Here is a 56811-nt window from a genome sequence, read left to right on the forward strand (position 1 = left end):
TGGGAGCCGCTGCGCGACGGCAGCCGTGCCGTCACCGCCCTGTACACCGTCGTCTACGCCTTCCACATGCCGGCGTTCATCGTCATCTCCGGGTACTTCTCCCGGAACTTCGACGCGAGCCCCGGGCGGGTCAAGCGGCTGTTCACCGGGATCGTCGTGCCGTACGTCGTCTTCGAGACGGCGTACACCTTCTTCACCCGGTGGAGCGACGGCGAACCGGACCGGGCGGTCACTCTGCTGGACCCGCTGTACCTGACCTGGTTCCTGGCGGCGCTGTTCATCTGGCGGCTGACCACGCCGTTGTGGCGCAGCGTGCGGTGGCCGCTGCCGATCGCGCTGGCCGTCGCGATGCTGGCGACCCTCTCGCCGGACATCGGGGACGACCTCGACCTGCAACGGGCGCTGCAGTTCCTGCCGTACTTCGTGCTGGGCCTGTGCCTGAAGCCGGAGCACTTCCGGATGGTGCGCCGCCGGGCGGCGCGCGTCGCGGCCGTGCCGGTCTTCGCCTGCGCCGTCGCGCTGGCGTACTGGCTGGTGCCCCGGTTCGACTACGGGTGGTTCTTCCACCGGGCCAGTGCCGAGCAGATGGATGTGCCGGCCTGGTACGGGCCGCTGATGACGCTGGCGATCTTCGGCTGCTCGCTGACCCTGGTCGCCTGCTTCCTGGCCTGGGTGCCGGGCCGCCGGACCTGGTTCACGGCACTGGGTTCGGGCACGCTGTACGGCTATCTGCTGCACGGTTTCGTCATCCAGGCCGCCAACCACTGGCACTGGAGCCACGCCGCCTGGACGGGCGAGCCCGTCGGGGAGATCGTCGTCACGGTGGTGGCCGCGGTGGTCGTCACCCTGCTGTGCACCCCGCCGGTGCGGCGGGTCTTCCGGTGCGTGATGGAACCGAAGATGGACTGGGCGTTCCGCGAGCGGCGCACGGCCTGACCCCGGTCCTGGTGTCCGGTACGGCAACGGCCCGGCCCCGCCGTCCCCCGTGGGCGGCGGGGCCGGGCCGTGTGCACGACCGGCGGCGGACCGTCAGCGCTTGATCTCCTTGATCTTCAGCATGCGCGTGATCACCTTGTCCAGTTCCTCGTCGTCGAAGACCTTCTTCCAGTCCTCGCGCACGATGGACTCACGGCCGTAGTCCATGGCGATCAGGCAGGCGTCGGAGAACGGGTTGGAGCCCTTGAGGGTGTTGGCGAGGGCGACCTGGGTGTGGCCGAGGAGCATCGCGCGGGCGGCCTTCTCCGGGACGCCGACGGTGTGCACGGTCTCGTGCAGGGCCTCGGTCAGCAGGGCGCCGACCATGCAGGCGATGGTCTCCACCAGGGTCGGCTCCAGCACGGCGAGCTGCTTGACGGTGACCCAGTGGACGTCGACCACGGGCGCGTACATCACGCGGATGACGGAGTCGGCCAGCTTCTGCTTGGCCTCGTCGCCGCCCTCGTACGCGGCGACGACCTCCTGCGGGGCGGCGATGCCGCCGAAGGTGTCCTGCCACTCCTCCTTGGTGGTGCGCTCCAGGAACACCGACGGGTGGCAGGGGTGGGCGCAGGCGTAGTGGATCTCCTCGCGCTCGAAGAGCAGGCCGGCGTAGGCGGCGGCCGGGTCGAGGGTGAGGACGACGGTGCCCGGCTTCATCAGCGGGACCAGTTCCTCGGAGACCTTGCCGAGGACGACGTCCGGCACGGCGAGGATGACGACGTCGGCCTGGGCCGCGGCGTCGGCGGACTCGGTCAGTTCACGGCCGAGACCGCGGATCAGCTCCTGCCCCTTGGGGGACGCCTCGCTGAAGAGCACCCGGAAGTCGCTCTCGACCAGGTTGTTGGAGACACGCTGGCCCATCTTGCCGGCGGCCCCGATGACGGCGACGGTCGTCACATCGGTCTGGATCTCGGTGGCCATTACTTGCTCCTCAGAAGGGTGTTGATGCTGTGCTGCGTCCACTGGTGTTCGAGCCGGGCGGTGGCGTCGAAGCCCTCGTCCTGCCACGGGAGCCAGTGCTCCACGATCTGGTTGATGCGGCGCTCGCCCCGCGCCCGACGGACGGCGGCGATCATGCCGTCGTATTCGAGGAGGCCCTCGCCGAGCGGGCAGCCGGCGTAGGTGAAGCCGACCCAGCCGTCGCGGCGGGTGAAGGCGAAGTCCTTGACGTGGATGTTGACCGTGTACGGCGCGGCGGCGGCCACCACGTCGACGGGGCGTTCCAGCCGGGCGACGCTGTTGCCCGGGTCGAGGACGACGCCGAGGTGGTCGCTGCCGACGCCGCGGACGACGGACACCAGGTCGTCGGTGGACACCTGCTCGTAGGTCTCCAGGCCCAGGGTGACACCGGCGTCGGCGTAGGCGGGCACGGTCTCCTTCAGGAGGGCGACGGCCTCGTCCGGCGTGGGCCGGTGGTCGGCGGTGTTGAGCATGGAGCGGACGAACGTGACGCCCAGGTCGGCGGCCATGCCGAGGTATCTGCGCAGGTGGTCCGGGCGGACGCCGCGGGTGCCGAGTTCCAGTTCCAGGCCCAGGTCGCGGGCGGTGGCGCGGACGTCGGCGAGCTGGGCGGCGTCGTAGGACTCGATGGGAGCGTAGTCGCAGATCTGGAAGACCTGCCCGCCGAGCCGCGCGGTGTCGGTGAGCATCTCGGTGAGCGTCATCGGCTGCGGGGCGCGGGCGGAGAAGCGCCAGAAGTAGGCGTAGGTGCTGATGCCGTAGGCCGTCATGACGCTCCCACCGGGGTGCGGATCTCGTCGAGGACGGCCCCGACGTTGTCCGGGTCGTGCGCGAAGCGGCCGAGGAAGAGTCCCTCGGCGGTGCCGGACAGGCGGGTGAGCAGGCCGGGGCCGGCGCTGCCGCCGTAGATGACGGTCGAGCCGGTGTGTCCGGGGCGGCCGTTCAGCCACTCCCGCAGGGCGGTGCAGACGGTGCCGATGTGCTCGGTGGAGGCGGGCTCCGGGGCGCCGATGGCCCACTGGGGCTCGTAGGCGAGGACCACGGTGCCGTCGAGGCCGTGCAGCAGGCGCTCGGCCTCGGCGACCGTGCGCCGCGCGGCCTCGGCCGGGGAGACCTGGTCGCGTTCGCCGACGCACAGCACCGGGGTGAGGCCGTTGCGCAGGGCGGCGGCCGTCTTGGCGGCGACGACCGTGTCGCCCTCGCCGTACAGGCGGCGGCGCTCGGCGTGGCCGACCTCGGCGTAACGGCAGCCGATCTCCTTCAGGAAGGGGCCGCCGACCTCGCCGGTGTACGGTCCGGAGTCCTCGGTGGCCAGGTCCTGGGCGCCGACGTCGATGCCGTACGGGGTGAGGATGCCGGCCGCCGGGACGATGGCCGGGAAGGCCGGCAGGACGAACAGGCGGGCGGCGCCGGAGGTGACCGCGGGGTGCCGCTGGGCCAGGTCGGCGACCTTGCGCGCCCAGTTGAGGGTCTGGTGGTGGCCGAAGTACATCTTCAGGCTCACCCCCAGCAGGACGGGAGGCTGTGCGGGGCCGGACATCAGGCGGCGGCCTCCGCGCCGTCTGCTCCGTCTTCGTAGTCGCACATCAGCTGGACCTTGGCGGCGGACGCGGAGGTCTCGTCGAAGCGGTAGGTGAGCCACTCCTTGGCCAGGCGGCGGGCGAGTTCCAGGCCGACGACGCGCTGGCCGAAGGTGAGGACCTGCGCGTTGTTGGAGAGGATCGCGCGCTCCACGGAGAAGGAGTCGTGGGCGGTGACGGCGCGGATGCCCTTGACCTTGTTGGCGGCGATGGCGACGCCCAGGCCGGTGCCGCACACCAGCAGCGCGCGGTCCGCCTCGCCGCGGGCGACCATCTCGGCGGCGGCTATGGCGACCTTGGGGTAGGCGGTGTGCCCGTGGGCGTCGACCCCGACGTCGGTGACGGAGGCGACCAGGTCGCTGTTCTCCAGGTCCTGCTTGAGGGCTTCCTTGTACTGGTAACCGGCGTCGTCGCAGCCGACGACGATACGGAGCTTGTCAGTCATGACCGTCTTCCTCAGTGGTGGTCGAGCAGCACGCCGTGGACGGCGCGGGTGATGAGGGCGAGGGAGTGGGCCCCGGCGTCCGGGGTGCCGAGGGACTTCTCGGCGTGCGGGCGGGCCCGGCCCTTGCGGGGCAGCAGGTCCGCGGTGGCGGCGGCGGCCTCGGCGGCCGCGGTGGCGGCCAGGTCCCAGGACGCGGTGAGCGCGCCGCCGGCGGTCACGGCCTCGGTGAGGGTGCCGGCGAAGGGCACGAGCACGTCGACCATGGTCTTGTCGCCGACCTCGGCGCCGCCGAGCCGCTGTACGGCGGCGGAGGCTTCCGCGACGCCTTCGGCGACCCGGGCGGCGGTCGGGGCCTCCTGGTCGCCGAGGGCGGTGGCGATGGAGCGCAGGATGGTGCCCCACAGGGCGCCGGAGGTGCCGCCCGCCTTGTCGGCCCAGGCGTCGGCGGCGTGGGTGAGCACGGTGGCGGCGCCGGCGCCCAGCTCGTGGGCGGCGCGGGCGGCCTGCCGGGCGGCGGTGGAGCCGCGCTGCATGCCGATGCCGTGGTCGCCGTCGCCGGCCACGGCGTCGATCCGGCCGAGTTCGTCGACGTGGGTGTCGACGGTGGCGGCCACCGCGTCCAGGGCGGCCAGGACGGTGGCGGCGGCGGCGCGGGAGGCGTCGGAGGCGGCGGGGATGCTCCGGTCGTCGGTCTCGGCGGCGGTCACGGCCGGGGCGGCGGGCGCCTCGGGCGCGTCGAGGGCGCCCTTGCGGTGAGCGGGGGTGTCTGCGGGGGCCCGCCACAGGTCTTCGAGGAGGTCGTCCAGCCAGGTCAGGGTGAGGGAGACACCGGCCATGTCGAAGCTGGTGACGAGTTCACCGACCTCGGGGTCGATTATCTCGACGCCGGCCTCTTCCAGAAGGGCGGCGACCTTGCGGTAGACGACGAACAGTTCCTCGTACTTGACGGAGCCGAGGCCGTTGAGGATCACGGCGGCGCGCTGTCCGGAGGGTCCGGCGACGTCCTCGGGGAGTTCCGCGAGCAGGGTGGAGACCAGGAGGTGCGCCGCCTCGTCGGCGGTGGGCAGCTCCTCCTCGCCGATGCCGGGCTCGCCGTGGATGCCGAGGCCGACGGCCATCCGGGCCTCGGGGACGGTGAACAGGGGGTGGTCGGCGCCGGGGAGGGTGCAGCCGGAGAAGGCGATGCCGAAGGAGCGGGTGCGGGCGCCGGCGTGCGCGGCGACGTTGAGCACCTCCTTCAGCGGCAGGCCCCGCTCGGCCGCGACCGCCGCCGCCTTGAAGACGGGCAGGTCGCCGGCGATGCCGCGGCGCTTGTCCGCCTCGCCGGGGCCGGCGCTGGCCACGTCGTCGGTGACGGCGAAGGTGTACGTCTCGATGCCTTCGGCGGTGAGCCGTTCGGCGGCCTGGCCGAAGTGCAGGACGTCACCGGCGTAGTTGCCGTACATCAGCAGCACTCCGGCGCCGCCGTGCGCGGCGCGGGCGACCGAGCGGATCTGGGCGGCGGAGGGCGAGGCGAAGACGTTGCCGACCGCGGCGCCGTGCGCCAGGCCCCGGCCGACCAGGCCGGAGAAGGCCGGGTAGTGGCCCGAGCCGCCGCCGATGACCACGGCGACCTGGCCCTCGGGGGTGCCCCCGGCGCGGACGACGCCGCCGGTGACGGGCCGCACCCAGCGCCGGTGGGCGGCGGCGAAGCCCTCCAGGGCCTCGTCGGCGAAGGCGGCGGGGTCGTTGAACAGGCGGGTCATCGAAGGGCCTCCATGGTCTGGTGCTCGGGGTCGGGGGCCGGTTCGTCGGTGCGGTGGCGGCTGGAGAGCCAGATCATCAGGGCGGCGGACAGCAGCATGAAGAAGCCGACCAGGTAGAGCGGTACGTAGTAGGCGCCGGTCCAGTCCTTGAGCCAGCCGGTGATGTAGCTGGAGGCGAACCCGGCGATGTTGCCGGCCGTGTTGATCAGGGCGATGCCGGCCGCGGCGGCGGCTCCGGTCAGGAACCGGGAGGGCACCGACCAGAAGACGGGCAGGGCGGCGAAGATGGCGCAGGCGGTCACGGTGATCACGGCGACCGTGGCGGTGGGTGAGCCCATGTAGAGGGCGACGGGGATGGAGAGACCGCCGACGACCGCCGGGCCGGCCACGTGCCAGGTGCGGGTGCCGTGCTTGGTGGCGTGCCGGGTCCAGAAGAACAGCACGATCGCGGCCGGCAGGTAGGGGATGGCGGTGATCCAGGCCTTGTCCATCACGCTGAACGTGGTGTCGTACTGCTCCTGGAAGCCGTTGATGATCGTCGGCAGGAAGAACGCGAGGGCGTACAGGCCGTAGACGAAGCCGAAGTAGACGACGGCCAGGGTCCAGACGCGGCCGCTGGTGAAGGCGCGCTTGAGGTCGCCCTTGGCGTGGCTGCCCTCGTGGCCGGTCTTCTGGGCGTTCTCGGCGGCGAGTTCCCGGGTCAGCCAGTCCTTCTCGGCCGGCGTCAGCCACTTGGCGTCGGCGGGCTTGTCGATCAGGTAGAACCAGGCGATGACGCCCAGCAGGATGGCGGGGATCGACACGAAGAGGAACATCACGCGCCAGCCCTCGAGGCCGAACAGGCCGTGGTGGCCGATGAGCCAGCCCGCCAGCGGGGCACCGAAGACCGTGGTCAGCGGCTGCGCGAGGTAGAACAGGCCGAGGATCTTGGTGCGGTGGCGGGAGGGCACCCACTGGCTGAGGAACAGGATCGCGCCGGGGAAGAACCCGGCCTCGGCGACACCGAGCAGGAAGCGCAGCGTGTAGAGCTGACCACTGCTGCTCACCCAGGTGAACAGCAGGGAGACGATGCCCCAGGTCACCATGATCCGGGCCAGCCAGCGGCGGGCTCCGAAGCGGTGCAGGGCCATGTTGCTGGGGACTTCCAGGACGATGTAGCCGAGGAAGAAGATCCCTGAGGCGAATCCGAACTGGGCGGCGGTCAGGGCCAGGTCCTGGCCCATTCCGTTCGGTTCGGCGAACGAGACGGCCGTGCGGTCCAGATAGTTCACGAAGAACATCAGGGCCACGAACGGCACGAGGCGTACTGAGACCTTCTTGATGGCAGTTCTCTCGACTGCCGCGGCTGGCGCGTCGGCACCCATGGCGACTCCTCGGCTCGCCCGGACAGCTCCGTCCGGGATGGCTCACGCCGGTGGCGCCGTCGAGGCGGCCGACCGGATCGCTCTCACGCTATGCCGCCGATCCAAATTGGTCACCAATTTACCAGTGTGGCGACCGTCATAGATTTCCGAACGGCCCAACTCTTGACAAACCTCACCCATCCGGCCGATGAACCGGCTGGTCAATCCGGGTGCGGCGGCATCTGGTTGACTGGTGACCGTGACCAGTCAGCCTGATCAGCAGTCTCCGGACGCCGCTCCCGACCTGGCGCGGCTGCTGCGCCCCGTGGTGCGAGAGTCCTCTGTCAGCGAGGTCGCCAAGCGGCTCCTCGACCACCTCTCGGCCGGACACATCAAGCCCGGTACCCGGCTGCCCGCCGAGCGGCAGCTGGCCGAGGCACTCGGGGTCGCGCGCTCCAGCGTGCGCGGGGCACTGTCCGCGCTGGACGTCCTCGGCATCATCGAGATCCGGCCCGGTTCCGGCTCGTACGTGCGCGAGGGCACCTCCGAGTTCCTGCCCCGGGCGATCAACTGGGGGCTGATGCTGGGCCAGCGGCGCACCCAGGACCTGGTCGAGGTACGCACCTACATGGAGGGCGTCTCCGCCCGGCTGGCCGCCGAGCGGGCCACCGACGAGGACATCGCCCTGCTGGAGGAGCACCTCGGGCGCATGCGGGAGGCGCGCGGCGACGTCACGGCGTTCATCGACGCGGACATCGCCTTCCACCTGGAGTGCGCCCGCATCGCCCGCAACAGCGTCCTCAGCGACATCCTGCACAGCATCCGGGCCCTGCTCCAGGTCTGGATGGAGCGGGTCAGCGACATCGAGGGCACGGTCAGCGGCACGCTGTGCGAGCACGACGCGGTACTGGAGGCGATCCGGGCCCGCGACCCGGAGGCCGCCGACCGGGCCATGGCGGAACACATGCGCATGGCCAGCGCCCGGCTGCGCGCCTCGGTGGACGGCGAGGTCTGAGCCTGCCGGTCCCCTTTCCGGGCAGGCGTATCCGATCGGGTCCCGGCATGCTGGGTGCCGGGAGGACCGGTACGGCGGAAGGCGGGCACGGTGGACTGGCGTGAGTTCGGGGAGCGGATGGCGCTGCTGGCGCGGGATCTGCTGGCGCAGGAAACGGTGGACGACACGCTGGAACGGATCACCCACGCGGCCACCGATCTGGTCGAGGGCTGCGAAGCCGCCGGCATCCTCATCGTGCAGGCCGGCCGGGTGCGGTCGGTCGCGCCGACCGACCAGGTGGTGGTCGACAGCGACCGGCTCCAGGAGCGTCTCGCCGAGGGCCCCTGCTTCGACATCGCCCGCTCCGTCGCCGACGAGCGGGGCTTCCGGATCACCGACTTCAACGACGAGCCGGAGCGCTGGCCCGCCTACGTACCCGCCGCTCGTGAGCTGGGCCTCGGCAGCATGATGGGCATCCTCCTGTACACGGACGACGAGGAGCTGGGGGCGCTGGACTTCTACTCCCGCCGGCCCGGCGCCTTCACGGAGGCCAGCGAGACGGCGGGCTGGCTGCTGGCCTCGCACGCGGCGGTGGCGTTCTCCAGCGCCCGCAGCCACGCCCAGATGCGGCAGGCGATCGACACCCGGCACACCATCGGTGAGGCGATGGGCATCCTGATGGGCAGTCACCGGATCACCGAGGAGCAGGCGTTCGGCGTGCTGCGCCGCTACTCCCAGGATCACAATGTGAAGCTGCGGGACGTCGCCCGGCGCGTGTGCGAACTGGGCCGCCTGGACTGAGACGGGCCCCCGGTACGGCGTGGGACGCACCGGCACACCCGCGCGGCGAGCGGGGTGCCCGGCGCCGGGCTAGGTTGGTGCAATCGGCCCGCACCGGACGGCCGCGCCCACGAGCCGCCCCGAGGACCGAGAACCGACGCCGCCGCCGCTGACGACGCCGAGGACCGAGGACCCAGGACCGCTTGGAGGAGCGCCTTTCAGTGAACCGGTTCCTGAGCCCTTTCCACTCCCTGTGGGACAGGCTGGCCGCCACCGCCCTCGTCCGGCAGGCCCGGGAGCTGGAGCTGATGCACCGGGCCATGGGTTTCGCCACGATCGCACTGGTCACCCTGGCTCCGCTGCTGATCGTGGTGGCCGCCGCCGATCCGCTGGGCCGCGGCGGGTTCGCGGCGTGGCTGGCCGACGGCATGGGGCTGTCGGGGCGGTCGGCCCGGGTGCTGACCGAGATCATCAGCCCGCCGCGCGAGATCATCGGCACCACCAGCGTCTGGGGTGGTCTGCTGCTCGCGGTGTTCGGGGTGTCCTTCGCGGCGAGCGTGCAGAACGGCTACGAACGGATCTGGGGCCTGCCGTCCGGCCCCTGGCACCGGGTCTGGCGCCAGCTGGCGTGGGTGGCGATGCTGACCGTGTACCTCTACCAGGAGGTGCAGACCCGGACCGGGCTGCACGGCACCGCGCGGATCGTGCTGTCCACGGTGACCGGCACCTTGTTCTTCTGGTGGGGCCAGCACTTCCTGCTGGGCAGTTCCGTCCGCTGGCGGGACCTGTTCCCGGGGGCGCTCGCCACGATGGTGGGGCTGATCGGCCTGCGGGGCTTCTCCTATCTGGTGTTCACCCCGCTCATCCTGGACAACGCGATCAGCTACGGCACGGTGGGCACCGTGCTCGTGGTGGAGTCCTGGCTCATCGGGGTGGGGTTCGTGGTCTTCGGGGGCGCGCTCGCCGGCCGCTGGTTCCACGAACACCACTGGCTGCCCCGCCGTGAACGCGACGCCGCCGGCATCGACACGGACCCGGACACTCCTGGCGGTGAGTGACATGAGCGGGGGCCGATGTCCCGCTGTCGTCAAGACCGCCGCCGCACCCCGCCCGCCACCGCCGCCACCGCCGTCGTGGCGAGGCCCGCGCCCACGGCGAGGGCACCCCGGTGGCGGGAGAGCCACAGCTGGAGGCTGCGCGGGTGGGCCTCGTCGTCGAAGGCGCCGTGCGCCCCGACGTCGGTGCCCGCGGTGTCGTCCGGCGGGTCGAACAGGTTGACCGGGCGGCGGGCCGGATCGACCGGTTCGCCGGTCTGCTGGGAGTCGTACCCGGTGCGGGCCAGGTAGCGGTCGAGGAGCGCCGGGGCGATCCGCTGCCCGATCAGCGTGGCGACGGTCGAGCCGCCGATCCAGTGCTCCCGGCGCCCGGGGTGGTCCACGGCGCGCAGGACGCCCTCCGCGGCCACCTCGGGCTGGTACACCGGGGCAACCGGGCGGGGATGCCGGGGCAGCCTGGTGAGGACCCAGCTGAACTGAGGGGTGTTCAGGCCGGGCAGCTGGACCATGGTGACCCGCACCCCGCTGCGGTCGTGCAGCAGCTCGCACCGCAGGGAGTCGGTGAAGCCCTGGATGGCGTGCTTGGCCCCGCAGTACACCGACTGGAGGGGCACGCTGCGCTGCGCCAGCGCCGAGCCGACCTGCACGATCGTGCCCCGGTCGCGGGGCCGCATCCGGCGCAGCGCGGCCTGGGTGCCGTACACGAAGCCGAAGTACGTCACTTCCGTGGCCCGCTTCAGCTCATCGGGCCGTACCTCCTCGGCGGGCGCGAACACGGTGGTGAAGGCGGCGTTCACCCACACGTCGACCGGTCCCAGCTCGTCCTCGACCCGGCCGGCCGCGGCGTCGACGGCCGCCGCGTCGGCGACGTCCACGACGAGCGGCAGTGCCCGGCCGCCCGCCGCCCGCACCTCCTCGGCCGCCCGCTCCAGGCCGTCGCGGCCGCGGGCCAGCAGGGCGACGGAGGCACCGCGTGCCCCGAAGGCCCGGGCGGTTGCCCGGCCGACCCCCGCGCTGGCCCCGGTCACGACCACCACGGGGGCGGCGCGGCGGGCCGTTCGGTCGGCGGTGTGGGCCATGGGAACCTCCAGGTCATGGACGGAGACGGCGAGTGCCCGGGTTGCCGTGACCGGTTGCCCGTAAACCGGAGCCCCTGGGGACTCCCGGTCAGGGACGGACGAACACACCGGGCCGGGCGTTCAGCGGCCCCGCGGCGGTGCCGTGCTGGCCCGTTCCACCAGCCGGGTCGGCACCAGCGTCGTGCCCCGCTCCGGGGCGCCCTCGCGCATCTGGCGCAGCGCCGCCTCCACGCACAGCCGGCCCACCTCGGCGAAGTCCTGGTGCACGGTGGTCAGCGGCGGCAGGAACGCCCCGGCCTCGGGGATGTCGTCGAAGCCGATGACACTCACGTCCTCGGGCACCCGCCGCCCGCTCTCGTGCAGGGCGCGCAGCAGACCCAGGGCCATCTGGTCGTTGGCGACGAAGACGGCGGTGCACTCCTCGTGGGCCGCCAGCTCCAGCCCGGCCCGGTAGCCGGACTGGGCCGACCAGTCACCGCGGACCAGGGGCGGCGGGGTGCGGCCCGCCTCGGTGAGGGTCGCCCGCCAGGCGTCGGCGCGGCGCTGGGCGGCGTAGGAGTCCTCGGGGCCGGCCAGGTGCCACACCGTCTCGTGGCCGAGGCCGAGCAGGTGTCGTACGGCGGCGCGGGTGCCGCCCGCCTGGTCGGTGTCGACGACCGTGTAGTGGTCGCCGGCGTCGGAGTCGACGACCACCACCTGCACCTGGGGCGGCAGGGTGACGGTGGCCGCGTCCAGCAGGTGCACCTCCATGATGACGATCACCGCGTCGACGGCGAGCTCCTCCAGGCGGGAGAACGCGCCGCGCACCTCGTCCTGGGTGGGCACCGCGACCGGCAGCAGGGTCACCGCGTACCCCTCGTGCGCGGCGGACTGGGCGATGGCCTCCAGGGTGCGCACGTTGCCGGTCGTGGACAGTGTGAAGGTGATCACTCCGATGGTGCGGAACTCACCGCTCTTCAGCGCCCTGGCCGCGCTGTTGGGCCGGTAGCCCAGCTCCTTCATGGCCGCCCGCACCGCCCGCCGGGTCTCCTCGGTGACCCCGGCGTACCCGTTGGAGACCCGGGAGACGGTCTGCGAGGAAACCCCCGCCAGCCTGGCCACATCCGCCATGGAGGCGTTCTGCGCCCGGCCGCCGCGCCTGCGCCGGGAACCTGTTCCGGGAGCTCCGGCGAAACCCGCCGGTGCGGGCGTGCTCGCCGTGGCTCGCTCAGCCGTGTCCACTCGCCGTCCGCCACCTTTCCTTGTTCGTGCGGGGCTCGCACGGGTCGCCGCCCGAAGGGCCCTTGACCGTCTTGACCGGAGCACGGTAGACATGCCGCCTACCGGATGTTCACGTAAACCTAACAACCCCAGCCCGTCTCCGCGCTGTCGATGTTTACGTAAACATCGCGAGTTCAGCATATGAACCCCAGCAAGGAACGAGATGACGACGCTGCACCCCCCAGCGGCCTCCGGACCGCGTCCCGCACCGCCCGAGGCGCGCCGGGACCGCCGGTCCTGGACGGGCTGGGGCTTCCTCGGCCCGTTTGTGGCCGTGTTCGCCCTGGTCTTCCTCGCGCCGATCGCGTACTCGATCTACCTGAGCCTGTTCCGCGAGCAGTTGATCGGCGGCACCACCTTCGTCGGCCTGGACAACTACCAACAGGCCCTCGACGACGACCGGTTCTGGTCCGCCCTCGGCCGCGTCACGCTCTTCCTGGTCGTGCAGGTGCCGATCATGCTGGGCCTCGCGCTGCTGGTGGCCCTGGCACTGGACAGCGGGCGCCTGTACGGCCGGGACTTCTTCCGGATCTCGATCTTCCTGCCGTACGCCGTGCCCGCCGTGGTCGCCACCCTGATGTGGTCGTTCATGTACGGCACCCGCTACGGCCTGGTCGGTGACATCAACGACGCCCTGGGCATCTCGCTGCCCGACCCGCTCGGCGCCGACCTGATGCTGGCCTCCATCGGCAACATCGTCACCTGGGAGTTCATCGGCTACAACATGCTGATCTTCTACTCTGCGCTGCGGGTGATCCCGAACTCGCTGTACGAGGCGGCGCAGATCGACGGCGCGGGGCAGTTCCGGGTCATCACAGCCATCAAGCTCCCGGCGATCCGCGGCGCCCTGGTGATCGCCACGATCTTCTCCATCATCGGCAGCTTCCAGCTGTTCAACGAGCCGAGCATCATCCGGCCGCTGGCGAGGAACGCCATCACCACCGACTACACGCCGAACTTCTACACGTACTCGCTGTCCTTCAACGGGCAGCAGCAGAACTACTCCGCGGCGGTCGCCATCATCATGGGGCTGATCACCATGGTCATCGCCTACATCGTCCAGCTGCGCGGCACGCGCAAGGGAGCGTGAAACAGCGATGACCAGTCCTGTCACCACCGCCTCGGGCCGTCGCCACGCGCCCTCCTCCGGCCGTTCGCACGCCGCGCCGCCGCGGCTGCGCTCCCACCGCCGCCGGCCGTCGGCCGGCAAGCCGAAGCGCAGTGTCCTGCTGACCGTCCTCACCGGCCTGGTGCTGCTCTACGCCCTGGTACCCCTGCTGTGGCTGCTCATCAGCGCCACCAAGACGCAGGAGGGGCTGGGTGATTCGTTCGGCCTGTGGTTCGACGACGACTTCGCCCTGTGGAGCAACATCGCCGACACGTTCACCTACGACGACGGCGTGTTCACCCGCTGGCTGCTGAACACCCTGATGTACGTCGTCCTGGGCGCGGGCGGTGCCACCTTCCTCGCCGTGCTCGGCGGCTACGCGCTCGCCAAGTACCAATTCCCTGGCAAAAAGGTCGTGTTCGCGGTCGTGATCGGCGCGGTCGCGGTGCCGACCACGGCGCTGGCGGTGCCCACCTTCCTGATGTTCAGCAAGATGGGGCTCACCAACACCCCTTGGGCCGTCATCATCCCGTCACTTATTTCGCCGTTCGGTCTGTACCTGATGTGGGTGTTCGCCACCGATGCCATACCGACCGAACTGATGGAAGCCGCCCGTATCGACGGCGCGAGCGAGGCTCGAACCTTCTTCCGAGTTGCACTGCCGCTGCTGGCTCCCGGTATTGTGACGGTCCTGCTGTTCACCATGGTCGCGACATGGAACAACTACTTCCTGCCGCTGATCATGATCAAGGATCCGGACTGGTACCCCCTGACCTTGGGACTGAACGCCTGGAACGCTCAAGCCCAAACGGCCGGCGGCGAAGTGGTGTTCAACCTGGTCATCACCGGCTCCCTGATCACCATCGTGCCCCTGGTCGCCGCGTTCCTGCTGCTCCAGAGGTACTGGCAGTCCGGGCTCGCCGCCGGGAGTGTCAAGGAGTGACGGCAGCTCCCCCCAGCACGACCTCCCCCCACGCATGTTCCTCGTTCTGCACACCCCCGACAGGGCCGACCCCGGCCACAAGGAAGTGGAAGCTCGACCATGCACAAGCACTCGCGCCGCCTGCTGCGCAGCATCGGACTCGTCTGCGCTCTCGCGCTGGGAGCCACCGCCTGCGGTGACTCCGACGGAGAATCGAGCGGGAAGTCGGTCTCCGAGTCCGACATCAAGGCGGCCCTGGAGAAGGGCGGCGAGATCACCGTATGGGCCTGGGAGCCCACGCTGAAGAAGGTGGCCGCGGACTTCGAGAAGGCGCACCCGAAGGTCAAGGTCAACCTGGTCAACGCCGGCACCAACGCCGACCAGTACACCGCCCTGTCGAACGCCATATCGGCGAAGAAGGGCGTCCCGGACGTCGCGCAGATCGAGTACTACGCCATCGGCCAGTACGCGCTGTCCAAGGGGCTGACCGACCTCAGCGAGTTCGGCGCGGGCAAGCTCGCCGCGCACTACTCCCCCGGCCCGTGGTCCGCGGTCCAGTCGGGCACCGACGGGGTGTACGCGCTGCCCATGGACTCCGGTCCGATGGCGCTGTTCTACAACAAGAAGGTCTTCGACAAGTACGGCATCGAGGTGCCCAGCACCTGGGACGAGTACGTCGACGCCGCCAAGAAGCTGCACGCGGCCGACCCGAAGGCGTACATCACCGCCGACGCCGGTGACGCGGGCACCACCACCAGCCTGCTGTGGCAGGCCGGTTCGCGCCCGTACTCGGTGACCGGCGGCACCAACGTGAAGGTCGACTTCTCCGACCAGGGCGCCACCACCTACAGCGACACCTGGCAGAAGCTCCTCGACGACGACCTGGTCGCCCCCATCGCCGCCTGGAGCGACGAGTGGTTCAAGGGCCTGGCCGACGGCACCATCGCCTCCCTGGCCACCGGCGCCTGGATGCCCGCCAACCTGGAGTCGGGCGCCAAGGACGCCTCCGGTGACTGGCGGGTCGCCCCGCTGCCGCAGTGGAAGGAAGGCGGCAAGTCGAGCGCGGAGAACGGCGGCAGCTCGCTGGCCCTGCCGGAGCTCGGCAAGAACGAGGAACTGGCCTACGCGTTCGTCGAGTACGCCAACTCCGGCAAGGGTGTGAAGACCCGGCTCGACGAGGGTGCCTTCCCGGCGACCACCGAGGACCTGCAGTCCTCGACGTTCCAGGAGACCAAGTTCGACTACTTCGGCGGCCAGCAGGCCAACAAGATCTTCGCCGAGTCGGCGGCCGACGTCGCGGACGACTGGTCGTACCTGCCCTTCCAGGTGTACGCGAACTCGATCTTCAACGACACCGTGGGCAAGGCCTACGTCTCCGACACCAAGCTGAGCGACGCCCTGAAGTCCTGGCAGGACGCCTCGATCAAGTACGGCAAGGAGCAGGGCTTCACCGTCGAGTGACCCGATAGCTCAACTCCCGGGGCGGCGCGGCGAGTCCGCGCCGCCCCTTTGCACATCTGCACCTCTGGAAGGACCGCCATGATCTCCACCCTCCTGTCGCGCCCCGGCGGCCCGGACGACGACGACCGGACCCCCCGTCTCCTCTTCGGTGCCGACTACAACCCCGAGCAGTGGCCCCGAGAGGTGTGGGACGAGGACGTCCGGCTGATGCGCGAGGCCGGCGTCAACGTCGTCTCCGTGGGGATCTTCTCCTGGGCCCGGCTGCAACCCGGCCCGGACCAGTGGGACTTCGGCTGGCTCGACGAGGTCATGGACCTGCTGCACGCCAACGGCGTCGGGGCCGACCTGGCCACCGCCACCGCCTCCCCGCCGCCGTGGCTGACCACCGCCCACCCGGAGATCCTGCCGGTCACCGACCGGGGCGAGACGGTGTGGCCCGGGGCCCGGCAGCACTGGCGGCCCACCTCGCCGGTGTTCCGCGAACACGCGCTGCGCCTGGTGCGCGAGATGGCGACGCGTTACGCCGCCCACCCGGCGCTGGTCGCCTGGCACGTCTCCAACGAGCTGGGCTGCCACAACGTGTACGACTACTCCGACGACGCGGCCCGTGCCTTCCGCACCTGGCTGCGCGCCCGGTACACCTCGCTCGACGCCCTCAACCACGCCTGGGGCACCGCCTTCTGGTCCCAGCGCTACACCGACTGGGACCAGATCCTGCCGCCCCGGCTGGCCGGCTCGCACCCCAACCCGACGCAGCAGCTGGACTTCAAGCGGTTCTCGTCCGACGCGCTCAAGGACCACCTGCGGGCCGAGCGCGACATCCTGCGGGAGATCACCCCGGACATCCCGGTCACCACCAACTTCATGGTGATGGGCGGCACCAAGGGCATGAACTACGCCGACTGGGCGCCGGAGATCGACTTCGTCTCCAACGACCACTACGTGCACCCCGGCCCCCAGGACCGCGACGAGCTGTCCTTCTCCGCCAACCTCACCAGCGGCATCGCCGGCGGGCGGCCGTGGTTCCTGATGGAGCACTCCACCAGCGCGGTGAACTGGCAGCCGGTGAACGTGGCCAAGCGGCCGGGCGAGCTGGCCCGGGACGCGCTGCTGCACGTGGCGCACGGCGCCGACGCGGTCTGCTACTTCCAGTGGCGGCAGTCGGCGGCGGGCGCCGAGAAGTACCACTCGGCGATGGTCCCGCACGCCGGCCCGGACAGCGACCTGTTCCGCGCGGTGGTGTCCCTCGGGCAGACCCTGAAGGCCCTCGCGCCCGTCGCCGGCAGCGAGCGGGAGGCGGCCGAGGTCGGCATCCTCTTCGACTGGGAGTCGTGGTGGGCGAGCGAGCAGGACTCGCACCCCACCTCGCTGCTCGACTACCGCCAGGAGGCCCTGGACTGGTACTCGGCGCTGCTGGCCCTCGGCATCCGCGCCGACCTGGTCACCACCCGCGCGGAGCTGAGCCGCCACAAGGTGCTGATCGCGCCGGTGCTGCACCTGGTCCCCGCCGACCTGGCCAAGGAGCTGACCCGGTACGCCGAGCGGGGCGGCCACCTGGTCACCACGTACTTCTCCGGTGTCGTCGACGAGAACGACCACGTCTGGCTGGGCGGCTACCCCGGTGCCCTGCGCGAGCTGCTCGGCATCCGCATCGAGGAGTTCGGGCCGCTGCTCGACGGCGACACGGTGCAGCTCGACGACGCGACGACGGGCGGTGCGACGGCGAACGACGTGATCACAGGCGGTGTGGTTACGGGCGGTCTGTGGACCGACCGGATCACCGTCACCGCCGAGGAGACCGAGGTGCTCGCCCGCTACCGCACCGGTGACCACGCCGGACGCCCGGCCGTGACCCGGCGGCCCGCCGGCGACGGTTCGGCCGCCTATGTCTCCACCCGGCTCGGCGTCGCGGGGCTCACCGCCCTGCTCCCCCGGCTGCTGGAGGCGGCCGGGGTGGCGAGCGACCTCCCCGCCGGGCTGCGCGGACGCGTCGAGGCGACCGTACGGCGCGGCCCGGACGCCCGGTTCCTGTTCCTGGTCAACCGCACCGACGACACGGTGCCGGTGCCGGAACTGCCCGGCGAGATCCTCACCGGCACCACCGGCGCCGACGGCACCCTCGTCCTCGGCCCCCGCGAGGTCGCCGTACTGCGGCAGCCCGACGCCTAGCCACACCACCCGCGGTCCGCGCGCTCCCCGCGAAGAGCGCGCGGACCGCGCCGACCCAGGAGGACCACGTGGCACCCGACCCGCACGAACAGGACGTACGCCGGCGGATGGCGGCCCAGGAGCTGTACTGCGACGGCGTACCGGGCCTGACGGAGGAGCGGCTGCGCGGCAAGGAACTGGCCGACGCCTACAACCGGACCGCTCCCCGCGACGAGGCGGGCCGTGCGGCGCTCCTGACGGAGCTGTTCGGCGCGCTCGGCACGGGCGTGTGGATCGAGCCGCCGCTGCACGTGGCCTACGGACGCAACGTCCGCCTGGGCGACGGCGTGTACGCCAACTTCGGCCTCACGCTGGTCGACGACGTGGAGGTGGTCGTCGGCGACCGGGTGATGTTCGCCCCGCACGTCACCGTGAGCACCACCGGTCACCCGGTCCACCCGGAGCTGCGCCGGGACGGCACCCAGTTCTCGGCGCCGGTGCGCATCGAGGACGACGTGTGGATCGGCGCGGGAGCGCTGATCATGCCGGGCGTCACCATCGGCCGGGGGTCGGTGGTCGGCGCGGGCAGCGTGGTGACGGCCCACGTACCGCCCATGACGGTGGTCGCCGGCACCCCGGCGCGGGTCCTGCGCGAGATCACCGACGCGGACCGGGAATGGACGTACCGCCCGCCGCGCACCCTGCCGCTCGACTGACCCGTGCGTGCCTCAACTCCCTTTCCCCGGCAGTACGATGATCACCAGGTGCGGTCCCGACGCACCCCGGACGACGGACGACGGAGCGTGCCATGACGACGGACAGTTCCCGGCCCCTGGAGATCGACACCAGCAAGGCCCATCCCGCGCGTGTCTACGACTGGCTGCTGGGCGGCAAGGACAACTACCCCGTCGACGAGGCGGTCGGCCGGACCCTGCCGGCGGAGGCGCACGACGCGGCCCGGCAGAACCGGGCGTTCATGAACCGCGCCGTCGCCCACCTCGCCGTCCAGGGGATCGACCAGTTCCTCGACATCGGCACGGGCATCCCCACCGAGCCCAACCTGCACCAGATCGTGCAGCGCACGGTGCCGACGGCCCGGGTGGTCTACGCCGACAACGACCCGATCGTGCTGCGGCACGCCGAGGCGCTGCTGGTCAGCCGTCCCGAGGGCGCCACGGACTACATCCAGGCCGATGTGCGCGACCCGGACGAGATCGTGCAGCACGCCCGGGCCGTCCTTGACTTCGACCGGCCGATCGCGCTGTCCCTGATCGCCCTGATGCACTTCATCCCCGACGACCAGGACGCCCACGGCATCGTCCGGCGGCTGGTCGGCACCCTGCCCTCCGGCAGCCACCTGGTGCTCTCGCACGCCGCGATCGACCTCTTCCCCGAGCTGGCGGAGCAGGTCGTCGCGCAGTACGCGAAGGGCGGCATCCGCCTCGGCTTCCGCACCCGGGCGGAGGTCGCCCGGTTCTTCGACGGCCTGGAGCTGATCGAGCCGGGGCTGGTCACCGCGCCCGAGTGGTACGGCCCGGAGCAGGAGCGCCCCGAGCCGGAGGAGAGCGGTATCTACGCGGCGGTCGCGCGCATCCCCTGACCGTCAGCGCCGGCGGCTCCGGGCCGCCCAGCCGCTGCCGATCCCCGCGACGTGCAGCGCCAGCAGGGCGAGCCCGACGAGCATGAAGTTGACCGACGTGAAGACGTCGTTGGTCGAGATGTCCGCCGCGTTGATCAGAAAGGCGATGAGGAACAGAACCGCTGCGACGATGGCGAGCACGGGGGCCTCCTCGGGTCGGACGGCGCCGTTCGGCGCCGTGCCACCCGTATGCCCCCGTACGGCCCGGAAACACGGTGGCCGACGACTCCCTCGCTGATGCCCGTACAGTGGAACAACGGTCCTTTACGGACATACCCCACACCGCGGAGCACCGATGCACCCCCCGCCTCCCGTCCCGGACGACGATTCCGGCGCACTGTTCGGGCTCGACGCCCTGGCGGAGGGGGCCGGGACGGGTCCGTCCTTCCGTGACTCGGCCACGGCCCGCCGGCTGCTGCCCGTCCGGGAGATCCACGCCGAGCCCGCGGCGGCCGCCTCACCGCGCGGCCGGCAGATCCTCGCCCGCTTCCCCGGCGCCCGGCTGACCGAGGTCGCCTCCCACTGGGGCATCCCGGGGCTGCACGGCAACGAGGGGAACGTCGAGCGCTGGGTCCGGGTCAAGGGCGAGACGCTGGTGCTCGGCGAGCGCAAGACGCTCACCACCCGCCCCAACGGACGCTCCGCCGACTGGATCGCGCCGGGCGCCTCCAACGGCTGCGCCATGTCCTGCGCCTACTGCTACGTGCCCCGGCGCAAGGGCTACGCCAATCCGGTCACGGTCTTCACCAACATCGACCGGATCATCGGACACATCGGCCGGCACGTGGCCCGGCAGGGCCCGAAGACCGAGCCGAACCAGTGCGACGCGACGGCGTGGGTGTACGACATCGGCGAGAACGGCGACTGCTCGGTGGACGCGCTGATCAGCGACAACACCGCGGACCTGGTCCGCGCGTTCTGGCGGTGGCCGACCGCGAAGGCGTCGTTCGCGACCAAGTTCGTCAACCCCGACCTGCTCGCCCTCGACCCGCGCGGCCGGACCCGGATCCGCTTCTCGGTGATGCCCCCGCAGGACGCCCGGCTGCTGGACCTGCGCACCTCGCCGGTGCCCGAGCGGATCGCCGCCGCGGCCGACTTCCTGGACGCCGGGTACGAGGTGCACTTCAACCTCTCCCCCGTGGTGGTCCGGCCCGGCTGGCAGGACGCCTGGGCCGAGCTGCTGGACCACCTCGACGACGTGCTGCCGCAGCGGGTCAAGCGGCAGGCCGCCGCCGAGGTGATCATGCTGACGCACAACCGGGACCTGCACGAGGTCAACCTCGGCTGGCACCCCCGGGCCGAGGAGGTGCTGTGGCGGCCGGAGCTCCAGCAGGCCAAGCGCTCCGAGAACGGGGCGCTCAACGTCCGCTACCGCAACCAGGCCAAGGCGGAGGCGGTGGAGACCCTGCGCGGTCTGATCACCGCCCGCGCGCCCTGGCTGCGGGTGCGCTACGCGTTCTGACTACTTGAGAGCCCCGGCGAACAGCGGGACGACCTTGTCCAGGGCGTAGCCGACCGACAGCACGGAGTTGGTGGCGAAGGCCTGGCTGATGTCCTGGTCGTCGAAGACGACGTCGTGGCCCTTCTTCACCGCCGGCAGCGACTTGTACAGCGCGTCGCCGGAGATCTTGGACGCCTCGATGCCGATGGGCGCCATGACCACCAGGTCGGCGTCGAGCATCTGGAGGTTCTCCTCGGAGACCGTCACCGAGAAGCCCTCACCGGCCTCGGCCTCGACCTTCGGGTTGTTCTCGAAGCCCAGTTCCTCGACGAAGCCGACCCGGTCGGTGCCCCGGACGTAGGCGCCCCAGCCGTTGGAGGTGCGGGAGCCGACCGTGATCGTCCTGCCCTTGAACTCGGGGTGCGCCTTCGCGGCGGCGGCGAACTTCTCCTCGGTATCGGCGATCAGCTTCTCGCCCTCGTCGGCGAGGCCGAGCGCCTGGGAGATCATCGTGGTCTGCTTCTCCCAGCCGATCTTGTACTGCTCGCCGCCCTTCGGCACCCCGATGGTGGGGGCGATCTTGCTGAGCGTGTCGTAGCGGGTCTGGTCGCCGCTGGACTTGGTGTCGAGGATCAGGTCCGGCTCGAGCGCGGCGATCTTCTCGTACTCGGGCTCCAGGGTGCCGATCTTCTGGGGGCTCTCGTCGTACAGGTCCTTCGCCCAGGGGCCGGTGCCGTCGCCGCCGAAGGCGAGCCAGTCGCTCTGGCCGACCGGCTGCACGCCCAGGGCGAGGGCGGTCTCGGCGTCGCCCCAGCCGAGGGCCACCACTCTCTTGGGCTGTTCGTCGACGGTGACGGTGCCGAACTTGGTGGCGATCTTGGCCGGGAAGGCACCGGAGGCCGCCGTCGCCTTCGTCGAGGAGTCGGCGGCAGAGTCGTCCGAGGACGAGCCGCCGCAGGCGGACAGCGCACCGGCCAGGGTCAGCACCAGGGCGGGGGCGAGCAGGCGGGAGGCGGAACGGAGAGACATGAGAGAGGTACTTTCTGTGCGGTTCACGGAGAGGGGACGTGGTGCCGGCCCAGCGGGACCACCATCGGGGTGCCGGAGGCCGGGTCCTCGATCACCGTCGAGCGCAGTCCGAACACCTCGCGCACGAGGGACTCGGTGACGACGTCGGACGGGGCGCCCTCGGCGACGACCCGGCCGGCCTTCATGGCGATCAGGTGATCGGCGTAGCGGCAGGCCAGGTTGAGGTCGTGCAGGACGACGGCGAGGGTGACGCCGCGGTCCCGGTTGAGGTCGGTGAGCAGGTCCAGGACGTCCAGCTGGTGGCTGATGTCGAGGTAGGTGGTGGGTTCGTCGAGCAGGAGGATGTCGGTCTCCTGGGCGAGCGCCATGGCGATCCACACGCGCTGGCGCTGGCCGCCGGAGAGTTCGTCCACGGACCGGTCGGCGAGTTCCAGGACGTCGGTGGCGAGCATGGCCGCGGCGACGCCCTCGCTGTCCGCCGCGGTCCAGCGGCGGAACCAGCCCTGGTGCGGGTAGCGGCCCCGGCCGACGAGGTCGGCGACGGTGATGGCGTCGGGGGCCACGGGGCTCTGCGGCAGCATGCCGAGGCAGGCGGCCACCTCCCGGGTCGAGGTGCGGTGGATGTCCTTGCCGTCCAGGAGCACGGTGCCGGCCGTGGGGGTCAGCAGCCGGGCCATGGCGCGCAGCAGCGTCGACTTGCCGCAGGCGTTCGGGCCGACCACCACGGTGAGGCGGCCCGGCGGCAGGTCGACGTCGAGACCGGAGATGATCTCGCGCTCCCCGTAGCCGAGACCGAGGTCGCGGGTCTGAAGGGTGTGCTGGGACGACACCGGGGTCCTCCTACGTCGGACGGGTACGGGGGTGACGGACGGGGTGCGGTGCGGTCAGCCGGCGCGGCCGACCCGGCCCGCCCGGGCCAGCAGCCACAGCAGGTAGGGGGCGCCGATGACGCTGGTGACCACGCCCACCGGCACCTGGGTGCCGGGCAGCGCGTGCTGGGCGGCGAAGTCGGCGAGGCACACCAGCGCGGCGCCGGTCAGCGCGGACGGCACCAGGGCGGCGCCCTGGCCGGGCACCAGACGGCGGGCCACGGGCGGCGAGACGAAGGCGACGAACCCGATCGGACCGGCCGCCGCGGTGGCCACGCCGACCAGGGCGGTGGCGCTCGCCAGCAGCGCGAGCCGGTCGCGCTGCACCCGGGCGCCGAGGCCGCCGGCCGTCTCGTCGCCGAGCTGGAGCGCTCCGAGGCCGCGGGCCGCGGCCAGGGTGAGCGGCAGCAGGACGACGGCGCAGCCGAGCAGGGGCCAGAACTGGTCCCAGGAGCGGCCGTTGAGGCTGCCGGTCAGCCAGACGAAGGCGTTCGCCGCCTCGGTGACCTCCGCGCGGGTCATCAGGTAGGAGCGCAGGCTGACCAGTCCGGTGCCGACGCCGATGCCGATGAGCACGAACCGTCCGCCGCTGACCCCGCCGCGCCAGGCGAGCAGGTAGATGGCGGTGCCGGCGGCGAGCGCGCCCACCAGGGCGCTGCCCGACATGGCGAGGCCGCTGAGGCCGAACGCCATGGAGGCGAGCACGGCGCCGGCACTGGCGCCGGCGCTCACGCCGATGACGTCCGGGCTGGCCAGGGGGTTGCGCAGCAGTGCCTGGAAGACGGCGCCGGACAGGCCGAAGCAGCAGCCGACGAGCAGGGCGAGCAGGGCGCGGGGCAGCCGCAGTTCGCCCACGATGAACCAGGTGCCCGCGTCGGCGCGTCCGGTGAGGACCGCCAGTACGTCGGTGAACGGGACGTCGATGTCGCCGACGGTGAGGGACAGCACCAGCGCGGCCAGCGCGGTCAGGGCCAGGGCGGCGCAGACGGTGGTGAAGCGGATCAGCCGGGCGCGGCGCAGGCGGCCGACGCGGGCGGCAGCCTCGACGACAGGGGTGCTCACAGGGCCGCCTTCCCACGTCTGCGGACCAGCAGGATGAACGGCACGCAGCCCACGGCGGCGGTGACGACCCCGACCTGGACCTCGCCGGGCGGGGCGACGACCCGGCCGATGACGTCGGCGACCAGCAGCAGGACCGGTGCCAGCAGGGCGCTGTAGGGCAGCACCCAGCGGTGGTCGGGGCCGGTGAGCATGCGGACCGCGTGCGGCACCGCGAGGCCGACGAAGCCGATGGGGCCGGCGATCGCGGTCGCCGCGCCGCACAGCAGGACCACGCTGACGGCCCCCGTCAGGCGGGCGGCGGCGACCCGTTGGCCGAGGGCGCGGGCGATGTCGTCGCCGAGCGCGAGGCCGTTGAGGCGCGGTCCCATGCCCAGCGCCAGGACGCCTCCGACGACGACGAAGGGCGCTGCCTGGAGGAGGACGTCGAGGTCGCGGCCGTCGAGCGCGCCGACCTGCCAGAAGCGGTACTGGTCGTAGGTCCGGCTGTCGGTGAGGAGCATGGTGTCGGTGAGGGAGACCAGCAGCCCGGTGGCGGCGGCGCCGGCGAGGGCGAGCTTGACGGGCGTGGCGCCCTCGCGGCCGAGGCCGGCCACCCCGTAGACGAGTCCCGCCGCCAGGCAGGCGCCCAGGAAGCCGAACCAGATGTACTGGCCGGGTTCGGTGAGGGACAGGACGCTCATCGCGAAGACGACGGCGACGGCCGCGCCCGCGTTGATGCCGAGCAGGCCGGGGTCGGCGAGCGGGTTGCGGGTGACGCCCTGCATCACGGTGCCCGCGAGGCCGAGGGCGACGCCGGCCAGTACTCCGGCCAGGGTGCGCGGGAGGCGTACCTCCTGGACGACGAGCTGGGCGCGGACCGAGCGGTCGGGGTCCAGCACGCCCCGCACGACGTCGCGCAGGGGCACGTCGCCCGAGCCGACGGCCAGGCTGAGCGCGATCGACGCGACGAGCAGGACGGCCAGCAGGCAGAGCCCCGCCGTGAGGGCCGCGCCGCCGTGCCGCCGGCCGGCGCCGGTCCCGGTGTTCCCGGCGTCCTGCGGGCGGGCCGGGGCGGGAGCGGTCACCGGGGGGCCGGCCGGGGGGAAGGGACGGGGCGCATGGGAAGTCCTTGGGGGCAGGTGAGCGGCCCGAGTCACCGGACGGACCCGCCCGGATGATCAGGTAAGGCGAACCTAACATCAGATATCGTTCGGTTCGCAACCACTCATCGTCCCCGCACAGCTTGGAGCCGGCCTTGCCGTACACGATCGACGCCGCCGAGGACCGGCCGGACACCGGCACCCGCGAGGGCTGGGTCGAGCTCGGCTCCCGCGCCGAGCTGCGCGAACTGCTGGGCGAGCCCTGGCCCCTGGTCATCGACAAGGTCCACGACCGGCTGACCGACGAGGACCTGGAGATCCTGGCCCGCTCCTCCTTCTGCCTGCTGGGCACTTCCGACGCCGACGGGAACTGCGACGTCTCCCCGCGCGGTGACGCCCCGGGCTTCACCCATGTCCTCGGTCCGGGCCGGATCGCCCTGCCGGACCGGCCGGGGAACCGGCGCGGGGACAGCTTCCACAACATCCTCGACAACCCGCGCGCCGGTCTGCTGTACCTGGTCCCGGGCGGCAAGCAGGTGCTGCGGGTCAACGGCCGGGCCCGCATCCTCACCGACGCCCCGTTCTTCGACGCGATGGCGGCGGGCGACGGCAGGCGTCCCGCGCTGGCGATCGTGCTGGACATCGACGAGATATACCTGCACTGCCCGGCCTCCCTGAACCGCTCGGGCCTGTGGAAGCCGGAATCCTGGCAGGCGGGTTGAGCCGTCGTCGGGTCGTCGTCGCGCCCCGGCACTACCAGCAGTTATTAGGGTAGGCTAACCTTCGCCTCGTGAGATCTGGTGAAGAAGCGGACGGCGCCGTGCGGTTGCGCGGCCATGAGCTGTCGGCCACGGACGTGACCGTGGCGTACGACGGCGTGGACGTCGTCCACGGCGCCGCGGTCGAGCTGCGGCCCGGCGAGGTGACCGTCCTGATCGGCCCGAACGGCAGCGGCAAGTCCACGCTGCTGCGTACGATCGCCCGGCTGCAACGGGCCCGGAGCGCCACCGTCCGGATCGACGGCGACACCGACGCGTCGGCGCTGACGTCCCGTGAGTTCTCGCGGTACGTGTCGCTGCTGACCCAGGGCCGCCCCACGCCGAGCGGGCTGACGGTACGCGACGTGGTCGAGTTCGGCCGCTATCCGTACCGGGGCCGCTGGGGCCGGTCGGACCCCGGCGGTCCGGCCGCGGTCGACCGGGCGCTCGCCCTGACCGGCGTGGCGGAGCTGGCCGGGCGCGGCGCCGACCACCTCTCCGGCGGGCAGTTGCAGCGGGTCTGGCTCGCCAGCTGCCTCGCCCAGGAGACCGGCGTCCTGCTCCTCGACGAACCGACCACCTACCTCGACCTGCGCTACCAGGTCGAACTCCTCGATCTCATCCGTGACCTGGCCGACGACCACGGCATCGCCGTCGGCGTCGTCCTGCACGACCTCGACCAGGCGGCGGCCGTGGCCGACCGCGTCACCCTGCTCGAAGCGGGCCGGATCGTCGCCGACGGTCCGCCCGAGGAGGTCCTGACGCCGGAACGGCTGACCGCCGTCTACGGCATCCGGATCGATGTCGACACCGACCCCCTCACCGGCCGGCTGCGCACCCGCCCGATCGGCCGTCACCACACCCGACGTGAAAGGCTCGGCACCACCTCATGAGACGTACGCTCCTCACCGCGGTCACCGTCACCGCCGCGGCGCTCGCCCTGTCCTCCTGCGGCACCACCGAGCCGGCCGCAGACAGCTCCGGGAAGTCCTCCGAGGCCATCACCCTCACGGACGGCACCGGCGCGAAGGTCGAGCTGGACGGGCCCGCCACCAAGGTGGTCGCCACCGAATGGAACGTCGTCGAGAGCCTCGTCTCGCTCGGTGTGCAGCCGGTGGGCGTCGCCGACCCCAAGGGCTACAACACCTGGGACAGCGCGGTGCCGCTGACCAACTCGCCCAAGGACATCGGCACCCGCGGCGAGCCCAGCATGGACACCGTCGCCTCGCTCAAGCCCGACCTCATCGTGGCCACCACCGACCTGCCGGCCTCCGCCGTCAAGCAGCTGAAGAAGGTCGCCCCGGTGCTGTCGGTGAAGTCGGCCGACGGCGCCGGCCAGATCGACCGGATGCTCGGCAACGTCGACCTCATCGCCGAGGCCACCGGCACCACCGAGAAGGCCGAGACGGTCCGCGCGGACTTCGAGGCCAAGGTCGCCGAGGGCAAGAAGGCCATCGCCGACGCCGGTCTGGACGGCGCAGACTACGCCTTCGCCGACGGCTACGTCACCTCCAACCAGGTGTCGATCCGCCCGTACACCGCGAACTCGCTGCTCGGTGAGGTCGCCGCGGAGATCGGGCTGAAGAACGCCTGGACGGTCAAGGGCGACGCGGCGTACGGCCTCGGCTCCACCGACGTCGAGGGCCTGACCGACCTGCCGGACGACACGCGGTTCGCGTACATCGGCAACGACGCGGACGACAACGCCACCCCGTTCACCGGCGCCCTCGCCAAGAACTCGGTGTGGAAGTCGCTGCCGTTCGTCGAGTCCGGTGACGTGCACCGGCTGGACGACGGCATCTGGATGTTCGGCGGCCCCGGGTCGATGTCGGCGTACATCGACTCGCTCGTCGACGCGCTGACGAAGTAGCGAGGTCATGGCCGTCACCGCGACGAAACCCGTCACCCGCCCGTCGGCGGCTCCCGTCTCCCGTTCGGGCGCGGGCGCGGTGACGGCCGGACTCGTCCTCCTGGTCGCCGTCCTCGCCGTCTGGGACCTCGCCCAGGGCACCGCCTCGGTCGGACCGGCCGAGGTGTTCAAGGCCCTTACCGGGCGGGCCGACGCCTCCGACGCGTCGGTCGTGATCGCCTCCCGGCTGCCCCGGGCGGCGGCCGGCCTGCTGGTCGGCGCCGTCCTCGGAGTGGCCGGCGGCGTCCTCCAGGCTGTCAGCCGCAACGTCCTCGCCTCCCCCGACACCCTGGCGGTGAACGCCGGTTCCTACCTGGCGCTCGGCCTGGCCGGCGCCACCGGCCTCTCCCTGCCGCTGCTCGCCTCCTCCGGCGTCGCCTTCGTCGGCGGTCTGGCCGCGGCGGCGGTCGTGCTCGGCCTGTCCGGCCTCGGCACGGGCACCGTCCGGCTGGTACTGGCCGGCACCGCGCTGATGCTGGGCCTGAACGCCGTCACCGAGGGGCTGCTCCTGCTCTTCCCCGAGCAGACGGAGGGCCTGTACGCCTGGAACCAGGGCAGCATCGGCCAGAACGGCTTCGACGGCGTCCTGCAGATGCTGCCGGTCGCCGTGCTCGGCCTCGCGGGACTGCTGCTGACGGCCCGCCGGATCGACGCGCTCGCCCTCGGCGACGACGCGGCGCGCGGCCTGGGCGTGCCGGTGCGGGCCACCCGCGTCACGGCGGTCGCGCTGGCCGCGCTGCTGTCCGCGGCGGCGGTCACGCTGGCCGGGCCGATCGGCTTCGTCGGCCTGTGCGCGCCCGCGCTGGTCCGGCCGCTGTCCCGCCGGTTCCGGGGGTTCGCCCGCTCGCGCGGCAGCCTGCCCGCGGCGGCGCTCACCGGCGCGGCGCTGGTCCTGGGCTCGGACGTGCTGCTGCGGGCGCTGGCGCCGGACGACCTGTCGGTGGCCGTGCCCACGGGTGTGGTCACCAGCCTGGTCGGTGCCGTGTTCCTGGTCGCGATGGCGCTGCGGCTGCCGGACACCGGCGAGTCGGGCGCACCGGACCGGATGCGCGTCCCCGGCCGGGCGGCGTTCCTGACGGCGGTGGTCCTCCTGGTGGCCGCCTTCGTCGGCGTCACGATCGCCGGGGTGCTGATCGGCGACAGCAAGCTGCTGCTGGGCGACGTCGTCAACTGGCTGCAGGGCCGGGCCGGGCAGACCGTCTCCTTCGTCCTGGACACCCGCGTACCGCGCGTGCTGGCCGCGCTCGGCGCCGGTGCGGCGCTCGCCCTGTCCGGCACGCTGGTGCAGGCCGTCACCCGCAACCCGCTCGCCGACCCCAGTGTCCTCGGCGTCTCCGGCGGGGCGGCGCTCGGCGCGGTGCTGCTGGTGACGACGGTGCCCGCGGCCGGCGGATGGGGTGTCGCCGGGGCGGCGTTCGCGGGGGCCGGCGTCACCGCCGCCCTGGTCTTCGGCCTCGCCGCGCGGGACGGCTTCCGGCAGAACCGCCTCGTCCTGGTCGGCATCGGCGTGGCCTCCGGGACCACGGCGCTGATCAGCCTGCTCATCGTGCTCACCGACCCGTTCAACGCGACCAAGGCGCTGACCTGGCTGTCGGGTTCCACCTACGGGCGGACCCTGCCCGACGTGCTGCCGGTGGCGCTGGTCCTGGTCGTCGGCGTCGTCTTCGCGGTGGCCCGGCGCACCGAGCTGGACCTGGTGTCGCTGGACGAGGACACGCCCCGGCTGCTCGGGCTGCGGCTGGCCCCGGGCCGGCTCGGCTTCCTGGTCGTGGGCGTCCTGCTCAGCGCGACCGCCGTGGCCTGCGCGGGCACCATCGGCTTCGTCGGCCTGGTGGCCCCGCACGCGGCCCGCGCGCTGGTGGGCCGGCGGCACGTGCGGGTCGTCCCGGTCGCGATGCTGCTGGGCGCCACGCTGGTCTGCGCGGCCGATCTGCTGGGCCGCACGGTGATCGCCCCGTCCCAGCTCGGCGCCGGCCTGATGACGGCGGCCATCGGGACGCCGTACTTCCTTTATCTGCTGATCCGCAGCCGGCGGTGAACGGGATGACGGGCGGGTGCGGGGCTTCTACCGTGCCGCCATGGAACGAACCGCCGCGCCCGACGACCGCCCGGGCCTGCTGGACGTCGTCGACGTGGAGGCCACCTGCCGGGCGGGGCAGCCGCCGCCGGGCGCGGTGAGCGAAATCATCGAGATCGGGCTCACCGTCGTCGATCCGCGCGCCCGGGTCCGGGTGGCCGGCACCGCTTCCTGGTGCGGCCCGCCCGGTCCACCGTGAACGCGTTCTGCACCCAACTGACCGGGCTGACGCAGGCGGAGGCGGAGACCGGCGTGCGTTTCGCCGAGGCGTGCCGGACACTGGCGCGCGAGCACGACGCCGGGCGGCGCCCCTGGGCGAGCCGGGGCGCCCACGACCGGCGCCAGTTCGTACGCCAGTGCCGCGCCGCCGCCGTTCCCCGCCCCTTCGGCCACGTACCCGAGCGGACGCACACCGACGCCAAGGCCGTCTTCACCGAGGCGTACGGGCTGCCCGGGAAACCCGGCATGGCGCAGGCGCTGGACTTCGCCGTGCTGCCGCTGGAGGGGTGGCACCACCGGGGCGACGACGACGCCTGGAACATCGCGGCGCTGGTGCTCGACCTCGCCGGCCGGGGCGCCTGGCCCGCCTGGACCGGCCTCCCCGCGCACCGCCCATGAGACGTCACGTCAAGTTACTGAACCGTAATAAGCCGGGTGCTACCCCGGGTAACCCCTGGCTCGGTACGGTCCCCAGACCCCTGCAGAAGCAGCGCGAGCACACTCCACCAGGAGGTCCGCCATGCCCGCACGCCCCACCCTGCTCGTCACCGCGATCGCCGCCGCACTCACCCTGGGCACCCAGGCCGTGCCCGCCGCCGCGGCCGGCGATCAGGCCGCCGTGGTCTCCCGCGGCGTGGAGATACCCGCCTTCTACACCCCGCCGTCCACCCTGCCCGAGGCCGACGGCGCCCTGGTGCGCACCGAGCCGCTGAAGCTGGCGCTGAGCCTGCCGAGCCTCGGCGGCCCGCTGCCCGGCCGGGCCACCCGGCTGATGTACAAGTCGACGGACGCGGGCGGCGGCCCGATGGCGGTCACCGGCGCCTACGTCGAACCCGCCGCGAAGTGGCGCGGCGACGGGCCGCGTCCACTGGTCGTCGTCGCCCCCGGCACCATGGGACAGGGCGACCAGTGCGCCGCCTCGATGGGCCTGGAACACCCCCTGCGCCTCAACGGCCAGACGGTCTCGGTCGGTTACGAGGACCTGGCCGTCTACCGGCTGCTCGCCCGGGGCATCGCGGTGGTCGTCACCGACTACGCCGGGCTGGGCGCCACCGACCGGCTGCACACCTACGTCAACCGCGTCGACGAGGCGCACGCCGTCCTGGACGCCGTACGGGCCGCCCGGTCCCTGGCGGAGGCGTCGGTCACCGCCGAGTCCCCGGTGGGACTGTTCGGCTACAGCCAGGGCGGCGGCGCGACGGCCGCCGCGGCCGAACTCCAGCCGTCCTACGCGCCCGACGTCACCCTCTCCGGCACCTACTCGGGGGCCGCGCCCGCCGACCTGACCGAGGTCACCGAGGCGATCGACGGCAGCGACCTCGCGGGCGCGCTGGGCTGGTCCCTGAACGGCTTCCTCCAGACCGAGCCGGCCCTGCGCCCCATCGCGGACAGGTACGTCAGCCAGGCGGGCCGGGACGCGCTGGAGGACCTGTCGACCATGTGCGTCGGCGACGCGCTGTTCGGCTACGCCTTCGCCCGCAGCGGTTCCTGGACGAAGACCGGACAGTCACTCGGCGACGTCATCCGCGCCGAGCCCACGCTCCAGGCGTTCCTGGCCGAGCAGCGCATCGGCACCAGGAAGCCGGCCGGCCCCGTCCGGGTGGCCACCGGCACCAGCGACAACCTGGTCCCGCACGGCCAGACCCGCGAGATGGCCGCCGGCTGGTGCGCGCTGGGCGGGCAGGTCGACTACGAACCGGTGGTCCTGCCGAACGTCGGCGACAAGCTGATCAACCACTTCGGCGCGCTCCTCGCCGACCAGGGCGAGGCCGTCTCCTGGCTCACCGACCGCCTCGCGGGCGAGCCGGCCGCGTCCGACTGCCGGACCCTGCCGCTCCAGCCCTGATCCGACGTGGAGGGGCCGGTGACCCGCGGGTCACCGGCCCCTCCACGCGTACCGTCACTTGGTGGTGAGCATGCCCTCCCGCAGCCGGGCCAGGGTCCGGGACAGCAGCCGGGAGACGTGCATCTGGGAGACGCCGAGGCGTTCGCCGATCTGCGCCTGGGTCATTTCCTCCACGAACCGCATGTGGATGATCTGCCGGTCGCGTTCGCCGAGTTCGGCGATGAGCGGGGCCAGCGCGTGGAAGTCCTCGACCAGTTCCAGCGCCGCGTCCTCGGTGCCGATGAAGTCCGCGAGCACGGTCTCGCCGTCCTCGCTGCCGCTGAGGGCGGCGTCCAGCGAGGAGGAGTTGTAGCCGTTGGCGGCCAGCCTGGCCTCCACGACCTCCTCCTCCGTCAGGCTCATCAGCTCGGCCAGTTCCTTGACGGTCGGAGTGCGGCCCAGCCGGCTGCGCAGTTCGTCCGTCGCCTTGGCCAGCTCGACCCGGGCCTCCTGGAGGCGGCGCGGCACGTGCACCGCCCAGGACGTGTCGCGGAAGAAGCGCTTGATCTCGCCGACGATGTACGGCACGGCGAAGGAGGTGAACTCCACCTCACGGGTCAGCTCGAACCGGTCGATCGCCTTGATCAGGCCGATCATGCCGACCTGGACGATGTCCTCGCGCTCCTCCGGGCCCCGGCTGCGGAAGCGGGACGCCGCGTAGCGGACCAGGGACATGTTCATCTCGATCAGGGTGTTGCGCGCGTACTGGTATTCGGGGGTCCCTTCCTCCAGCACCGCGAGCTGGTCGAAGAAGAGCCGCGACAGTTCGCGGGCGTCCTTCGGTGCCACCTTCGACGGGTCGGCGACCTGGGGCAGCCGGACCGCTTCTCCATCGACGTCCGTCTTCCGCGTCGTCATCGCCGCCGTCATCACGAGCCCTCCCGAGTTGTCGTTCCGGTACCGGCCCACTGGGCCGACAACAGGTCGCGTACCCCGGCTTTCCTCGAACACGCCTACGTCTTTCCACCGATTCTCACGCCGACGGCTCACCGGACGGCCGAGTGCCGTACCGCCAGGCGAGTGGCCCGGCCGTCGGACCGGGCCATCGCCCCGCCGCCGCCGTACCTCTGACGTGGCGCCACCGCAGGGACGGAGCCCGCGTCCCGTCCGCCCCGTGCGGCCACCTGATCGGCGGCACCGGCGCCGGCCGGCCGGGGTCTCGCCGTGCCGGGCCTGCCACCGTGATCCCACCCGCACCCGCTGTCCCGGTGTGAGCCGGTGCGGACCCGGGCAGCAGCCACGGCGTGCGCCGGACGATCAGTGCGGCACAGAATTCGCGTAGGCAAAAGCCAGGACGGAACAGAAAGGCGGCAGCGTGAGGGACCCCAAGCCCGACGCCCGGCCGGGGCCGCTGGGCCGGATGAAGATGCCGCAAGCGGTCGCGAACCTGCCGGGACAGGTCCGCGAGGAACTGACCCACCGGCTGCGGCGCAACGAACGGGCCTTCCGCGAGGAGGACGTCCAGGTCGTCGAGCGGCCGTTGCTGAAGCGGGCGGTCGGCGCCTCGGCGCTGGGCAACTGCATGGAGTGGTTCGACTTCGGCGTCTACAGCTACCTCGCCGCCACCGTCGGCAAGGTCTTCTTCCCCGGCGCCTCCCCCGGCGTCCAGCTGATCTCCTCGTTCGCCACCTTCGCCGCCGCGTTCGTGGTCCGTCCGCTGGGCGGCCTGGTCTTCGGTCCACTCGGTGACCGCATCGGCCGGCAGAAGGTGCTCGCCACCACCATGATCATGATGGCGCTCGGCACCTTCTCCATCGGCCTGATCCCGAGCTACGCCACCATCGGCATCGCCGCCCCGGTCCTGCTGCTGCTCGCCAGGATGGTCCAGGGCTTCTCCACCGGCGGCGAGTACGGCGGCGCCACCACCTTCGTCGCCGAGTACTCGCCGGACCGCCGCCGCGGTTTCCTCTCCAGCTGGCTGGATTTCGGCACTTTCGTCGGCTATGCCCTGGGTTCGGCGCTGGTGACGGTGCTCCATCTCCTGCTCACCGACGACCAGATGCTCTCCTGGGGCTGGCGCCTGCCCTTCCTGATCGCCGGTCCGCTGGGCGTCATCGGTCTGTACATGCGGCTGAAGCTGGAGGAGTCCCCGGCCTTCCAGCAGCAGCTGGACGAGCACGAGAAGAGCCTGGCCCAGAAGTCGGCGGGCAGTGAGTTCAGGACCATCCTCAGGAACCACTGGCGTCCGCTGCTCATCTGCATGGGCATCGTGCTGCTGTACAACGTCACCAACTACATGCTCACCGGCTACCTCCCGACGTACCAGACCGAGACGCTGGACCGCTCCAGCGGTTTCGCGGACGTCCTGGTCCTGATCGGCATGGTGTGGATCGTGCTGCTGATCACCTTCCTCGGGCGGCTCAGCGACCACGTCGGCCGGCGTCCGCTGTACGCGGTCGGCGCGGCGGCGATGATCGTGCTGGCCGTGCCGGGGTTCTGGCTGCTGAAGTCGGACGGCACGGTGGCCCCGGTCTTCGGGATGCTGCTGCTGTCCACCCTGCTGGCCTGCTTCGCCGCGCCGAGCGCCGCGACCCTGCCCGCCCTCTTCCCGACCGCCGTGCGCTACGCCGCGATGGGCATCGGCTTCAACTTCGCCGTCGCCGCGTTCGGCGGCACCACCCCGCTGTTCACCGAGGCGCTGGTGAACGCCACCGGCAACGACCTGGTGCCCGCGTACTACCTGATGGTGGCCGGCGCCATCGGTCTGCTGACCGTCCGGTTCCTGCCGGAGAGCGCGCAGGTGCCGCTGCACGGATCGCGGCCGATGGTCGGTTCCCGCACCGAGCGGCAGGAGCTGATCACCACCTCCGAGAAGCTGTACGACTTCGCCAAGGAGCGCTCCGCGTCCCGCTGAGCCTCACCGCCGGCTCAGCCGTCCCGGCCACCACACCCGCCGGCCGATGTCCCGGGCCAGCGCCGGTACCAGCAGGGACCGTACGACCAGGGTGTCGAGCAGCACGCCGAAGGCGACGATGAAGGCGATCTGCACCAGGAAGGCCAGCGGGATCACCCCGAGCGCCGCGAAGGTCGCGGCGAGCACCACACCGGCGGAGGTGATCACCCCGCCGGTGGTGACCAGGCCGCGCAGGACGCCCCGGCGCACCCCGTGCCGCAGGGACTCCTCCCGGACCCGCGACATCAGGAAGATGTTGTAGTCCACGCCGAGGGCGACCAGGAACACGAAGCCGTACAGCGGGACGGACGGGTCCGTGCCGGTGAAGCCGAGGACGTGCGGGAAGACGAGGGCCGAGACGCCGAGGGTGGCGAGGAAGTTCAGCGCCACGGTGAGCACCAGCAGGGCCGGCAGCAGCAGTGAGCGCAGCAGCGCGACGAGGATGACGAAGATGATGGCGAGGACGACGGGAACGATGAGCGTGCGGTCCCGCTCGGCGGTGCGCAGGGTGTCGTACTGCTGGGCGGTGTAGCCGCCGACCTTCGCGTCCGCGCCGGGCACCGCGTGCAGCGCGTCGCGCAGCCGGGCCACGGTGTCCTTGGCCGCGTCGCTGTCGGCGGCGGCGCTCAGGGTGACGTCGACGCGGACCCGGCCGTCGACGGTCAGCGGCTCGCCCCCGCCGGGCCGGCCGGACGCGGTGACGGGGGCGGCCGAGGCGACGCCGTCGGTGTCCTCGGCCACCGCGACCACCCGGTCCGCGCGGCCGGCGTTCACGATGACGACCGCGGGGTTGCCGGAGCCGCCGGGGAAGTGCTCGCCCAGGGTGCGCTGGGCCTCGACGGAGCGCGCCTCGCCGACGAAGGTCTCGTCCAGCGGTACGCCCTTGGAGTCGAGGGCCGGTGCGAAGGCGGCGGCGGCCAGCAGGCACACCAGGGAGACGGCCCAGACCTTGCGCGGGGCGCGGTCCACCAGGTCGGCGACCCGGTGCCACACGCCCCGCTTCTCCTCGGCCGGACGGGGCCTGACGGGCCAGTAGGCGGCGCGGCCCAGGAGGACGAGGACGGCCGGCAGGAAGGTGAGGGTGGTCAGGACGGCGCAGACGATGCCGATGGCGCCGACCGGGCCGAGCGCGCGGTTGTTGGTCAGGTCGCTCAGCAGCAGGGCGAGCAGGCCGAGCGCGACGGTGGCGGCGCTGGCGACGATCGCACCCCAGGACTCGCGCAGGGCGGCGCGCATCGCCGCGAAGCGGTCCTCGCGGTGGGCGAGTTCCTCGCGGTAGCGGGCGGTCAGCAGCAGGGCGTAGTCGGTGGCTGCCCCGATCACCAGGATGGACAGGATGCCCTGGACCTGGCCGTCGACCCGGACCACGTCGTGGTCGGCGAGGACGTAGACGACCGCGCAGGCCACGCCGAGGGCGAAGACCGCGCCGAGGATGACGAGGAAGGGCAGCAGCACGCTGCGGTAGACCAGCAGCAGGATGACGAGGACGGCCACCAGCGCCACGATCAGCAGCAGGCCGTCGATGCCGGCGAAGGCGTCGGAGAGGTCGGCCTGGCTGGCGGCGGGCCCGGCGATGCCGACCTGGGTGCCGGGCACCTTCCCGGCGGCGTCCCGGACGCGGTCGAGGGCGTCGGCGAGGCCGTCGCCGAGGTCGGGCCGCAGCTGGACGACGCCCTCCAGGGCTTCGCCGTCCTCGGAGACGACGGCGGGCGACACCCTCCCGGTCACCCCGGGGGCGTCCGCGAGGGAGGCGAGCGCCTCGGTGGCCGCGGCCCGCCGGCCGCTCACCTCGCCGCCGCCGTCGGCGGTCCACACGACGATCGCGGGCAGCGTCTCGTCCTGCCGGAAGGCTTCCTGTTCGTCGATCACCTCGGTGGACTCGGCGCTGCGCGGCAGGAACGCGGCCTGGTCGTTGGTGGCGACCTCACCGAGGCGTCCGGCGAACGGACCGGTGGTTCCGCCGACGCCCAGCCAGGCGATCAGCAGCAGGGCGGGCAGCAGCAACCGGACCCAACGGGCCCGGCGCGAGATGACAGGCATGGCTCTCCCGACAGCGTTTTCGAGCGTTTTCGAGGTGACGCGAGGTGGCTCAGGTATCCAGGTATCTCAATGAAAAACAATCTCAATCACCAAGATAGTTGGTTGCCAGGCGATCGTAGACGACACCTGATTCTTCCCCGGCCACCGGTCACCGGCCGCCGGACGCACCCGGACGGGCGATGTCAGTGGCGGGCGGCGCCGACCGTGGCCATCTCCTCGTTCAGCGCGGCGAGGAAGCGCGCCACCACCGACAGTTCGGCCTCGGTGAACCGGTCGCGGGCGGCGTCGGTCGCCTCGGCGAGCGGCCGGAACCAGGAGCGGGCCGCCGCCATCGCGTCGGCGGCGTAGTGGAGGTGGACGACCCTGCGGTCGGCGCTCTCCCGCACCCGGCGGATGTGGCCCGCGCGTTCCAGCCGGTCGACGCAGGCGGTCACGGCGCCGGAGGTCAGGCCGAGGTGCTCGCGCAGCCGCCCGGGGGTCATCGGCTCCTCGGCGTCGAGGATCGCCGCGAGCGCCTGGACGTCCGTCGGGTGCAGCCCCTGGTCGGCGGCGAACCCGTGGACCAGGCGGTTGATCTCGCCGTTCATCCGGCGCAGCCGGACGGCGAAGGTCCGCAGGTCTGTCCCGCCGGGCGCCTCTCCCGCCGAGCCGTCCGTCCCCCGCTGTCGTCCCCGGCTGTCCCGGTCCTGCGTACTGGCCACGCGGTCAGCCTATAGAAGGCCCTCGCGGTCGGAGTCCGGCCAGAGGTACGGCAGGTCGTCCGGCACGTCCGGGAACAGGGCGCCGTAGGTCTCCGGGTCCTTGCGCACCAGCGCCGAGCGGTGGCTGCGGTGGAACGGTTCGTCGCCGAGCCAGGGCGGCAGTTCCCCGGCGTCCGCCAGTTCCGCCTGGTCGCGCACCGGGGCGCCGGGGCGTACGGCGGCGAGTCCGGCGACGAGGGAGGCGGCGCAGCTGTCCTGGTGTCCCCGCTCGCGCCAGACGCGGCAGATCTCCAGGCCGTAGCGGACCAGGGCCTCCTCGTACCCCGTCCACATCTTCACCGCGGGGTGGTGGCGCCAGCCGTAGCCGGGCACGGTCAGCCCGCGCAGCACCTGGAGCGCCTCGACCCGCTGTTTGCCGAGCCGGCGGCGGTCCAGGGCGAGGGCGGACGCGCAGAAGTCGGGGTGGGGAAGGAAGGTCTGCATGGTCTCGTCCTCGTGGGTCGGCCGCGGGCCGGACATGGGTCTTCCGTCGGTCGGCGTCGGTCTTCCGCCGGTCGGCGCCGGTCTTCCGCCGGTCAGCCGGGGAAGCGTCCGCGGTCGCGGAGGTGCCGGCGCCGTTCGGCGTAGGCGAGGTCGTCGCGCCACAGCCGGCCGGCGGCGGCCCTCATCGCGGGGCGCAGCAGGGGCGACAGGCGCCGGGCGAGCGTGAAGCCGGGCCGGTCGGAGGTGGCCAGCGCGGCCTCCACGACGGCGGTACGGGGTCTGCCGAGGCCGTCCGGGCCCAGGGGCGTGGCGTGGGTCTCGACGACGGAGCCCGTCCCCTCCCCCTCGGTGATGCGCATGACCACGGTACGGGGTCCGGGCGCGGTGAACTCCGCGCGCACGGGGACGACGAGCCGCCCGCCGAGCCGGAACGAGACGTCGACGACGAAGCGGTCGCCGTCGTCGGTCCCGTCGGGTTCCCGGACCACGGTGAGGTCGGTGAAGGAGTAGGGGTGGAACCAGGCGCCGTGCCAGGGGTCGAGACGGTTGGCCACCACGTCCTGAGGGTCGCAGCGGCCCGCTCCGCGCCACACCGACCGGACGGCGGTCGGGAGCGGGGGCCGCGGCGGCACCACGGGTGCCTCGGTGGGTTGTTCCCCTCCTGCCGCGTCGAGCCGTACCCACACCAGGACGCCGTCGTCGTGGACCGGCAGCGGCACCCAGCCGGCCCGCGCCGTGCCGTCCAGGGCGAGTCCGTGCCAGTGGCAGACGAGCGTGCCGCACCGCACCGGGCTGTCGGCCAGCGGGGCGCCGAGGTGCGGGCAGACGCCGGGGCCGCCCACCAGGCGTCCGCGCGCGTCCCGCCAGACGACGACCTCCTCGCCGGCGACCGTGGCCGCCAGCGGACGGCCGGGGCGTACGTCCGTCCGGGCGCCGATGACGTACCAGTTGCCGGAGGGCCGGGCCCGGGCCCGCTTCAGCGCCCCGGCGATGACGGCGGGCCGGGCCGCGCGCCAGGTCGGCGGCTGGCGCTCCCAGGGGACGGGGCGGCGCCTCAGCCGCAGGGGGTGACGGCCCGGGTCGGGACTCATTCGGCCTCCTCACACTCCGGTCTCGGACGGCAGGGACACCGGACCGCGGGCCCGCAGCCGGGCCGCGGCCACCCGGGCCAGCCCGTCGGCCGCGACGAGCGCGCGGCGGCGGCGCGGCACCACGGCCCGCCGGTGCAGCACGGCGTGCCCGCCGGCCGCGATGGCGTCGAGGATGCCCCGATAGAGCACGCAGGCGGTGCGGATGCACGGCCTGGCGACCGGGTCCAGCATCGCCAGGCCGGGCACGGCCTCGCGGTACACGGACCGGGTGAGGTCCTCGGCGGCGCGCAGGGCGGCGGTGATCCGGCGGTCGTGGCGGCCGGTGCGCCTGCTCCACTCCAGCAGCGTCCGGTCGACGCCGTGCGCGGCGAGCAGGTCCGCCGGGAGGTAGACCCGGCCGCGGTCCAGGTCCTCGCCGACGTCCCGCAGGAAGTTGGTCAGCTGGAAGGCGACGCCGAGCGCGGCGGCGTGCGGGGCGGCGGCGGCCCGGGAGGTCACGGTGCCCAGCACGGGGAGCATCTGGAGGCCGATGACGGCGGCCGAGCCGTGCATGTAGGCGCGCAGGTCCTGGTAGGTGGCGTAGTCGGTGACGGTCAGGTCGCTGCGCATGGACGCCATGAAGTCGGTGAAGTGCGCCGGGTCGATGGCGTGGCGGGCGGCGGTGTGGGCCACGGCGCGTACCACCGGGTCTCCGTCGGCCGGGCCTCCCGCCAGGGCGGTGCGCAGCCGGGCGTCGAGCCGGTCGAGGGCGGCCGCGCGTTCCTCGACGGGCGCGGCGGCCAGGTCGTCGACGATGTCGTCGGCCCGGCGGGCGAAGCCGTACAGGGCGTGCACGGCCGGTCTGCGGTCGGCGGGCAGCAGGCGGGTGGCGAGGAAGTAGGTGCGTCCGTGGCGGGCGTTGAGGCGGCGGCACCGGGTGTAGGCGGCGCGCAGTTGCGGGTCGGTGATGCCGGCGGCGTCCAGTTCGCGCGCGGTCATCGTCGGCCCCCCGTGATGCGGGCGGCGGCCAGTTTCCCGGAGAGCAGGACGGTCGGCACCCCGACGCCGGGGGTGGTGCCGCAGCCGGCGAGGACCGCGTTGGCGGTGCCCCGCACCAGGTTGCGGGGCCGGAACGGGCCGGTCTGGGCGAAGGTGTGGGCCACCGAGAACGGGGTTCCGGCGGCGTGGCCGAGGGCGGTCCAGTCGGCGGGGGTCACCAGGCACTCCTCCTCGATGGCGGCGGCGAGGCCGGTCAGGCCGCGGCGTTCCAGGGTGGCGAGCAGCCGCGCGCGGTAGCCGGGGGCGAGGTCGGCCCAGTGCGCGGCCGACGGTCCGACGTCGGTGTTGGGGCAGGGGGCGAGGACGTAGTGGGTGTGCCTGCCCTCGGGGGCGAGCGAGGGGTCGCTCGCCGTGGGCCGGGTGATGAGCAGGGACGGGTCGGTCATCAGGGTGCCGGTCCGGGTGAGTTCGTCGAAGGTGCGGCGCCAGGCGGCGCCGAAGGAGAGCGTGTGGTGGGCCAGTTCGGGCCAGGTGCGGGTGGTGCCGGCGTGCAGCACCACGGCGGAGGGCGCGTGCCGCAGCCGCAGCGGGCGGCGCGGGCGGTGGCCCAGCAGCCGGTGGGCGACGGGCAGGTCGGGGGTGAGGACGACGGCGTCGCAGGGGACGCGGCCCTGTTCGGTGACGACGGCGGTGACCCGGTCGCCGGTCCGCTCCAGGCGGGTGACGGCGTGTCCGAGGCGCAGCTCGGCCCCGGCGGCGACGGCCGCGTCGGCCATGGCCCGGGGCAGCGCGTGCATGCCGCCGCGCGGGAACCAGACCCCGGCCACGGTGTCCATGTAGGCGATGACGGCGTACGCGGCCAGCGCGCGGGCCGGGGCGACCCCGGCGTACAGGGACTGGAAGGAGAAGACGCGCCGCAGCCGCTCGTCGTCGAGGAACCGTCCGATACGGGTGTCCAGGCGGCCGAAGCCGCCGAGGGCGGCCAGCCGGGCGAGGTCGGGGGTGAGCAGGCCGAGCGGCGAGTCGAAGTTGGCGTCGATGAACCGGCGCATCTGTACGGCGTACAGCCGGGTCAGCCAGGTCCGCAGCCGCCGGTAGCCGGCCGCCTCCCGGGCGCCGGCGAACCGCTCGACCTCGGCCTCCATCGCGCCGGGGTCGGTGTGCACGTCGAGGGTGCTGCCGTCGGCGAACCGGGCCCGGTAGGCGGGGTGCAGGGGCAGCAGGTCGACGCGGTCGCGCAGCCGTTCGCCGACCGCGGCGAAGGCCTCGTCGGCGAGGTCGGGCATGGTCAGGACGGTGGGGCCGGTGTCGAAGCGGTAGCCGCCGCGCTCCAGCCGCCCGGCCCGGCCGCCGGGCACCGCCTCGCGCTCGACGACGGTCACCCGCCGCCCGGCGCCCAGCAGGTGCAGGGCGGCCGACAGCCCGGCGAGCCCGGCACCGACGACCACGACGTGGTCGGTACGGCCGGGGACCGTGCGGGTCACCGGGTGCCCTGCCCGGTCCCGGCCCCGGCCCGGGCGCCGGCGCCGGCGCCGGCGTCCGGCGGCGGCTCGGTAGGGGGCGGCCGGTCCGGGGACACGGGGGTGGTGGGGGCAGGCGCGGGGGCGGGGGCGGGGGCGGGAGCAGCCCCGGCGGTGCGCGGCCTGTCGCGGGGTGCCGGCGGGTGGTGCCGGTGGTGCCGGTGGTGCCGGCTGCGCGGACCGGCGCCGGGCGGTGCCGGGGCCGCCCGGCACCCGCGCGGGGCGCCCCGGCCCGCGGACTCTCGGCCCGCGGACTCCCGGCCGACGGGCTCTCGGCCCGCAGGCTCTCGCCCCGCGGACTCCCGGCCGGCTGCGGTCGGGACGCGGACGGCGCCAGCGGCGGCGCGCGGCCCGCGTGAACCGGTGCCCGGTGACCCGGTCGTGCGGGCGAGCGGCGCCGCGGCGTGCCGTGCGCGCGGGCGGGTGTCCTGAGGGGTGTGACCGGCCCTGCTGGAGCGCATCCCGTGTCCTTCCGTCGTCTCGCCGTATTGCCGTCTCGTCGTCTCGTCGTCTCGTCGTCTTGTCGTTCCTCGTCTTGGCGCCTTGCGTCGGTGGCGGTCCCCGTGAGGTCGTCCGGTGCCGTGGGGCGCTCCGGGCACGGCCCCCGGCCGCCCGTTCCGGTGGCGTCCCCGCGGGTGGGCTCATGTGTTCCCCCGGCGGGGGCCGGGCCACGCCGTCTTCGCCCGATCACGTACGCCGCTCACCCGCTCGGCGGCGCCGGGCGCCGTACCCGCGGCGCGGCTGTGTCCGGGACGGGCGGCGGGACGCGATACTCCCGCCGAAGCCGCCACGGACCGACGCGGGACAGACACCGGGTCGGTCCCGGGGCGGGGCGGGACGGAGAGAGGCGGTCGTGCTGGACGCGGACATCGTCATCGTCGGAGCCGGCGCGGCGGGCCTGTCGCTGGCGCACCGGCTGCCGGCGGCGGGGGCACGCCGTACCGCCCCCTCCGTCGCCCTGGTCGGCGCTCCGCCCGGCCCGCTGCGGGCGCCCGCACGCACCTGGTGCTTCTGGGAGGCGGGACCGGGCCGCTTCGACCCCGCGGTGACCGCGTCCTGGGAGTGGCTGCGGGTGCGCGGCCCGCGGGGCGCGGTGGTCCGGCGGCACATCGCGCCGCTGCGCTACAAGATGATCCGCTCCGACGACTTCGAGGCCCTCGTCGACCGCGATCTGGCGCGGCGTCCGCTGACGCGGCGCGTCGAGGCGACCGTCACCGCGGTGGCCGCCCAGCCCGACGGGACCGTCCGGGTGCGGGGCACGGACGCCGCGGGCGGCCCCGTGGAACTGCGCGCCCGCTGGGTGTTCGACTCCCGCCCGGCGCCCCGCCCGCCGGCCGCCCGGACCCGCCTGCTCCAGCACTTCCGCGGCTGGTTCGTCCGTACCGAACGGCCGGTCTTCGACCCGGCGGTGGTCGACCTGATGGACTTCCGCACCCCGCAGCCCGCGCGCGGCCTGTCCTTCGGCTACGTCCTGCCCACCGGCCGCCGTACCGCCCTGGTCGAGTACACGGAGTTCGGACCGGCCCCGCTCACCCGGGCCGCGTACGACCGCGCGCTGGACGACTACACGCGCCGCGTCCTGGGCACCGGCGGCATCCGCGTCCTGTCGACGGAGCAGGGTGTGATCCCGATGACCGACGCGGTCTTCCCCCGGCGGACCGCCGGGCCGGTCTTCCGGATCGGGGTGGCGGGCGGGGCGACGCGGCCCTCGACCGGGTACACGTTCGCCGCCGTGCAGCGGCAGTCGGACGCCGTCGCCGGTGCGGTCCGGGCGGGCCGCCGCCCGGTGCCGCCGCCGCCGTACCCGGGCCGGTGCCGGCTGATGGACGCGGTGCTGCTGCGTGCCCTGGACACCGGCCGGGTGGACGGCCCCGACCTGTTCTTCCGGCTGTTCGACCGGGTGCCGGCGGGGCGGCTGCTGCGCTTCCTGGACGGGCGGGCCCGGCTGTACGAGGACCTCGTGGTCGGCGCGCGCGCACCGGTCCTGCCGATGCTGCGGACCGCGGCGGAACTGCCGTGGCTGCGCCGCCGCCCCGCCCCCTGACCGTCTCGTCCCTCCCGGAGCCCTGGAGTCCGCCATGCCGCTCTTGCGCGACACCGCACTGGCCGCCGCCTTCGACCACGGCGCCGACACCTACGACCGGCTGGTCGCGCTCAACCCCGGCTACCACGCCCACCTGCGCCGCTCCGCCCGCCGCCTCGCCCTGGGCGCCGGCGGCGAGCCGGTGCGGCGGGTGCTCGACCTGGGCTGCGGCACCGGTGCCTCGACGGCGGCGCTGGCCGCCGCCCTGCCCGCCGCGCGGATCACCGGCGTCGACGCGTCGGCGGGGATGCTGCGCCGGGCGCGGGCCAAGACCTGGCCGACGCGGGTGCGGTTCGTGCGCGCCCCGGCCGAGGGACTGGAGCGCGCCGGGGTGCGGGGCCCGTTCGACGCGGTGTTCGCCGCGTACCTGTTCCGCAATCTGTCCGACCCGGACAGCGTGCTGCGCACGGTGCGCGGGCTGCTGGCGCCGGGCGGCGTGCTGGCGGTGCACGACTACGCCCTCGGCGGGCGGCGCGCCGACCGTCTGGTGTGGTCGGCGGTGTGCCGGGGGGTGGTGCTGCCGCTCGGCACGGCCACCGGGAACCGGGGCCTGTACCGCCATCTGTGGCGCAGCGTCCTGTACTTCGACACCGCGCCGGCCTTCGGCGCGCGGCTGGGCCGGGCGGGCTTCGACCGGGTGCGGGTGCTGCCGCTGCCGGGCTGGCAGACCGGCGTCACGCACACCTTCCTCGCCCGGCGTCCGGTGGCCGGGGGCCGGGAGGACGTCCGATGAGGCGGCGCGAGCGGCGCGTGCCCGGACGGGACGGCTGGGGCCGGGCGGGCCGGGAGCGGGCCGTCGGCGGCCCCCCGCCCGGACCGGCGGACCGGGAGGGCGTCCGATGAACCGGCGTGGCGGCGAGGTACCGGGCCGGGACCGGCGGGCCCGGGCGCTGCCCGCGCGGCCGGGCCGGGACCGGGTGACCAGCGATCCGCCGTCCGTGGCGGTGGTCGGCGGCGGCATCGCGGGACTCGCGGCGGCGGTCCTCCTCGCCGAGCGGGGCGTACGCGTGGTCCTGTACGAACGCGAGCCGGTGCTCGGCGGCCGGGTCGCCGGATGGCCGGTCACCCTGGACGACGGCACGCCGGCCACGATGAGCCGGGGCTTCCACGCCTTCTTCCGCCAGTACTACAACCTGCGGAGCCTGCTGCGCCGTGCCGACCCGGCGCTGGGGATGCTGACCGGGCTGCCCGACTACCCGCTGGTGCACGCCGACGGCCTGCGGGACGGCTTCCGCCGGGTGCCGCGCACGCCCCCGTTCAGCGCCCTCGGCTTCGTCGCCCTCAGCCCCAGCTTCGGTCTGCGGGACCTGCTGGCGCTGCGCCCCGCCGCCGCCCTGCCGCTGCTCGACATCCGCGCAGGCCGCGTCCACCGGCAACTGGACCGGGTCAGCGCCCACGACTTCCTGGACGCCCTGCGCTTCCCCGCAGCCGCCCGGCACCTGGCGTTCGAGGTGTTCTCCCGGAGCTTCTTCGCCGACCCCCGGGAGCTGTCGGCCGCCGAGATGGCGCTGATGTTCCACATCTACTTCCTCGGCTCCAGCGAGGGACTGCTGTTCGACGTACCGCGCGAACCGTTCCCGCAGGCCCTGTGGGATCCGCTGGCCCGTCACCTCGCCGCGTACGGCGCGCGGGTGCGCACCGGCACGCCGGTGGAGGCGGTACGTCCGCGTCCGGGCGGCGGCCACGAGGTGAGCGCGGCCGGTGGCACCCGGCGGTACGACGCCGTCGTGCTCGCCCTCGACACCGGGGGTCTGCGGACGGTGGTGGGCCGCTCGCCGGAGCTCGGTGACCCGGCCTGGCGGGACCGGGTGGCGCGGCTGCGGACCGCGCCGCCGTTCCTGGTGAGCCGCCTGTGGCTGGACCAGCCGGTGGCGCCCGGCCGCCCCGGTTTCCTCGGCACCAGCGGCTACGGAACGCTGGACAACGTCAGCGTGCTCTCCCACTGGGAGGGCGAGGCGGCGCGCTGGGCGGCCCGCACGGGAGGCTCGGTCGTCGAACTCCACGCCTACGCGCTGCCGGAGACCGCCGTCCGGGACGTCGAGGAGAAGCGGCTGGCCGGCCAGTTGCACCGGGTCTGGCCGGAGACCCGGGGGGCGCGGGTCGTCGCCGAGCGGCACGAGTGGCGGGCGGACTGCCCGCTGTTCCCCGTCGGGGGGTACGCCGACCGGCTCACGGTCCGCACCCCGGACCCGGCGCTCGTCGTCGCCGGGGACCTGGTCCGCACGGGGCTGCCCGTGGCCCTCATGGAACGTGCGGCCACCTCCGGTTTCCTCGCGGCGGCCGCGCTGCTGGAGCGGTGGGGGGTGCGGGGGGAGACGCTGTGGACGGTGCCGGACGGAGGACGGAACGCGGTCCTGCGGGCGCTGGCCCGGCGCGGGGGCGCCGGCGTGTAGGGGTGCGCTTCCGGGTGCGGGTCGTCTGGGGTCGCTCGCGCAGTTCCCCGCGCTCCCTCAGGCGCGTGCAGCGCACGTCCTCGAAGGGGCGCGGGGGACTGCGGGACCGGTCGCGGCGCGCCCGCAGCCGCGCACGTAGCGGCGTCCCCTACCGGGAAGGGCGCCGGTCGCCGATCCGGTCGCGCCGGGTCAACGTGCGTTGCAGACGCTCCAGCCCCACGCCCCGGTGCCGGCGCAGGGCCGCGCGGGCCGCGTTGGCGCCGGGCGCCCCGTGGACGCCGCCGCCCGGGTGGGCGCCGGCGGAGGCCAGGTAGAGGCCGGCCACCGGTGTCTCCGGGCGTCCGGTGCCGGGCAGGGGGCGGAAGAACAGCTGCTGGTGGAGGGCGGTGGTGCCGCCGTTGATGGCGCCGCCGTACAGGTTGCGGTCCAGCGCCTGGAGGGTGGGCGGGGCCAGGACGCGCCGGGCGCGGATCAGGGCGCGGAAGCCGGGGGCGAACCGCTCCACCTGGCGTTCCACCCGGTCGGCCATGACCTCCTGCTCCTTGGCGTCCCAGCGGCCGGTGAGCCCCTCGTCGCCGGCGTCGCCCCGGATGTCGTGCGGGACGTGCGTGTAGCCCCAGGCCGACTCGGTGCCGCGCGGTGAGCGGGACGGGTCGGACGTCGTCATCTGCCCGAACAGGCAGAAGGGCCGGTCGGGTACCTGCCGCTGGGAGATCTGGGCCATGAACCGGGTCAGTTCGTCGAGGCCGTCGGCCAGGTGCACGGTCCCGGCCCGCGCCGCCGCCTCGGACCGCCAGGGCACGGGGCCGTCCAGCGCCCAGTCGACCTTGAAGGTGGCGAAGTCCCACTGGAAGCGCCGCAGGTCGTCCAGGACCTGGGCGGGCAGATCGGCCGGGTCGACAAGGGTGCCGTACAGGTCGGGCACGGACACGTCCGCGAGCACGGCACGCCGCGCGGCGACCGTCTCGCCGTCGGCGGTCACCACCCCGACGGCACGGCGGTCGCGGACGAGCACCCGGTCGACGCGCCGCCCGCAGCGCAGGGTGCCGCCCCGGGCGCGCAGCCGGCGCACGAGCGCCTCGGTCAGGGCGCCGGAGCCGCCGACCGGGACGGGGAAGCCGTACGTCTGTCCGAGCATGGACATCAGCCAGCCGAAGCCCCCGCTGCCGGCGGCCTCCGGGGCCAGATCGGCGTGCAGGGCGTTGCCGGCCAGGAGCAGCTTGCCGCCCTCGCCCCGGAACTCCTCCTCCCCCAGGCGGCGCACCGGCAGTACCAGGGTGCGCGCCAGCCGCAGGGCGCCCCCGGCGCGCAGCCGCAGGGCGAGCCGGGCGGTGGCCCGTACCGGCGGGAAGGGGGTGAACAGGGCGTCCAGGATGTCCGGCCGGTACCGTTCCCAGACCTCGTGCAGCCGGTGCCAGGCCGCTCCGTCGCCGGGCGCGAAGGCGTCGACGGAGGCCGCGGTGGTGCCCGGATCGCGGTCGAGGACCGCGCAGGTGCCGTCGCCCAGCGGGTGGGCCAGGACGTGGGGGGCGTGGCTCCAGCGCAGCCCGTGGTCCTCCAGACGCAGTCCGGCGAGCAGGGGCGACGCGGCGGCCAGCGGGTAGAAGGAGCTGCACAGGTCGCTGACGAAGCCGGGGGCGACCCCGCTGTCGTGGCGTACCGCGCCGCCAGGTTCCGGCTGCTCCTCCAGGACCTCCACGCTCCAGCCGGCGTCGGCCAGCAGGTTCGCCGCGACCAGCCCGTTGGGGCCGGCGCCGATCACCACGGCGTCAGGCACGGCCCGCTCCGGGCTCGGTCCGGGCGGCCCCGTGCCGGGCCGGGGCGCCCCGGTGGCGCCCGCCGTCCGCTCCGTCCCGCGCCTCGCACAGTTCCGCCAGCCTCGCCAGCATGGCCCGGTGGCGCAGTTGGATGATCAGTTCCACTCCGGCGTTGTGGAGCATCCCGCCCGGTCCGCGCAGCGGGTGCTCGTCGACGATGACCAGGCAGTCCTCGCCCCAGGGCCGCAGTTCCACGGCGATGCGGGCCGTGCCGAGCCGGCCCGCCTTGGCCTCCAGTTCCAGCAGGGTGCCTTCCTCGCAGCGGCGGACGACCGTCTCATTGGTCAGCCGCACGGGCCCGAGGCACACCTCGTAGTGGATGGCGGCGCCGACCTCCGGCCAACGGCCCCGTTCGGGGGAGACCTGGGAGGGACCCACCACCCATTTCACGTAACTGCCGGGATCGGCGAGTACCGCCCACACCGACCGCGGGCTCGCCTGGACCAGTCGATGACGCACTGCCACGCGCTTCTCCCCTGTCCGATCCTGTGCACAACCGACGGCGCGTTCGCACCGCGCACTGAGTGCCCGTTCCGCGCCCCGTCAACCAGGCTCACGGCGATTGCCGGCCGCGCGGGCGGAGAACGGCCCGGGCGCGGGCCCGCCGCCCCGGGGCGTCCCGCAGCCGTCGCAGCGGCGTCCGCCGGACGGGGCGCGGCCGGGCGGCCGGGCCGGTCGCCCGCACCGCCGAGGGCGCGCCGACCACCGCCGCGGCGCGGGCTGCGGCCCGGATTCCGGCACGGACAGCCAGGGCCGGGCGGCCGGCGCGTCGGCGGTCTCGCGGCGGACGACGCCGGGGAGCCGGTCCTGCGGCGCCGCCGGTCCCGTACCGGCGCGCGCCGGGGACGACGGGCGTCGTTTCCGCCTCGTACCGGCCGACCGGTGCGGTACCGGACCGCCCACCGGCGTTACACGGCGGCGCGGGCACGGGAGACATGGACCACCACCGTCACCAGGAGGTCTCCTCAGATGCACGCGATGGACGAGGCGCGGGACCCCGGCCTGCGGCGGGCGATCGAGGCGGTCGACGGCCTGCCCTCGCGGTGGACGCCGGTCGCCGAGCACACCGCGCGCGGCCTGTGGCGGCTGCCCCGGGCGGCGGACGCCGTGGCGTACGCGCTGACCGAGGGCGGTCCGGCCGGGCGCGACCGGGGCTGGGTGATGGTGCGGACCCGGGTGGCCGAGGAGATCGCCTCGGAACGCGACTGGACGCGGGAGGCGGCGGCCTGGCTGGCGCTGGCCGGGGCCGGCTGGGAGGAGTCGGCGCGGCTGACCGGCGACCTGGCCTGGCGGGCCCGCGCCGAGGGGCGCAGCGCCCTGGTCTTCCTCACCGGCCCTCACGTGGCGGGCACCGATCCCGGCACGCCGTTCGGCCGGGCCCTGTGGCACTGCTTCCTGACGACCCTGCGCTACGACTTCCGGTGCGGCGACATCGAGGAGTTCTTCGCCGGGGCGCCGGACGACGGAGCGGGCCTGGACCCGTACAGCGCCGCCATGCGGGCCTTCGCCCTCCTCGGGCGGTCCCAGGCGTCGGGTCTCCCGCTGCTGGAGACCGTACTGGCCCGGGCGGCCCACGACGAGAAGGTCGTGCACGCCCTGCTGCACGGTCTCTGGCTCGGCGAGGACCTTCCCGAACAGCCGCGCAGGATGCTGGAGTTGCTGCGCGCCCCGGCGTTCGCGCACGGCCTGGGGTCCGAGGCCCTGCTGCGCAAGGCGTCGGCGCTGCGCCGGCTGCGGCGGTTCGACGAGGCGCTGACGGCCGTGCGGTCCGCCATCGACGGCCTCGGCCCCTGCGAGGTGGTCGTGCACGGCGACTGCGTGCGCGAGCGCTCCCTGATCCTCGTGGAACGCGATCTGTACCGGGGCGGGCGCCCCTGAGGGTGCGCGGCACGGCAGCCGGGTCAGGGGCACGGGAAGCGCGCGGGCAACCGGGCACCGCCCGCGCTGCGGAACGCACCGCACTCATCTGACGCATCTCACGCACCAGGCCGCACCGCGCCGCACCCACAGAGTCCCCGCATTGGCATGGACCTGACGGCAGCAGCCTGGCTAAGCTCTGCCCAACCCCTTGTGAGAGCGCTCTCAGACAGCGGTTGTTCCACCCCCACCTTGCTGGAACGACGAAGGGCAACTCCCGTGAGACGCAGCAGACTCAAGCACGCCGGGCTGGCCGTCCTGCTCATGCTCGGCAGCTGGACCGCGGCCGGTTCCCTGCCGGCCTCGGCGAGCGACGAGGCACCGGCCTCCGCCGGTCTCCTCCAGGCCATGCAGGAGGACTTCGGCCTCACCCGGGCGCAGGCCGAGGAACGCCTGGCGGCCGAGGAACGGGCCACCGACCTGGAGCCGGTCGCCCGCCGTGCCGCCGGCGGCGCCTTCGGCGGGTCGTGGTTCGACGCCACCACCGGACGGCTGACCGTCGCCGTCACCACCGACGCACCCCCCGCGACGACGGAGGCCGTGGAGGCGACCGGCGCCCAGGTACGCGCCGTCGAGCACAGCGCCCGCGCCCTCGACGCCGCCAAGACCCGGATCGACGGCTTCTCCGCGCCGTCGGGCGTCGCCGGCTGGCACGTCGATCCGGCCGCCAACTCCGTGGTCGTCGAGGTCGTCGAGGACGAGCGCGCCGACAACGATGTCCAGCGCTTCCTGGACCGGGCCCGTACGGCCGGCCCGGTCACCGTGCGGACGGTGCCCGACGCGCCGTCCACCTTCGCCGCCGGCACGGTCGGCGGCGACCCGTACTACACGGGCAACGTCCGCTGCTCCATCGGCTTCTCCGTGCACGGCGGGTTCGTGACGGCCGGTCACTGCGGCGGGGCGGGAGCCGGGGTGAGCGGCTGGGACGGCTCGTACATCGGTACGTTCCAGGGCTCGTCGTTCCCCGACAACGACTACGCCTGGGTCAGCGTGGGCAGCGGCTGGTGGACGGTGCCGGTCGTGCTCGGCTGGGGCACCGTCTCCGACCAGTTGGTGCGTGGTTCGGCGGAGGCCCCGATCGGTGCGTCGATCTGCCGTTCCGGCTCCACCACGCACTGGCACTGCGGCACCGTGCTGGCCAAGAACGAGACGGTCAACTACGCCCAGGGCGCCGTCCACCAGATGACGAAGACCAGCGTCTGCGCCGAGGGCGGTGACTCGGGCGGCTCCTTCATCAGCGGCGACCAGGCCCAGGGGGTCACCTCCGGCGGCTGGGGCAACTGCACCAGCGGCGGCGAGACCTGGTTCCAGCCGGTCAACGAGATCCTCAACCGCTACGGGCTGACCCTGCACACGGCCTGACCGGCCCGGCGGCACACCGGGGTCCGCCACCGGCGGGCGGGCCCCTTCCGGGCGGGGGCGGCGAGTACCGGCGCCGTCCCCCTTCCGGCGGCGCCCGGAGCGACTGGGCACGTCGCCCGTCGGGCTCAGCCGGGGCAGTACGTCCGCGACGAGACCGGCCGGGCCGCCCGCACCGCCCCGACGGCGCCCCCGCGACGGCCTGGGCCTGGCCTGGCCGGCTACGGCACCGTCAAGGTCTTCGAGGACCGCCACGGGGACACGTACCCCGACATGCCGTGGGAGCCCAAGGCGGCGTTCAGCGCCGTCGCCCAGTACCACCGGGGGCGCCACCAGGCGGAGCGTGGACGACGGGCCGATCGGTCTGCCCTGTGCCCCGTACGCCCCGCCGCGGTACGCGTCCCCGGCGATCCGCTCGAAGAGCAGCGCCCGGCGGGCCCGTTCAGTCGTCCCCCGGGCCCCAGCCGGACCCCCGCGCCTCGTACCCGCCCGCCGTCGTCAGCCGGCGGTAGGCGGCGCGGGCGTGGCGTATGCGGGCCAGGGCCGTGCCGCCGAGGGCCGCGGCGAACAGGCAGGCCAGCCAGCCCGCGTCCCGGGCGCCGGCCCAGGTGAGGGTGCCGGCGGGCGGTATGGCGAAGCCGTTCAGGGACAGCCAGCACAGCACGGCCGTACCGGGAGCGGCGGTGAACCGGGCGCACAGGCCCAGCACGGCGGCGAGCAGGGACAGTACCGACAGGGCGAGCCCCGGGCGGCCGGGGCCGACGACGCTGTTGAGGAGGGCCACCAGGGCCAGCGCACCGCAGAAGGCTCCGCTCCACACCAGCGGAGCCGCCACCGGCTGGGGGACGGGCCGCGCACCGCGGCCCAACGGCACCCACTCGACCATCTGACGGCTCCTTCCGGTCCCGGGCGGCGTCGACCACGACGTCGGCTGCCCATCCCGCGGGCAGATTGTCCCACCGGCGCGCGGACCGTACGGCGGCCAGGCCGAATAACGAGCCTGCCATGACCGGACGGGTCCCCGGGGCCGTCGCCGTCTCCGTCTCCGTCTCCGTCTCCGTCTCCGTCGCCGTCGCCGTCGCCGTCGGGTCCGCCTACCGCTCGGCCTCCGCAGGCAGCGGGACGGCGGGCGCCTCCGTCGGGGCGTCGTCGTCGGTGCCGGCGGCGTCCTCCCCGTTCCGGGCCTCCCCCTTCCGGGCCTCCCGCCCGTCCCGCCCGTCCCGCTCGGAGCGGCCGGAGCGGCCGGAGCGGCCGGCGAGGAGTGTGCGGGCGGCCCGTAGGCCCGAGGCGAGCACATGCGCCCGCCCCGCGACGATCGGTCCGAGCACGGCGAGCACCAGGACATAGCCGGCGATGAAGGGGGCGAGCCGCGCGTCCAGCCCCGCGCTCGCGGCCATCGCGGCCAGGATCAGCGCGAACTCCCCGCGGGCCACCAGGGTGGTGGCGATCTCCGCGGCGGGCTCGGCCCCGTAGCGGTAGACGCGGGCCACGCACAGCCCCGCGACGACGTTCATGACGAGGGTGAGGACGGCCGCTACGGCGACCGGCACGGCGACGGAGGCCAGGTCGCCGGGGTCGATGGCGAGGCCGAAGGCGAAGAAGAAGATGGCGGCGAAGGCGTCGCGCAGCGGATGCACCAGCTCCCGGATGCGGGGCCCGGAGGGCGTTCCGGCGAGGATCAGGCCGACCATGAACGCGCCGATCGCGTCGGCGACCCCGAGGACCTCCGAGACACCGGCGACGAGCACCGCGGCCCCGAGGAAGCTGATGACCAGCAACTCGTTGTCGGGAGTGGCGATCAGACGCCCGACCAGCCGGGTGCCGTAGCGGGCCGCGACGGCCAGCACCAGCAGGAAGCCGAACGCCTTGCCCGCCTGGAGGGCCATCTCCCCGAAGCCCTCGGCTCCGCTGATGACCGGCTGGAGGGCGGCGAGGTACAGCGCGAGGAAGATGTCCTCGACGACGATGACGCCGAGGATGAGACGGGTCTCCGGGCGGCCGATGCGTCCCGTGTCGATGAGGATCTTCGTGACGATCGCGGACGAGGAGATGCCCAGCACACCGGCCAGGACCAGCGCCTCCCGCAGCCCCCAGCCCAGGGCGAACCCGAAGCCCAGGCCGGCCCCGACGTTGAGCACCAGGTAGACGCCGCCCGCGGACAGCAGCCGCCTGCCGCCGCTCTTGAGGTCGTCGAGGTGGAACTCCAGGCCCAGGTAGAACAGCAGCAGCACCAGCCCGAGCGCCGAGAGCATCTCGAAGTCGTGCGCGTCCTCCACCAGGACGAAGCCCGGGGTGTGCGGGCCGAGCAGGATGCCGGCGAGCATGAACAGCGGGATCGTCGGCAGTCCGATCCGGCCGCCGAGCCGGGCCAGGAACGCGGCGGCCAGGAACGCGCCGCCCATGGCGAGCAGGGTGTCAGCGTGCCCCATGTCGCACCGCCTTCGGCCACGCGGAGAGTCGGGATCGCTTCACTTCACGGGGGTGGATGCGGGTCCTCCTTTTCGGCTTTTTATTCTTTTCAGCCTTTTCAGCTTTTCTACTGTTTCGGCTGTCTTCGTCTGTGGTGACACCGCCCGGAACCGCCGGCCCACCGGGCGGCGACAGGAACGCGGACGCGAACGGCCGTACGGGAAGGACGCGCGAGGGTGCACGGCGGTACGGCGGTACGGCGGTCTGCCGGCCCTGCCCGGAACACGACGGCGTGCCCTGTCCGGGACACGACGGCGTGCCCGGCCGGACCACGGCACGCGGCCCGCTGTCCCGGCCGCTGCGGCCCGGTCGCGTCCGGACTCGCGGCCGCCTCCCCCGCCCCGGCGGCCCGGGGCGCGGCGTGCCTCCACCGTCACATGTCGCGGTGGCGGCGACCATCGGGGGTGACACCCAATTCCGCGGGAGGCCAGCACCCAGAACGCCGGAGCCGGCCCGCGCGCGAGGGCCGCGGCCGACTCGGGGATGCCGGCCGCGGCCCACCGCCGTACCCGGGCGCGGGAGGACATGACGCCCGGGTACGGCCTGCGGCTTCCCCGCCCACGGGAGACGAGACTCCGCCGTCCGGGTGGTCCACCGCCGCCGCGTCGGTCGGCCGACCGCCGCGCCCGGTGCGGGAGCCCGGGCGTCCGCCCGGCCGGACGCCGGAGGAACACGGCCCCGCGTCCATGGCCCGCACGGCGGCACGCGGACGTGCGCCGGCCCCGCCGCGGGATGTGCGGCGGGGCCGGCTCACGAACGGTGTGGGCACCCTGGACACGCGGGGATCACCGGGCACATGACCCCGCGGGCCGGGCGCCGTGGCCGACGGTCGGTCAGCACGGCGTGGTGGCCATGAGTTTCTCGAACGAGGACATGCAGTCCGGGCAGTGCCGTGCCCGCTCGCCGTCGGTCGCCGCGATACGTCGGCGGAGCTTCTGCCCGCACAACGTCGCCGCGGCCTGTTTGGCCATCACATGCCACACCAGGGCTCCGCCCGGCTTTTCCGGGCCTACGCACATCTCGTACATACCGGCCTCCCGGGTTGGACGCCGCTGACACTCTCCAGGAGACACCGAGTCGGGGTGTCACTCCTACCGTGCGGGGGCCATTCGAGTGAACGGACCGGCCGGGCCGGGCCCGGGGCGAGGGCCGTGACCCACCCGGTGGAGAGAAAACGATCAGCCATCCGGCCCCTCGTCCGTGGACGTCTGACGCGTTGTCGGAATACCGCAGGAGTACTGATGGGTCCGACCCGAGGAAGCTGATGGCGACACAGACGGAACCGCTCGCTCCGGTGCGGGAGGCAGTCCCCCGCGGCGGCGGCCGGGTGATCATCTCCTGGCTGACCACCACCGACCACAAGCGGATCGGCCATCTCTACCTGATCACCTCGTTCTGCTTCTTCCTGATCGGCGGCGCCCTGGCGATGGTGATCCGGGCGGAGCTGGCCCGGCCGGGGCTGCAGATCGTCTCCAACGAGCAGTACAACCAGGCGTTCACGATGCACGGCACGATCATGCTGCTGCTGTTCGCCACCCCGACCTTCACCGGGTTCGCCAACGTGGTCATGCCGCTCCAACTGGGCTCCCCCGACGTCGCCTTCCCGCGGCTGAACATGTTCTCGTACTGGCTGTTCCTCTTCGGCGGGCTGATCGTGCTGGCGGGCTTCCTCACCCCGCAGGGCGCCGCCGACTTCGGTTGGACGGCGTACACACCGCTGAGCGGCGCCGACCACAGCGCCTATGTGGGGGGCGACCTGTGGATCATGGGGCTGGCGCTGACCGGGTTCGGGACGATCCTCGGGGCGGTCAACTTCATCACCACGATCGCCTGCATGCGGGCGCCGGGCATGACGCTGTTCCGGATGCCGATCTTCACCTGGAACGTGCTGCTCACCTCGGTGCTGGTGCTGCTGGCCTTCCCGGTGCTGGCGGCGGCGCTGCTGGTGCTGGAGGCGGACCGGCGGTTCGGGGCACAGGTGTTCAGCCCCGGGAACGGCGGGGCGATCCTGTGGCAGCACCTGTTCTGGTTCTTCGGGCACCCCGAGGTGTACATCCTGGCGTTGCCGTTCTTCGGCGTGGTCAGCGAGATCATCCCGGTCTTCTCGCGCAAGCCGATCTTCGGTTACACGGGTCTGGTCGGCGCCACCATCGCCATCACCGGTCTGTCGGCGACCGTCTGGGCCCACCACATGTTCGCCACCGGGGCCGTGCTGCTGCCCTTCTTCTCCTTCCTGAGCTTCCTCATCGCCGTACCGACCGGGGTGAAGTTCTTCAACTGGATCGGTACGATGTGGCGCGGCTCGCTCTCCTTCGAGCCGCCGATGCTGTGGGCGGCCGGCTTCCTCGTCACGTTCCTCTTCGGCGGTCTGACCGGCGTGCTCCTGGCCTCGCCGCCGCTGGACTTCCACGTCACGGACAGCTACTTCGTGGTCGCCCACTTCCACTACGTGCTGTTCGGCACGATCGTCTTCGCGATGTTCGGCGGCTTCAGCTTCTGGTGGCCGAAGATGACCGGCAGGATGCTCGACACGCGCCTGGAGAAGGTCCACTTCTGGACGCTGTTCGCCGGCTTCCACACCACGTTCCTGGTGCAGCACTGGCTCGGCGCCGAGGGCATGCCCCGCCGGTACGCCGACTACCTGGCCGCCGACGGCTTCACCGCGCTCAACACCGTCTCCTCCATCGGCGCCTTCCTGCTGGGCCTGTCCACCCTGCCGTTCCTCTACAACGTGTGGCGGACCGCCCGCTACGGCGAGCCGGTCGCGGTGGACGACCCCTGGGGGTACGGGCGTTCCCTGGAGTGGGCGACCTCCTGCCCGCCACCCCGCCACAACTTCTGCGCGCTGCCGCGGATCCGCTCCGAGTCGCCCGCCTTCGACCTGCACCACCCGGCGGTGGCGAAGCTGGACGAGAAGGAGACGGCGGGACAGCGCGACGTGCTGGACGCGCCGGGCCACGAGAGCGACCGGCCCTGACCGGCGGCGTCAGACGCCGGGCGCCCGCACACCGGTGCGGACCACCTTGTCGCGGGGCCGGGTCGGGACGCGGCGCAGGGGGATGGACAGGTCCCGCGCCGGCAGCGTGTACGTGAGGCGGGCGAGGCCGGTCGTGAGGGGCTCCAGCAGGCCGACGGTGACGCGTTCGCGGGGGCAGCGGTGGCCCGCGGCCGGGTCCGTGCCGCCCTGCGGGATCAGTTCGTCGGCCCCGATCGGCCGGTCCAGGAAGCGCTCCGCTCCTCGC

49 protein-coding genes and 1 pseudogene (2 of these 50 running past the window's edge) are annotated in these 56811 nt (G+C 73.4%); 24 read left to right on the forward strand and 26 right to left on the reverse strand.

Features of this window, described 5'->3' with window-relative positions; genetic code table 11:
* A protein-coding gene (locus ACIQR3_RS17265; protein ID WP_403539418.1) for an acyltransferase family protein crosses the window boundary here: on the forward strand, positions 1-936 show its 3' portion. It extends 150 nt beyond the left edge of the window; 936 of the gene's 1086 nt are visible here — the last part of the coding sequence; its start codon lies off the left edge, out of view; it ends in the stop codon at positions 934-936.
* A 93-nt stretch (positions 937-1029) separates the two neighbouring features.
* Here the strand turns inward: ACIQR3_RS17265 and ACIQR3_RS17270 are convergent, their stop codons facing one another.
* From ACIQR3_RS17270 to ACIQR3_RS17295, 6 genes are read right to left on the reverse strand one after another with little or no spacing between them, the layout of a single operon-like run.
* Positions 1030-1899: a phosphogluconate dehydrogenase C-terminal domain-containing protein gene (locus tag ACIQR3_RS17270; RefSeq protein WP_403539420.1), complete on the reverse strand. Its 870-nt coding sequence runs from the start codon at positions 1897-1899 to the stop codon at positions 1030-1032.
* Positions 1899-2708 carry a sugar phosphate isomerase/epimerase family protein gene (locus ACIQR3_RS17275; RefSeq protein ID WP_403539423.1) on the reverse strand — a complete coding sequence of 270 codons (810 nt, stop codon included), beginning with the start codon at positions 2706-2708 and terminating at the stop codon, positions 1899-1901. Before ACIQR3_RS17275 ends, ACIQR3_RS17270 begins: the two co-directional genes overlap by 1 nt.
* Entirely contained in the window at positions 2705-3478 is a 774-nt protein-coding gene (locus ACIQR3_RS17280) for a triose-phosphate isomerase (protein ID WP_403539426.1), read from the reverse strand. The genes ACIQR3_RS17275 and ACIQR3_RS17280 overlap by 4 nt, the downstream gene beginning before the upstream one ends.
* Entirely contained in the window at positions 3478-3963 is a 486-nt protein-coding gene (locus tag ACIQR3_RS17285) for a ribose-5-phosphate isomerase (protein WP_403539429.1), read from the reverse strand. The genes ACIQR3_RS17280 and ACIQR3_RS17285 overlap by 1 nt, the downstream gene beginning before the upstream one ends.
* Positions 3964-3974: 11 nt before the next feature.
* Positions 3975-5708 (reverse strand): dihydroxyacetone kinase family protein, encoded by a 1734-nt coding sequence (locus ACIQR3_RS17290; RefSeq protein WP_403539430.1) that lies wholly within the window; start codon positions 5706-5708, stop codon positions 3975-3977.
* On the reverse strand, positions 5705-7072 hold the full coding sequence (locus ACIQR3_RS17295; protein WP_403539432.1) for an MFS transporter: 1368 nt from the start codon (positions 7070-7072) through the stop codon (positions 5705-5707). The genes ACIQR3_RS17290 and ACIQR3_RS17295 overlap by 4 nt, the downstream gene beginning before the upstream one ends.
* Before the next feature lie 232 nt (positions 7073-7304).
* Between ACIQR3_RS17295 and ACIQR3_RS17300 the strand changes: the two genes are divergently transcribed.
* From ACIQR3_RS17300 to ACIQR3_RS17310, 3 genes are all read left to right on the forward strand, one after another.
* Entirely contained in the window at positions 7305-8066 is a 762-nt protein-coding gene (locus tag ACIQR3_RS17300; protein WP_215166663.1) for a FadR/GntR family transcriptional regulator, read from the forward strand.
* A gap of 117 nt (positions 8067-8183) precedes the next feature.
* Entirely contained in the window at positions 8184-8846 is a 663-nt protein-coding gene (locus ACIQR3_RS17305; RefSeq protein ID WP_403540046.1) for a GAF and ANTAR domain-containing protein, read from the forward strand.
* Between the two features lie 200 nt (positions 8847-9046).
* A complete protein-coding gene (locus ACIQR3_RS17310) occupies positions 9047-9883 on the forward strand; it encodes a ribonuclease BN (protein ID WP_403539434.1) in 837 nt (278 codons plus the stop codon).
* A 29-nt stretch (positions 9884-9912) separates the two neighbouring features.
* Here the strand turns inward: ACIQR3_RS17310 and ACIQR3_RS17315 are convergent, their stop codons facing one another.
* Both ACIQR3_RS17315 and ACIQR3_RS17320 read right to left on the reverse strand, forming a co-directional pair.
* Complete coding sequence (locus ACIQR3_RS17315; RefSeq protein WP_403539436.1) at positions 9913-10959, reverse strand: SDR family oxidoreductase; 1047 nt, start codon at positions 10957-10959, stop codon at positions 9913-9915.
* A gap of 120 nt (positions 10960-11079) precedes the next feature.
* Positions 11080-12180 (reverse strand): LacI family DNA-binding transcriptional regulator, encoded by a 1101-nt coding sequence (locus ACIQR3_RS17320; RefSeq protein WP_403539438.1) that lies wholly within the window; start codon positions 12178-12180, stop codon positions 11080-11082.
* A 202-nt stretch (positions 12181-12382) separates the two neighbouring features.
* On the opposite strand from ACIQR3_RS17320, the gene ACIQR3_RS17325 reads away from it, so the two are divergent.
* The 6 genes from ACIQR3_RS17325 to ACIQR3_RS17350 all read left to right on the forward strand — a co-directional run bounded on the left by ACIQR3_RS17325 (position 12383) and on the right by ACIQR3_RS17350 (position 19458).
* Positions 12383-13309 carry a carbohydrate ABC transporter permease gene (locus tag ACIQR3_RS17325; RefSeq protein ID WP_403539439.1) on the forward strand — a complete coding sequence of 309 codons (927 nt, stop codon included), beginning with the start codon at positions 12383-12385 and terminating at the stop codon, positions 13307-13309.
* 7 nt (positions 13310-13316) lie between these two features.
* Positions 13317-14270 carry a carbohydrate ABC transporter permease gene (locus ACIQR3_RS17330; protein ID WP_403539441.1) on the forward strand — a complete coding sequence of 318 codons (954 nt, stop codon included), beginning with the start codon at positions 13317-13319 and terminating at the stop codon, positions 14268-14270.
* Positions 14271-14369: 99 nt separating this feature from the next.
* Positions 14370-15710: an ABC transporter substrate-binding protein gene (locus ACIQR3_RS17335; protein ID WP_403539443.1), complete on the forward strand. Its 1341-nt coding sequence runs from the start codon at positions 14370-14372 to the stop codon at positions 15708-15710.
* 78 nt (positions 15711-15788) lie between these two features.
* Positions 15789-17879 carry a beta-galactosidase gene (locus tag ACIQR3_RS17340; protein ID WP_403539446.1) on the forward strand — a complete coding sequence of 697 codons (2091 nt, stop codon included), beginning with the start codon at positions 15789-15791 and terminating at the stop codon, positions 17877-17879.
* A 68-nt stretch (positions 17880-17947) separates the two neighbouring features.
* Positions 17948-18574, forward strand: a complete 627-nt coding sequence (locus ACIQR3_RS17345) for a sugar O-acetyltransferase (RefSeq protein WP_403539448.1) — start codon at positions 17948-17950, stop codon at positions 18572-18574.
* 92 nt (positions 18575-18666) lie between these two features.
* Positions 18667-19458 (forward strand): SAM-dependent methyltransferase, encoded by a 792-nt coding sequence (locus tag ACIQR3_RS17350; RefSeq protein WP_403539450.1) that lies wholly within the window; start codon positions 18667-18669, stop codon positions 19456-19458.
* 3 nt (positions 19459-19461) lie between these two features.
* Here ACIQR3_RS17350 and ACIQR3_RS17355 read toward each other — a convergent pair whose 3' ends face one another.
* Complete coding sequence (locus tag ACIQR3_RS17355; RefSeq protein WP_403539451.1) at positions 19462-19638, reverse strand: hypothetical protein; 177 nt, start codon at positions 19636-19638, stop codon at positions 19462-19464.
* Positions 19639-19792: 154 nt separating this feature from the next.
* Between ACIQR3_RS17355 and ACIQR3_RS17360 the strand changes: the two genes are divergently transcribed.
* The gene (locus ACIQR3_RS17360) at positions 19793-20959 is read left to right on the forward strand and encodes a spore photoproduct lyase family protein (protein ID WP_403539454.1); all 1167 of its coding nucleotides are present in this window, start codon (positions 19793-19795) and stop codon (positions 20957-20959) included.
* On the opposite strand, the gene ACIQR3_RS17365 is transcribed toward ACIQR3_RS17360, so the two are convergent.
* The 4 genes from ACIQR3_RS17365 to ACIQR3_RS17380 are packed head-to-tail and all read right to left on the reverse strand — an operon-like array spanning position 20960 to position 24962.
* Entirely contained in the window at positions 20960-21967 is a 1008-nt protein-coding gene (locus ACIQR3_RS17365; protein ID WP_403539456.1) for an iron-siderophore ABC transporter substrate-binding protein, read from the reverse strand.
* Positions 21968-21990: 23 nt separating this feature from the next.
* A complete protein-coding gene (locus tag ACIQR3_RS17370) occupies positions 21991-22797 on the reverse strand; it encodes an ABC transporter ATP-binding protein (protein WP_403539459.1) in 807 nt (268 codons plus the stop codon).
* Between the two features lie 54 nt (positions 22798-22851).
* Positions 22852-23898, reverse strand: a complete 1047-nt coding sequence (locus ACIQR3_RS17375; RefSeq protein WP_403539461.1) for a FecCD family ABC transporter permease — start codon at positions 23896-23898, stop codon at positions 22852-22854.
* Complete coding sequence (locus ACIQR3_RS17380; RefSeq protein WP_403539464.1) at positions 23895-24962, reverse strand: FecCD family ABC transporter permease; 1068 nt, start codon at positions 24960-24962, stop codon at positions 23895-23897. Before ACIQR3_RS17380 ends, ACIQR3_RS17375 begins: the two co-directional genes overlap by 4 nt.
* Before the next feature lie 170 nt (positions 24963-25132).
* Between ACIQR3_RS17380 and ACIQR3_RS17385 the strand changes: the two genes are divergently transcribed.
* From ACIQR3_RS17385 to ACIQR3_RS17410, 6 genes and pseudogenes are all read left to right on the forward strand, one after another.
* On the forward strand, positions 25133-25699 hold the full coding sequence (locus tag ACIQR3_RS17385) for an MSMEG_1061 family FMN-dependent PPOX-type flavoprotein (RefSeq protein ID WP_403539466.1): 567 nt from the start codon (positions 25133-25135) through the stop codon (positions 25697-25699).
* A 68-nt stretch (positions 25700-25767) separates the two neighbouring features.
* Positions 25768-26628 (forward strand): ABC transporter ATP-binding protein, encoded by an 861-nt coding sequence (locus ACIQR3_RS17390; protein ID WP_403539468.1) that lies wholly within the window; start codon positions 25768-25770, stop codon positions 26626-26628.
* Complete coding sequence (locus tag ACIQR3_RS17395; protein ID WP_403539470.1) at positions 26625-27605, forward strand: ABC transporter substrate-binding protein; 981 nt, start codon at positions 26625-26627, stop codon at positions 27603-27605. The genes ACIQR3_RS17390 and ACIQR3_RS17395 overlap by 4 nt, the downstream gene beginning before the upstream one ends.
* Positions 27606-27612: 7 nt before the next feature.
* The gene (locus ACIQR3_RS17400; RefSeq protein ID WP_403539473.1) at positions 27613-29682 is read left to right on the forward strand and encodes an iron ABC transporter permease; all 2070 of its coding nucleotides are present in this window, start codon (positions 27613-27615) and stop codon (positions 29680-29682) included.
* A 40-nt stretch (positions 29683-29722) separates the two neighbouring features.
* Positions 29723-30339 (forward strand): annotated as a pseudogene (locus tag ACIQR3_RS17405) (exonuclease domain-containing protein).
* Positions 30340-30460: 121 nt separating this feature from the next.
* A complete protein-coding gene (locus ACIQR3_RS17410) occupies positions 30461-31786 on the forward strand; it encodes an alpha/beta fold hydrolase (protein ID WP_403539475.1) in 1326 nt (441 codons plus the stop codon).
* 54 nt (positions 31787-31840) lie between these two features.
* Here the strand turns inward: ACIQR3_RS17410 and ACIQR3_RS17415 are convergent, their stop codons facing one another.
* Positions 31841-32683 (reverse strand): RNA polymerase sigma factor SigF, encoded by an 843-nt coding sequence (locus tag ACIQR3_RS17415; protein WP_403539477.1) that lies wholly within the window; start codon positions 32681-32683, stop codon positions 31841-31843.
* A gap of 502 nt (positions 32684-33185) precedes the next feature.
* On the opposite strand from ACIQR3_RS17415, the gene ACIQR3_RS17420 reads away from it, so the two are divergent.
* Positions 33186-34679: an MFS transporter gene (locus tag ACIQR3_RS17420; RefSeq protein ID WP_403540049.1), complete on the forward strand. Its 1494-nt coding sequence runs from the start codon at positions 33186-33188 to the stop codon at positions 34677-34679.
* Positions 34680-34682: 3 nt separating this feature from the next.
* Here ACIQR3_RS17420 and ACIQR3_RS17425 read toward each other — a convergent pair whose 3' ends face one another.
* The 6 genes from ACIQR3_RS17425 to crtI all read right to left on the reverse strand — a co-directional run bounded on the left by ACIQR3_RS17425 (position 34683) and on the right by crtI (position 41495).
* Positions 34683-36758 carry an MMPL family transporter gene (locus ACIQR3_RS17425; RefSeq protein WP_403539480.1) on the reverse strand — a complete coding sequence of 692 codons (2076 nt, stop codon included), beginning with the start codon at positions 36756-36758 and terminating at the stop codon, positions 34683-34685.
* A 182-nt stretch (positions 36759-36940) separates the two neighbouring features.
* The gene (locus ACIQR3_RS17430; protein WP_403539482.1) at positions 36941-37459 is read right to left on the reverse strand and encodes a MarR family winged helix-turn-helix transcriptional regulator; all 519 of its coding nucleotides are present in this window, start codon (positions 37457-37459) and stop codon (positions 36941-36943) included.
* Between the two features lie 9 nt (positions 37460-37468).
* A complete protein-coding gene (locus ACIQR3_RS17435; protein ID WP_403540052.1) occupies positions 37469-37942 on the reverse strand; it encodes an MSMEG_6728 family protein in 474 nt (157 codons plus the stop codon).
* Between the two features lie 92 nt (positions 37943-38034).
* On the reverse strand, positions 38035-39033 hold the full coding sequence (locus ACIQR3_RS17440; protein WP_403539485.1) for a DUF5914 domain-containing protein: 999 nt from the start codon (positions 39031-39033) through the stop codon (positions 38035-38037).
* 9 nt (positions 39034-39042) lie between these two features.
* The gene (locus ACIQR3_RS17445; protein ID WP_403539488.1) at positions 39043-40011 is read right to left on the reverse strand and encodes a phytoene/squalene synthase family protein; all 969 of its coding nucleotides are present in this window, start codon (positions 40009-40011) and stop codon (positions 39043-39045) included.
* Complete coding sequence (gene crtI, locus ACIQR3_RS17450) at positions 40008-41495, reverse strand: phytoene desaturase family protein (RefSeq protein ID WP_403539489.1); 1488 nt, start codon at positions 41493-41495, stop codon at positions 40008-40010. Before crtI ends, ACIQR3_RS17445 begins: the two co-directional genes overlap by 4 nt.
* Positions 41496-42384: 889 nt before the next feature.
* On the opposite strand from crtI, the gene ACIQR3_RS17455 reads away from it, so the two are divergent.
* The 3 genes from ACIQR3_RS17455 to ACIQR3_RS17465 all read left to right on the forward strand — a co-directional run bounded on the left by ACIQR3_RS17455 (position 42385) and on the right by ACIQR3_RS17465 (position 46007).
* Complete coding sequence (locus ACIQR3_RS17455) at positions 42385-43575, forward strand: lycopene cyclase family protein (RefSeq protein ID WP_403539491.1); 1191 nt, start codon at positions 42385-42387, stop codon at positions 43573-43575.
* A gap of 34 nt (positions 43576-43609) precedes the next feature.
* Positions 43610-44347 carry a class I SAM-dependent DNA methyltransferase gene (locus ACIQR3_RS17460; RefSeq protein ID WP_403539494.1) on the forward strand — a complete coding sequence of 246 codons (738 nt, stop codon included), beginning with the start codon at positions 43610-43612 and terminating at the stop codon, positions 44345-44347.
* 106 nt (positions 44348-44453) lie between these two features.
* Entirely contained in the window at positions 44454-46007 is a 1554-nt protein-coding gene (locus ACIQR3_RS17465) for an FAD-dependent oxidoreductase (RefSeq protein ID WP_403539496.1), read from the forward strand.
* Positions 46008-46155: 148 nt separating this feature from the next.
* Here ACIQR3_RS17465 and ACIQR3_RS17470 read toward each other — a convergent pair whose 3' ends face one another.
* On the reverse strand, positions 46156-47784 hold the full coding sequence (locus tag ACIQR3_RS17470; protein WP_403539499.1) for a phytoene desaturase family protein: 1629 nt from the start codon (positions 47782-47784) through the stop codon (positions 46156-46158).
* On the reverse strand, positions 47777-48289 hold the full coding sequence (locus ACIQR3_RS17475) for an SRPBCC family protein (RefSeq protein WP_403539501.1): 513 nt from the start codon (positions 48287-48289) through the stop codon (positions 47777-47779). Before ACIQR3_RS17475 ends, ACIQR3_RS17470 begins: the two co-directional genes overlap by 8 nt.
* 504 nt (positions 48290-48793) lie before the next feature.
* On the opposite strand from ACIQR3_RS17475, the gene ACIQR3_RS17480 reads away from it, so the two are divergent.
* Together ACIQR3_RS17480 and ACIQR3_RS17485 are read left to right on the forward strand one after the other, a co-directional pair.
* Positions 48794-49702, forward strand: coding sequence for a hypothetical protein (locus ACIQR3_RS17480; RefSeq protein WP_403539503.1), 909 nt, complete (start codon positions 48794-48796; stop codon positions 49700-49702).
* A gap of 258 nt (positions 49703-49960) precedes the next feature.
* Positions 49961-51103 (forward strand): S1 family peptidase, encoded by a 1143-nt coding sequence (locus ACIQR3_RS17485; RefSeq protein WP_403539505.1) that lies wholly within the window; start codon positions 49961-49963, stop codon positions 51101-51103.
* Between the two features lie 439 nt (positions 51104-51542).
* Here the strand turns inward: ACIQR3_RS17485 and ACIQR3_RS17490 are convergent, their stop codons facing one another.
* From ACIQR3_RS17490 to ACIQR3_RS17500, 3 genes are all read right to left on the reverse strand, one after another.
* Positions 51543-51986, reverse strand: a complete 444-nt coding sequence (locus tag ACIQR3_RS17490) for a hypothetical protein (protein WP_403539506.1) — start codon at positions 51984-51986, stop codon at positions 51543-51545.
* A gap of 208 nt (positions 51987-52194) precedes the next feature.
* On the reverse strand, positions 52195-53529 hold the full coding sequence (locus ACIQR3_RS17495; protein ID WP_403539509.1) for a cation:proton antiporter: 1335 nt from the start codon (positions 53527-53529) through the stop codon (positions 52195-52197).
* An 873-nt stretch (positions 53530-54402) separates the two neighbouring features.
* Positions 54403-54597: a hypothetical protein gene (locus ACIQR3_RS17500; protein WP_215174723.1), complete on the reverse strand. Its 195-nt coding sequence runs from the start codon at positions 54595-54597 to the stop codon at positions 54403-54405.
* Positions 54598-54833: 236 nt separating this feature from the next.
* On the opposite strand from ACIQR3_RS17500, the gene ctaD reads away from it, so the two are divergent.
* Positions 54834-56546: a cytochrome c oxidase subunit I gene (gene ctaD / locus ACIQR3_RS17505; RefSeq protein WP_403539511.1), complete on the forward strand. Its 1713-nt coding sequence runs from the start codon at positions 54834-54836 to the stop codon at positions 56544-56546.
* A gap of 9 nt (positions 56547-56555) precedes the next feature.
* On the opposite strand, the gene ACIQR3_RS17510 is transcribed toward ctaD, so the two are convergent.
* Positions 56556-56811: the end of a hypothetical protein gene (locus ACIQR3_RS17510; RefSeq protein ID WP_403539513.1), read on the reverse strand. The gene runs 374 nt beyond the window's last position; the window shows 256 of its 630 coding nt (coding positions 375-630); its start codon lies beyond the right edge, outside the window; its stop codon occupies positions 56556-56558.

Source organism: Streptomyces sp. NPDC090994, from assembly GCF_044768905.1.
Classification (GTDB): domain Bacteria; phylum Actinomycetota; class Actinomycetes; order Streptomycetales; family Streptomycetaceae; genus Streptomyces.

Coding starts and splice junctions, on each gene's coding strand:
- ACIQR3_RS17270 (WP_403539420.1), bottom strand. CDS start 1,899: ATGGCCACCGAGATCCAGACCGATGTGACGACCGTCGCCGTCATCGGG.
- ACIQR3_RS17275 (WP_403539423.1), bottom strand. CDS start 2,708: ATGACGGCCTACGGCATCAGCACCTACGCCTACTTCTGGCGCTTCTCC.
- ACIQR3_RS17280 (WP_403539426.1), bottom strand. CDS start 3,478: ATGTCCGGCCCCGCACAGCCTCCCGTCCTGCTGGGGGTGAGCCTGAAG.
- ACIQR3_RS17285 (WP_403539429.1), bottom strand. CDS start 3,963: ATGACTGACAAGCTCCGTATCGTCGTCGGCTGCGACGACGCCGGTTAC.
- ACIQR3_RS17290 (WP_403539430.1), bottom strand. CDS start 5,708: ATGACCCGCCTGTTCAACGACCCCGCCGCCTTCGCCGACGAGGCCCTG.
- ACIQR3_RS17295 (WP_403539432.1), bottom strand. CDS start 7,072: ATGGGTGCCGACGCGCCAGCCGCGGCAGTCGAGAGAACTGCCATCAAG.
- ACIQR3_RS17305 (WP_403540046.1), top strand. CDS start 8,184: ATGGCGCTGCTGGCGCGGGATCTGCTGGCGCAGGAAACGGTGGACGAC.
- ACIQR3_RS17315 (WP_403539436.1), bottom strand. CDS start 10,959: ATGGCCCACACCGCCGACCGAACGGCCCGCCGCGCCGCCCCCGTGGTG.
- ACIQR3_RS17325 (WP_403539439.1), top strand. CDS start 12,383: ATGACGACGCTGCACCCCCCAGCGGCCTCCGGACCGCGTCCCGCACCG.
- ACIQR3_RS17330 (WP_403539441.1), top strand. CDS start 13,317: ATGACCAGTCCTGTCACCACCGCCTCGGGCCGTCGCCACGCGCCCTCC.
- ACIQR3_RS17335 (WP_403539443.1), top strand. CDS start 14,370: ATGCACAAGCACTCGCGCCGCCTGCTGCGCAGCATCGGACTCGTCTGC.
- ACIQR3_RS17340 (WP_403539446.1), top strand. CDS start 15,789: ATGATCTCCACCCTCCTGTCGCGCCCCGGCGGCCCGGACGACGACGAC.
- ACIQR3_RS17350 (WP_403539450.1), top strand. CDS start 18,667: ATGACGACGGACAGTTCCCGGCCCCTGGAGATCGACACCAGCAAGGCC.
- ACIQR3_RS17360 (WP_403539454.1), top strand. CDS start 19,793: ATGCACCCCCCGCCTCCCGTCCCGGACGACGATTCCGGCGCACTGTTC.
- ACIQR3_RS17365 (WP_403539456.1), bottom strand. CDS start 21,967: ATGTCTCTCCGTTCCGCCTCCCGCCTGCTCGCCCCCGCCCTGGTGCTG.
- ACIQR3_RS17395 (WP_403539470.1), top strand. CDS start 26,625: ATGAGACGTACGCTCCTCACCGCGGTCACCGTCACCGCCGCGGCGCTC.
- ACIQR3_RS17400 (WP_403539473.1), top strand. CDS start 27,613: ATGGCCGTCACCGCGACGAAACCCGTCACCCGCCCGTCGGCGGCTCCC.
- ACIQR3_RS17410 (WP_403539475.1), top strand. CDS start 30,461: ATGCCCGCACGCCCCACCCTGCTCGTCACCGCGATCGCCGCCGCACTC.
- ACIQR3_RS17415 (WP_403539477.1), bottom strand. CDS start 32,683: ATGACGACGCGGAAGACGGACGTCGATGGAGAAGCGGTCCGGCTGCCC.
- ACIQR3_RS17420 (WP_403540049.1), top strand. CDS start 33,186: ATGAAGATGCCGCAAGCGGTCGCGAACCTGCCGGGACAGGTCCGCGAG.
- ACIQR3_RS17425 (WP_403539480.1), bottom strand. CDS start 36,758: ATGCCTGTCATCTCGCGCCGGGCCCGTTGGGTCCGGTTGCTGCTGCCC.
- ACIQR3_RS17435 (WP_403540052.1), bottom strand. CDS start 37,942: ATGCAGACCTTCCTTCCCCACCCCGACTTCTGCGCGTCCGCCCTCGCC.
- ACIQR3_RS17440 (WP_403539485.1), bottom strand. CDS start 39,033: ATGAGTCCCGACCCGGGCCGTCACCCCCTGCGGCTGAGGCGCCGCCCC.
- ACIQR3_RS17445 (WP_403539488.1), bottom strand. CDS start 40,011: ATGACCGCGCGCGAACTGGACGCCGCCGGCATCACCGACCCGCAACTG.
- ACIQR3_RS17460 (WP_403539494.1), top strand. CDS start 43,610: ATGCCGCTCTTGCGCGACACCGCACTGGCCGCCGCCTTCGACCACGGC.
- ACIQR3_RS17465 (WP_403539496.1), top strand. CDS start 44,454: ATGAACCGGCGTGGCGGCGAGGTACCGGGCCGGGACCGGCGGGCCCGG.
- ACIQR3_RS17480 (WP_403539503.1), top strand. CDS start 48,794: ATGCACGCGATGGACGAGGCGCGGGACCCCGGCCTGCGGCGGGCGATC.
- ACIQR3_RS17490 (WP_403539506.1), bottom strand. CDS start 51,986: ATGGTCGAGTGGGTGCCGTTGGGCCGCGGTGCGCGGCCCGTCCCCCAG.
- ACIQR3_RS17495 (WP_403539509.1), bottom strand. CDS start 53,529: ATGGGGCACGCTGACACCCTGCTCGCCATGGGCGGCGCGTTCCTGGCC.
- ACIQR3_RS17500 (WP_215174723.1), bottom strand. CDS start 54,597: ATGTACGAGATGTGCGTAGGCCCGGAAAAGCCGGGCGGAGCCCTGGTG.
- ctaD (WP_403539511.1), top strand. CDS start 54,834: ATGGCGACACAGACGGAACCGCTCGCTCCGGTGCGGGAGGCAGTCCCC.